This window comes from Paenibacillus sp. J31R34, from assembly GCF_059383715.1.
The window spans coordinates 57672-115342 of the sequence record NZ_JBXENU010000005.1; the positions used below are offsets into that span (position 1 = coordinate 57672).

Consider the following 57671-nt stretch of genomic DNA (forward strand, 5'->3'; position numbering starts at 1 on the left):
GGTATCCGGTATTAAATGGATCGGAAGCAAGCATGACAATCCATCCCGGCTTGGAGCGGAGCGGGCCAGCGGCGTCATTGTACTGAACGATCCACAGAGCAATTATCCGGTAGCGATACTGGAGGCGAGCTTGATTAGCGGCATGCGCACTGCAGCCGTTACCGTTATTGGCGCCCGTTATTTGGCGAAAAAGCAGTTTGCCGCTTTAAGCTGCATCGGCTGTGGCGCAATTGCCGGCATGCAGATGCAGGCGATGCTTGAACAGTTTCCAGCTATTAAGACGCTGCAGCTTTATGATTTGAACGCAGCGGCGGCGGAGCGTTTCGCTCAGCGCCTTCGCGAGCGCTTCAACCATGTGGATATTACGGTTGCGGGGAGTGCAGAAGAGGCTGTCCGCAGCGGCGAAGTGATCGTCACCTGCACGGTCGCCGACCAGCCGTATATTCCGTTCGATTGGCTGCAAAAAGGCGCTTTCGTCAGCAATATTTCGATTATGGATTTGCAAAAGGATGTTTTTCTCCGCGCGGACAAAATCGTCGTTGACGATTGGCAGCAGGCGAACCGGGAGAAAAAAATTATTCATCAGCTTGTCACGGAGGGCAATTATTCGCGCGAGCAGCTGTATGGCGAGCTGGGCGAGCTGGTTACTGGCCGGAAGCCAGGACGCGAGAACGATGAGGAAATCATCGTGCTCAATCCAATGGGCATGGCTATTGAGGACATTGCCAGCGCCGCGGAAATTTATCGGAAGGCGAGAGAGGCGGGCATTGGCAGCGAGCTGGAATTGTTTGGCGCTGAGCAAGCTGCGCCATCTGCAGGGTGATGCTATGAGTGAACGGAAAACAATCGCGGCTCCGCCGGCAATAGCGGAGCAAGCACATGTGGAGCGGCTGCTCAATGCGTATATGCGGGAAGCGGGACATTTTCGCCCGCTTCTTCATGCGGAGCAGCAGCTGCCGACGGAGCTTCAGGCAGCTGTCGCTCGTGAAGGAGGCCTTGGGGCATTTATGCTGGAGCTGCCCCATTCCCGCGGGGCAATTGTCGGTTCTATTCGCTGGCTATCAGCGATGGGCCATCACAAATATGGCGACTCGCTGTGGCTGGTGGAGGGAACAGGAAGGGCGGCTCGTCATGCCCCGTTCAGCAGGCTGGCTGGTGCAGCTGGGCTAGCAGCGATTATTGTGGCCGAGCTCGCGATTGCGAGCGGAAGCCGAGATGCAAGCAAAGAAGAAGCATTTCTGGCGCAAATTGCTAGCTCATTAAGCAATATGAGCCATTTCTTAGAGGAGTCAGGCAGTGGCGGAATCCAGCTTGCGAGGACGTATGGCAGCGGGCGAATAAGGCTGGCAGAGCAGTCGATGCTGCAGGGCCATCCATTCCATCCTGCTCCGAAAAGCTCGCAGGGATTTACGGCGGACGATAAAGTCCGCTACGCTCCGGAGCTTGGCGCTGGGTTTACGCTGCATTATTTTGCCGCTGAGCCGGAGCTCGTGCAGCAGCAGTGGATTGGAGATCAAGCAGTGGGCGAGAAGGGCGGTCCGGTTACCCCTGAGAAGGTACGGCTAGCCGCACTGAAGCTGCTGCCTGCTGCTCGCCAGCACTACGTTCTTATGCCGGTTCATCCTTGGCAGGCGGAGTATTTGCTAGGCTTGCCTGTGGTCGAGCGGCTCATGGAGCAAGGCGGACTTGTGCATTTGGGCCCGCTAGGAAATGAAGTGGTGCCGACCTCATCTGTGCGTACCGTTTGGGATGTTCAAAGCCCTTATATGATCAAGCTGCCGCTGCAAGTGCGTATTACTCATTTTGTGAGAAATAATCCGACAGAGCAGCTGGTCAGAACGATTGAGGCAAGCCGAATTCTCGCACAGCTGGAGCAAGGCAGCCCGTTTGGAGAAACGTTCCATATTATCCTTGAAGAAGGCTATCAGACGATCAATTTGCTGGAGGATGTGCCATCTGAATCAGTAGAGGCAGCTATAAGCGCAACAGAAGCGGCGGAACTTGCCGCAAGCTTCGGTGTCGTATTCCGCCGCAACCCTGCTTATGTGGCGCCAGGGAATGAGCCGGAGGAAGCGGCTAGCCCGCTAGTAGTCGCTGCGCTGCTTGAGGAGGGAGCGGAACCGAAGTCTGCGCCGATAGGCGCCTTCATCCAGCTTGCCGCAGATGCCCGGCAGGCGGCCCCTGATCTTTCCTTTGCCCAGCAATGGCTGGAGCGGTATGTTGAAATATCACTGGTACCGCTGATTTGGCTATTTGCAGAGCATGGAGTCAGCATGGAAGCCCATGTGCAAAACTCGCTAGTTGCATTAGAGCGGGGCTGGCCGGCACGTTTTTACGTCCGTGATTTGGAAGGGACTAGCCTTAGCGAAGAGCGGCATGGACAGCCAGCTTCCGGGAGGAAGTCCAGTTACGCAGCACGCGGGAACAGCTCTACTAGGCAGACTGCCTTTACACTGCCGCAGGGCCATCCGGCACTTTATGCAGACAAGCAAGCATGGGATCGATTTAAATATTATGTGCTGGTCAACCATTTCGGTCATCTCATTCATGCCATCGCTTATTCGCTGAATGTGGAGGAATTGGCGCTGTGGCGCACCGTTTATCATACACTTCGCCGTTCTTCATGGCTGAGCGGGGCTGAACCGTATATGACCGATTTATTTCAGACGCCTCAGCTGCCGGCCAAAGCGAATTTGTCCAGCTGGTTCAGCCAGCGGGGCGAAAATCCGTCCTATGTAACGCTGCCCAATCCGCTTTATGCGGTGGCAGAGCGCAGGGACGAGTCGATTGCTGCCTCCGTGCTGAAGCGGGTAATGTCGGATAAGCAGGAGCATGCCGAACAGCCCTATTGCGCTTATTTGTACCATTTGGCTGAGCTCCGACAGCATATTAGCCGCCTGACCGCCAGCCTTCCGGACTTCTGCCAGCTGTTTTATGCGCTGAAGGCAAACTCCGAGGCGCCTATTATAGGAGCGCTCGCTCCTTATGTTCATGGGTTTGAGACGGCTTCCGCAGGCGAAATCCGCAAAGCGCGCGAGGTGGATGCTAGCATTCCGGTTATTTATGGAGGTCCCGTCAAAACCGATGAGGCGCTGATGGAGGCAATGGAGCGAAAGGTTCGCCATATTCATGTGGAAAGCAGGCATGAGCTGCTGCGATTGAACGAGCTTGCCGCTCGGCGCGGGGAAATCATGCCGGTGCTGCTGCGCGTAAATGTAAGCATCCCTTTGCCGGATGCAAAGCTCGTGATGGCGGGACGGAAATCGCAGTTCGGCAATGATGAGCAGCAAATTCCCGAACTGCTGGAGCTGTCTCGCACGTTAAGCCATATCAAAATCGACGGTTTCCATTTCCATTCGCTATCGAATAATTTGAGCGTAGATCGGCATTTGGAACTGCTCGCCTTTTATTGCCGCCGCGCTGCAGAGTGGACGCAGCAGTTCCATCTGAACATTGCTTACATCAATGTAGGCGGTGGAATTGGCGTCAATTATGCAGATTTGCTGCGCCAATTCGAGTGGGAACGGTTCACGGACGGGCTGCGGGAGCAGATTGCTCCGCTATGCGCGCCTGGCGTCAAGCTCGTATTTGAATGCGGCCGCTATATTGTCGCTTCTTGCGGCTATTACGCGGCTGAGGTGGCGGAGGTGAAAAATAATCATGGCAGCCGCTTCGCCCTGCTGCGCGGCGGTACGCACCATTTCAGGCTGCCGGCATCCTGGCAGCACAGCCATCCGTTCCGCATTGTAGCGGTGGATAGCTGGCCTTATTCCTTCGAACGTCCGCAGCTGACTGACTGCCGGGTAACGATAGCTGGCGAGCTATGTACGCCTAAAGATGTGCTGGCGCGTGACAGCTATATCGAGCGGGTGCGTGTCGGGGACATTGTGTTATTTCCTTATGCAGGTGCTTACGGCTGGGCGATATCCCATCATCAGTTTTTGAGCCACGCGCAGCCGCAGCACATTTACCTTGATTAAAGAAACGGAGCTGAAAACGATGACCCAGACGAAAAAGCAGCTGCATCTGAATTTATTTCTGATGAGCACCGGCCATCATGAGGCTTCATGGCGGCATCCCGACAGTAGCCCGGAGAGGGCAGTCGATGTGCATTATTATGTAAAGCTGGCGCAGACCGCGGAGCGGGGCAAGCTGGATTCGATTTTTCTCGCCGATTCCTATGGCCTGCCGCCTACGATTCAATACAAGGTGCTTCAAGGGCTAGAGCCGTTTACGCTGCTGTCCGCGCTTGCGATGGCAACGAAGCATATCGGGCTCATTGGCACTGCCTCGACCACTTATAATGAGCCGTTTCATATTGCCCGCAAATTCGCCTCCCTGGATCTCATCAGTGGAGGTCGGGCCGGCTGGAATATTGTGACCTCTACCGGCAATACAACGGCTTTCAATTTCCGCGACGAGCAGCTTCCTGAGCATTCGATGCGCTATCGCCGGGCCGAGGAGTTTTTGCAGGTCGTCAAATCGCTATGGGACAGCTGGGAGGATGATGCGCTCATCATCGACAAGCAGTCCGGCGTATATGCGAATCCCGAGCGAATTAAGCGGATCGATCATAAAGGTGAGCATTATGCGGTTCGCGGTCCGCTGAACTTGCCGCGCATGCCTCAGGGGCACCCGCTGCTTGTGCAGGCAGGCGCTTCGGATACGGGCAAGGAATTTGCCGCGATGGCGGCGGAGGCCGTATTTACAGCACAAAATACGCTGCAGGGCGGGCGCGACTTTTACAGCGATTTGAAATCGAGAATGGCTAAATACGGCCGCAGTACGGATAGCCTTTGCATTTTGCCAGGCTTCTGCGCCATCATTGGCGATACGGAAGCAGAGGCGAAGGAAAAGGAGCAGGAGCTGCATGAGCTGGTGCAAATCGATTATGGACTATATAGGCTGTCTAATTTATTTGGGATAGACCTGTCTGCCTATCCTTTGGATGGTCCGCTGCCCTATGCCGACTTGCCGCAAACCGAGCAAATCAATTCGCAGAAGGGCCGGCATCAAATGTTTATTGAAATGGCGCAGCAGGAAAAGCTCAGCATTCGCCAGCTCATGATGCGCACCGCTTCTTCACGCGGTCATTTCTCCATGGCAGGCACCCCAATACAAATAGCAGATGCCATGGAGCGCTGGGCAGTTGCAGGAGCAGCCGATGGCTTTAATTTAATGCCGCCTTCACTGCCGTCAGGGCTGGATGACTTTGTAGACAAGGTCATTCCTGAGCTGCAAAATCGCGGCTTGTTCCGCACCGATTATACCGGCAGCACACTTCGGGAGCATTACGGGCGCAGCGTAGAGGCACGGCCTGGCGTCCACGCGTGAAGGGGAAAGGGGCGCCAGCCGGAGCAGGTGGCGCAGACAAGGCAGCGGTTAACTGGCGGCTGAATCTCACCATTTTATGGCTCGGCAATTTTCTTGTTACGGGCAGCGCGACGATGGTCATCCCCTTTCTCCCGTTGTTCCTTGAGGATTTGGGCGTGAGCTCGGTCAGTGAGGCGGGGTTTTGGGCAGGAGCGATATTCGCCGCCCATTATGTGACCTTATTCATTTGCCAACCCATCTGGGGAAGAATAGCCGACCGCTATGGAAGAAAAATGATGCTGCTGCGAGCAGGCTTCGGCATGGCCATCGTCATTGCGATGATGGGCTTCGCTGAGGCGCCATGGCAGCTGCTGCTGCTTCGTTTGCTCAATGGCGCTTTTGCTGGGTTTTCACCTTCGGCAACTGCCATTGTATCGACGAATACGCCGAGCAGCCGAATGGGCTTTGCCATGGGCACGCTGCATTCCGGCAACATTTCCGGTACGGTCATGGGGCCGCTTATTGGCGGTTTGCTGGCGGAATGGCTTGGGCTGCGGAGTGTTTTTTTTATAACAGGCACGGTGATGTTTATGGCGGCACTGTTGACTGCTATCGTCGTGAAGGATCATTTTGTGAAAGCCGATCAGCGCTCCGAGCAAAATGTTTCCACGATCGGCGGCTTTCTCGTGTTATGTCGGGTTCGGCAAATTCCCGCGCTGCTGGCGGTCAGCGTCATGATTCAGTTTGCGCTGACCGGATCTCTGCCGTTTATTCCGCTGTTCGTCAAGGAGCTGCATGGCGAGGCGGGGATGCTGGCTTTATATGTAGGGCTGGTCAGCTCGGTTACGGGCGTGTCCAATATGATTTTTGCGCCGCTGCTCGGCAGGCGCTCTGACCGAACAGGCCCGCACCGCATTTTGAGCTACTCGATGCTCGGCGCATGCGTAGTCGTACTGCTGCATTATTTTGTCGCTTATTATTGGCAGCTGCTGCTGCTGCGGTTTTTGCTGGGCATGTTCATTGGCGGGCTCATTCCGACGGTTCGAACGCTCATTAAGCAGTATGTGCCGAAGGGGATGGAGACGCGGGCATACAGCTTTGATACGAGCGCAGTCAGCCTGGGGGCTGTTCTTGGGCCCATCGTGTCTGGGGCAGCTTATGGCTACGTAGGCATAAGGGGAGTTTTTCTCATGTCTGCCTTTCTCATGCTGCTCAATGCCGGCTGGAGCTACAAAATGCTTGGAGGCAGCAGCAAATCCAGAAGCGATGCTAGAGCAAATCCCGAAACTCCTTCTGACACGATCGCCACTCCTGAAAATAACGCTTCTACGCCCCGACATGCGGGCGAAGCATTCAAAAAGCCTATGGGGCCGCGTTAGTGCGGCCCCATAGGCTTTTTTTTGAAATATAGAGAAAGGATACCCTAGCGCTATCCCTTCTCTATATTTCTCTTAATGAAACGCGCCGCGCCACCAAAGGACGGCGATAGCCGTTTCACCTTGTTAAAAAACTAGGCATGATGCTGTCCATCCGTATAGAGGAGCAGCGAATCCATAATTGTTTTGCGGCCAATCGGCGTCCAGCACATGGCATACCAATTTGGGATGAAGCGTACACGGCCGCTCTGGACAGCCTCATGCTTTTTCCAGAAGGGGCTGCTTTGCATTCGTTGCAAAATTTGGTCGCTGCTCGGTCCATGATGAAGCTTCTGAACGAACAAATAATCCGATTGAATGGACAGGCCGCTAAGCTGCTCCGGCTGCATTTCGACCTTGTGGTCAATGGCTGGAGAAGAGCTGCCCGCCGTTAGCCCGAGCTCAGTGAACAGCAGCTCGTTGAGCGGATGGTCCGGCGCTCCCTGAATGCGGACGGCGTTGTGCGTAACCCGCATTAACGTCAGGCTCCCGCTGCCGACGGAGCGGCCGAGCTGCTTGCGGGCGTCGTCGGTTTGCTGCGCCAGCTCGCTGAGCATCGTCTGCTCGGTGCGCTCGCAGCCGATCATCTCCGCAATTTTGTGCAAGGCGATACGCCAGTCGGCATGATGCTCCAGACAAGCGGTGGAGGCAATTTGTTTAAGCGGCTCCTCGTAGTTATGATGATAGCGATCGATGAGAATCAAGTCCGGTTTAAGCAGCATCAGCGTCTGCATATGACCGGTCACTTTGCGCAGATGCTCGGCTTCTCCCATGCCGGGATAACGGAAGCAGTTCATGCTGGCTATCGGAAAAATGCCGAGCGAGCGCAAGCTGTCGTCAAAGCTGGAGCAGGCGACGACAGCGATTTTTAATTGATGGCGCTTCATATATAGATTGGGAGAAATACCAACCGCTGCTTTAAATACCCGGCTGAAATAAAATTCGCTTCCAAAGCCAATCCGCTCAGAGACACTTCTGACAGACGCCCCATTCAGCGAGAGCTGGGCCTTCGCCTCCTTGACCCGAAGCTCTGCTAAATATTCAAAGGGAGTGACGCCGATTACCTTCTTAAACTTGCGCGAGTAGGAGGTTGGCGTCAGCATGGCGATACTGGCAAGCTGCTCCAGATTGATTTTTTCATGCAGATGTTTATGAAGGTAGTTGATGCTATCCTGCATGCCCTTCTCAGATGTTGGAATGCGATTAAGCTCCAGCAGCTCTAGCAGGACTGTGCTGTAAAGCTCCTGAAATTGCAGTTGAATCATCAGCTCGCGTTCAGGCTTGCTTTCGAACTTATCGGATTGTGAGGCTGTCTCATATAGGCGTGCGATGCGCTCGGAGATTTGCTGCTGGCTGTGCAGCTTGATGCCGCTGCCAAACAGCTCGGCTGGCAGATCGGGAAGCTGTACCTTCCGGCTTTCACGATGTTTGGCGATACCAACGGCATCCAGAATCAGCACATAATATTCAAAGTCTCCGCGACCTGCTTGGAAGCGTATGGACATGCCGGGAAGCAGCAGAAGCGGTTCAAGCGCTTCGAGCTTTCGCTCATAGCCGTTCATAGAGAGGAGGCCGGAGCCTCGGGTAAGAAAGATGAGCATCGGAGCGGGTGCCGTCCGCTGAATAGAAGTGTGGGCTGGTTTGCTGTATTTGTGAATGGAAGATAAAAAAACCATTGTACGTTTCATTTTGGCGTCTCCAGTCTATTAGTCTGGTAAGAGGCATCGGTTGCTGTAAGGTGAAACGGCTGTCGCCGTCCTCTGGCGGCGTGGCTCGTTTCAGTCCGAAAAATATAGAGAAAGGATGAGAAAATGATATCCTTTCCTATATTTCAAGGTGAAACGGCTGTCGCCGTCCTTTGGCGGCGCGGCCCGTTTCAGTCCGAGAAATATAAGCCCGTTATAAGAGTGAAACTTATAAATGCTTATATTTAAAAATAAGAAAAATGGGATCCTGTTTATTGTAAATGAAAATCATTATCATAGTCAATTATGAAAATAGGTTATTGTCAACTATGGGGTAGATGATAAAATCTTATATGGAATCGGACAAAAAGATCAATGTACAAAAAGCGCCAAACGTTTTATGATTCTCGTTGAGAATAGTTCTCATAAAAATGGTCGCTAAAGGCCAAAGATACATACAGGGAGGGTTTTTCAATGTTATTCAAGTTACAAATCAATGGGCAGGCGCGTGCGGTACTGGTGCTGCTGCTGATGCTCGTCGTATCAGGCTGCGGAGCTGCGGTAAATGGAACAGGCGGTGCATCGCCTGGGCAAAGCAGTGCTAGTCCGGCTGCGGGAGAAAGCGCCCAGCCAACCGCTGAAGCAAACGCTGCTGGTTCGACAGAAAATCGTACTTTCAAGCATGCGATGGGAGAAACAGTCGTTCCGCCTAATCCGCAGAAAGTGGTTGTATTGGATAATGGCGCACTTGATAATATACTTGCACTTGGCGTGAAGCCGGTTGGCGCGCCATCGATCATTTCGGTGGATGATGGCTTCGCCACTTATTTGACAGGAACAGATGGCATTACGAATATCGGAACAGTGGAGCAGCCGAGCTTGGAGACGATTGCCTCGTTGAAGCCAGATGTCATTATCGGCATCAAGGATACCCAGGAGGCTATCTATGAACAGCTTTCACAAATTGCGCCAACTGTATTTACTGAGGTAGGCGGCGCACAATGGGAGGCGAACCTGGCTGTGCACGCCGCTATTGTTGGCAAAGAAGCAGAGGGCAAGAAGCTGATTGAGCAATTTGATGCGCATATTGCAGAGCTGCACGCGAAGCTGGGCGATAGCTTGAATACGACGGAGGTTTCGCTGCTTCGTCCAAGGAAGGACCGCGTTTCCGTTTACTTAAAGCCTTCGTTCACTGGCGGTGTAGTAGAGCGTGCAGGCATTAAGCGTCCAGCTGTACAAAGCGGCGATGACGATTTTAACTTTAATGCGACAGAGGAACAAATTGCCGATCTGGACGGCGATGTCATTATTTTGTTCGGACGCGAGAGCGAGCAGGAATATTTTGAGCAAAAAATTAAAAGCAATCCGCTATGGAATACGCTCAAAGGCGTGCAAAATGATCGCGTCTACGTAGCGAGCTGGGAAGTTTGGCTCAGCGGGCATGGCATACAGGCCGTCAATCTTATGATCGACGATTTGGCTAAGTTCCTGGTCAAAGCGTAATCAGCGCTTGCGTTCAAGGGATTGGAAGCGTGGTGAGTAGGCAGAGTGTCCCTGCTGCGGCAGAGCTGGCGCTCTGCCGCCACGCTTTTAGGGAGGAACGGATTTGAATATTCGGCTTATGGGCATTGTGCTCGGTATTGTATTTGTCATCCTTGGCCTTGCAGCCAGCATCGCTGTAGGAAAATCAATGGTTCCGCTTCATACGGTCATCGATGCGTTTACCTCATTTGACGGCTCAAGGGAGCATCTGATCGTTCGCACGGTCCGGGTGCCGCGCGCGCTAATGGCGATGATGGTCGGAGCATCGCTCGGGATGGCGGGAAGCATTATGCAGGCGATTAGCCGCAATCCGCTGGCGGGCCCCGAGATGCTCGGAAGCAACTATGGGGCGGCGCTGCTGCTCGTCATTTCCATGTTTGTATTTGGCTTTACGTCTTCGCTTGTCCATATGTGGGCGGCACTGCTCGGGGCTGGGCTTGCCTGTCTCGTAGTTTTTATGCTTGGCTCGCTGGGCCGGGGAGGCCTTACGTCCATTAAGCTGATTTTGGCGGGCGCCACAATCAATATGCTGCTTGCCTCCATGGTGCAGGGCATTCTTATTTTCAGCGAGGAGTCACTGGATGAAATGCGCTTCTGGATGGCAGGTTCATTAACCGGCGGCAGTATGGAAATGTTCGTGCGCGTGCTGCCATACATGCTGGTCGGGATCACGGGCGCTCTGGCGCTCAGCCGGCAAATTAATTTGCTTAGTCTCGGCGATGAGGTTGCTCAGGGGCTGGGGCTGAAAATCGGCCTAATGAAGACGGCGGCTCTGTTCATCGTCATGTTCCTTATGGGAGGCTCTGTCGCTATTGCCGGGCCAATCGGCTTCATTGGTCTTGCGGTTCCGCATATCGTCAGATTTATGGTCGGACTGGATTATCGCTGGATTATTCCTTATTCTGCACTGTTTGGAGCGGGCTTGCTGCTGCTGGCGGATATCGCCGCTCGCTTTATTTTTCCCTATCAGGAGCTTCCGGCAGGTGTAGTGACGGCGATGGCAGGCGCCCCCTTCCTCATTTATTTGGCTCAAAGGAGGGAGAAGCGATAATGTCCCGTTTCACTTTATCCACATCCGCCCCTTTGTGGCCTGTCATAGTTGTCCTGATTGCCGCCAATATTATCGTTCTCTCCATGAGCATTATGATCGGAGAATATCCTGTACCGCTGTCACAAGCGTGGAAAACGGTCATAGGCATCGGCGAGCCTGAATATGAGTTTGTCGTCAATCAGCTGCGCTTTCCAAGGTCGCTGGTAGCCTTTCTAGTCGGCTGCGGGCTGGCGCTGTCAGGTGCCATTTTACAAGGGATTACCCGCAATCCGCTGGCTGCCCCAGGTGTTATTGGCATTAACGGAGGTGCTGCCTTAATGGCGGTTACTGCCATTATTGCCCTGCCATCGGTGCCGATTGCGCTGCTGCCTTTTATTGCGTTTAGCGGGGCGCTTGGAGCGGCTGCGCTTACGTATTTTCTTGCTTGGCGACGTGGAGCTGCACCTATGCGGCTGCTGCTTGTCGGCGTAGGGGTGGGCGCGGCCTCACACGCATATATTACCTTTTGGATGACGACGCGTCACGTTCAGAACATTAAGCAGGCGATGATCTGGCTGATGGGAAGTACATATGGAAGAACGTGGGATCATTTTTGGCCGCTGCTTCCGTGGCTGCTCATTTTGTTTCCGGCAGCGCTTCTTATGTCGCGGACCTTGGATATTTTGAAGCTTGGCGATGAGCTATCCATCGGGCTTGGCAGCTCGGTTGAGCGTTCACGCGGCCTATTATTGCTCATCAGCGTAAGCTTGGCTGGCGCCTCTGTCGCGATGGCCGGAACCATTGGGTTTATTGGCTTGATGGGACCGCATATTGCGAGGCAATTGGTAGGCCAGACGAGCCGCAGGCTGCTAAGCGTATCGGCTTTAGTTGGTGGCTTGATCGTGATGTCTGCCGACCTGCTGGGACGTGCGCTGCTGCCGCCTATTGAAATCCCTACAGGCATTATAACGACAGCTATTGGAGCGCCTTATTTAATTTATTTGCTGTACCGCAATCGCAATCGTCCATAACTGGACACAAGGAGGAGAAAACGATGCATACGGACAAGTCCGCTCTGCCAAATACGGTATCGCAACTCATAAAGGAAAGGCGTACGGTGAGGGTTTTCAAGGAAGATCCGGTGTCCGTGGAGACATTGACGGAGCTGCTCGATGTAGCGGTCTGGGCCCCTAATCATAATTTGCGCGAGCCTTGGCGTTTTATCGTGTATGAAGGGGAAGGGCGCAAAATTTTCGCAGATGCGGTGCTGTCCACCTTCTCGCCGGAGGAGCTGGCAAAGTATGGCGAGCACCGGATGAAGGAATATATGCATACCCCGCTGCATTTATTGGTCGTGCTCAAGGAGGACCCGCGTCAAAAGCAGTGGGATGAGGATTTTTCGGCCGTATGCTGTCTCATTCAAAATCTTCAGCTTGCCGCCTGGGAGCAGGGAATTGGCATGGTGTGGAAGTCGAATCCTTACATGTATAATCCGAAATTTCGCGATGAGTCTGGGGTAGGGGTACAGCCGGGTGAAAAAATTGTCGCCGTGCTCCATATTGGCTATCCGCGAGTGATTCCCCATGCTGCCCCGCGCACTCCAGCGCGTGAGCTTCTTACAATTGTTAACAAATAATTAACATTAAATTTAGTTTAATTTTCTATAAAATCCGAAGACTCTTGGAATCTAATGATTCTAAGAGTTTTTTAATAATTTTAATATAGAAAAATAGGGCAAAAATGTACATGGATTAACTTTAAGTATTTCGTTAAAATCGTAAATGAAAATCGTTATCAATATTAGAACGCAGAGTCGCCATCCTGTTCCAGGGTGACCCTATATCCTTTTGAGGAGTGGTAGAAGATGAGTTATGGCAAAAAGAAGATGCATTTGAACTTGTTTCTGCGAAATACAGGGCATCACGAAGCGTCATGGCGCCATCCGGGCAGCGACCCGAATGGGGTGACGGATATCGACTATTATATAAAGCTGGCGAAAATTGCCGAAGCGGGTAAGCTGGATTCGCTATTTCTCGCCGATTCCTATGGCCTGCCGCCAACGATGCAGTTTCTGGTGCAGCAGGCGCTGGAGCCGTTCACGCTGCTATCGGCACTCGCGATTGCGACAAGCCGCATCGGATTGATCGGGACGGCTTCGACAACCTATAATGAGCCCTTCCATGTGGCCCGCAAATTCAATTCGCTGGATCATATTAGCCGGGGCCGGGCGGGCTTTAACATTGTAACCTCGACGGGCAATGCGACGGCCTTCAACTTTGGCGCGGCTCCGCTGCCGGAGCATACCGACCGTTATGAGCGGGCTGGCGAGTTTATGGAGGTGGCGAAAGGGCTGTGGGACAGCTGGGAAGAGGACGCGGTCGTTGCCGATAAGGCGCAGGGACTTTATGTGGACCCGGATAAGCTGCATGAAATCAACCATGTTGGCCGCCATTTCCATGTAAAGGGGCCGCTGAATTTGCCAAGGTCGCCGCAAGGACATCCCGTGCTGGTACAAGCGGGTGCATCGGATACCGGCAGAGAGTTTGCCTCTCGTATGGCGGAGGCTGTTTTTACCGCGCAAAATACGCTTGAGGATGGACGGAGCTTTTATGCGGATGTGAAAGGACGGATGGCGAAATATGGCCGCTCGCCAGAGCAAATTAAAATTTTGCCGGGCTTTTGTCCGGTCATCGGCGATACATCGGCGGAGGCGAAGGAGAAGGAGCGCGAGCTGAATGAGCTGACCCAGCCTGAATACGGGGTGTACCGTTTATCCAATTTGCTGAAGATGGATTTGCGCGGTTATCCGCTCGATGGTCCGCTGCCTTTCGCAGAGCTGGCGAAAAATCATGAAATCAATTCGCAAAAAGCGCGGCATCAGCTGTATCTGGAGCTGGCGCAGCGGGAAAACCTGACGATCCGCCAGCTTATATTGCGGACAGCAACGTCGCGTGGACATTATTCGATGTCAGGCACGCCGATTGAAATTGCCGATGAGATGGAGCGCTGGATTGAGCAGGGGGCAGCAGATGGCTTTAATTTGATGCCGCCTTACTTCCCGAGCGGACTAGAGGAATTTGTCGATAAGGTCATTCCCGAGCTGCAAAATCGCGGTCTGTTCCGCACCGATTATGAAGGCACGACGCTGCGGGAGCATTACGGGCTGGAGCGGCCAGAGCGCTCTTCGTCCAGGCAGTCGGTTATTTCCGCCCAATAAAAGGGCAGTGGAAGGGGAGGAAGGAATGAAGGCGACCGACAGGCAGCTTCACCTGAATGTGTTTCTTATGGGCAATGGCCATCATGAGGCCGCTTGGCGGCTGCCGGGAAGCAGCCCGCAGGATGTTACAAATGCCAGCTATTACGTCAAGCTGCTGCAAACGGCGGAGCGTGGCAAGCTCGATTCCTTATTTTTGGCTGATTCGTATGCGCTGCCCCCGACTATCCGTTACAAAGTGCTGCAAAGCTTGGAGCCGTTTACGCTGCTTTCTGCGCTTGCTATGCTGACTAGTCGGATTGGATTAATCGGTACGGCTTCGACGACTTACAGCCATCCTTATCATGTGGCGCGACAGTTTGCTTCGCTTGATTTTATTAGCGGCGGACGTGCCGCTTGGAACATTGTGACATCAACCAATGATGCCACTGCCCACAACTTTGCTGATGAGAAGCTTCCGGAGCATGGGGAGCGCTATAAGCGCGCTGCCGAGTTTTTAGAAGTGGTGCAGCGGCTGTGGGACAGCTGGGAGGACGATGCGCTTGTGCAGGATAAGGCGAGCGGCATTTATGCTGATCCTGGCAGCATACACGAGATACGCCATGAAGGCAGCTATTTTTCGGTGCGGGGCGCACTGAATTTGCCGAGGCCCCCGCAAGGGCAGCCTGTACGGGTGCAGGCCGGCGCTTCGGAGACGGGCAAGGAATTTGCGGCGCATGCAGCGGAGGTCGTGTTTACGGCGCAAAACAGCTTCGCGGACGGCTGCCTCTTTTATACGGATTTGAAATCGCGAATGAAGAAATATGGAAGGCAGCAGGATGAGCTGAAAATATTGCCGGGCTTTTGCCCGATTATCGGCGATACGGAAGCTGAAGCTAGGGATAGGGAGGCCGCGCTTCATGACCACATCCAATTTGATTACGGTCTGCTGCGTCTCTCTAATTTGTTCAGCACCGACATGACCGGGTTTGAGCTGGATGGACCGGTACCCGTCGATTTTTTGGCGCAGCAAAGCGAAGTGAATGGCCACCGCGGACGCTATCAGCTTTATGTGGAGCTTGCCCGCCGGGAAAAGCTGACGATGCGTCAGCTGATTATCAAAACGGCCGCCTCGCGCGGACATTATTCGATGGTAGGCACGCCAGTGCAAATTGCCGATGAAATGGAAAAATGGTGGCGCGGCGGAGCGGCAGACGGCTTTAATGTCATGCCTCCATATTTGCCGGAGGGGCTGGAGCTGTTCGTGGACAAGGTGGTGCCGGAGCTGCAAAACCGTGGTATTTTTCGCAGTGAATATACAGGAACAACTTTAAGGGAGCATTATGGCCTGCAGCGCCCTGCCAGCATCTATGGGCGGACGGGGCAATTGGCAGCCAAGAGATAACGGCAGTGATGCCCTAACATGCTATGTCGAAAGGAATGAAGGAATGATTTCAGCGAAGCGGAGCATGCATATTAATTTATTTCTGATGAACACCGGGCATCATGAGGCGTCATGGCGCCATCCGGCAACAGATCCCCGCCGCATTACCGATTTGAATTATTATCGTGAGCTTGGACGAATTGCTGAACGGGGAAAGCTGGACTCGTTGTTTCTCGCGGACACCTTAGTGCTGCCTCCGACAGTTGAGCATAAAGTGCTGCATGGGCTGGAGCCGTTCACACTGCTGTCAGCCATCGCCGCCGTTACCGATAAGATTGGGCTGATTGGCACAGCCTCAACCACCTTTAACGAACCCTTTCATATTGCGCGCAAATTCGCCTCGCTGGACTGGTTAAGCGCTGGACGCGCTGGCTGGAACATTGTGACGACGGCAAGCGAAAGCGCAGCTTATAACTTTACGGATGAGGCTTTGCCGCCACATGACGAGCGCTACCGCAAGGCAAGCGAGTTCGTTGAAGTGGTGAAGGCGCTTTGGGACAGCTGGGAGGATGATGCGCTCGTTGCCGATAAGGCAAGCGGCTTATACGCCGATATGGCGAAAATCCATCCGCTTAATCATAAAGGCGAACATTTCGCGGTGCGCGGCCCGCTTAACATGCCGCGGTCCCCTCAAGGGCATCCGCTGCTCGTACAGGCGGGGTCATCCGAGGATGGCAAATCGTTCGCTGCGAGGGTGGCGGAAGCGGTATTCACTGCGCAGCCTACCTTCGAGAGCGGACAGGCTTTCTACGCAGACATCAAGTCGCGTATGCAGGAGTTTGGGCGGAGCCCGGACGAGCTGTGCATTTTACCGGGTTTCTTCCCGGTTATCGGAGATACGCTAGCTGAGGCGCAGGACAAGCAGCGTGAGCTGGATGAATTGACGATTGTTGCGTACGGGTTGAAAAGATTGTCGACACTGTTCAAGATCGATTTGACAGATTGTCCGCTCGATGAGCCAGTACCGCTCCATCTGCTGCCGCGTCATGAGGAAATCAACGGCAACCGAGGGCGCTTTGAGCTTGTTGAAGGCATGGCCCGCAAGGAAAAGCTGACGCTCAGGCAGTTGATTATGCGCACAGCAGGATCGCGCGGACATGCATCGCTTACGGGTACGCCGCTGCAAATCGCAGATGAGCTTGAGCGTTGGTTTGTCGGCAGGGCGGCGGACGGGTTTAATTTGATGCCTTCGCATATGCCGGATGGGCTGAGCGATTTCGTCGACAAGGTTATACCCGAGCTGCAAAATAGAGGCTTGTTCCGTACCGAATATACGGGAAATACGTTAAGAGAGCATTACGGGTTCAGCCGTCCAGCTGGCCGGCATAAGGTGGAGGCTCACATATGATGGGCGGCGGGAGCGAGAAGCGACAGCTGTACATGACCGTTGCAATAGATGGCCTGGATTACTTGGATTGCGTACAACTGGCGGAGGCGGCAGAGCGTGCTTGTCTGCACGCAATCCTTGTGCCTGACAGCAGCATGAGCCCGACGCCTAAGGAAGCAGCTGGGCTTGTCGGTCAACGGGCCTCGGCTAATGGTTATGCCGCGTCTTCTGCCGTGCTGGAGCCATTTACTTTGCTGGCCGCCTTGTCGGCTTCGACGAGTACGATTGGCCTCATTGCGGAAATCCATACCGCCTTCCATGAACCTTTTCACGCGGCGCGCAAGCTGGCTGCACTGGATTATATGAGCGGCGGCAGAGCAGGCTGTCTGGTGCTGCCGGGGCAGGAAAATGCCGCTGCAAATTTCGCTCGAACCGATCAGCAGCAAATGCGCCTGCCCTGCTACGAGGCTGCCGCAGCTGCGGAGTTTGGTGAAGCCTTGCGGCAATTGTGGGACAGCTGGGATGACGATGCGCTTATGTATGATAAGCAGGCAGGGCTGCAATTTGATGAAGCGAAGGTGCGCGAGGTCCATTATGCAGGACGCTATTACAGTACGCGTGGCCCGCTGAATATTGCTCGTCCCCCGCAAGGCTACCCGCCACTGGTAGCTCGAATCAGGGAGCAGGCGGACAAGCTTGCTGCTGCCAGCGGGGCAGACGTCATCATTATTGAGCCGCAATCGCTGGAGGAAGCAGCCGAGCTAGGATGCGAGCTGCGAGAGCTGCTGCGCCAGCAGGGAAGGCAGCCGGAGCAATGCCGGATTTTGGCCAGTGTGACGCCGGTTGTACAAAGCAGTGCCAACAACCATGCGGAATGCTCGCTGCGAATGGGTGGCGGCTTTGAAGGCGGGGCAATAGAGGTTCAGCATTCCCGTGAGGGAAATGCACAGCAATTAGCGGAATGGATGCGGAAGTGGCAGCTTTCAGGGGCGGTTGACGGTTTTCATATGGAGCTGCTGCCGCATGCTGCGCTTGACAGCTTCAGGTATGTTGAAGAACGGCTCATTCCAGAGCTGCAGAAAAGAGGGATATTTCGCCAGGCAGCGATTGATGGCGGGACGCTGCGGGATCAACTGGCGCTTCCAAGGCCGATTAATTCATTTCACGCCATGCGGTAAAGGGGGACGTTGCAACTGAATGAGGACAATCGCAAAATACGCTTAAATGTATTTGTACACGGAACGGGTCATCATGAGGCAGCTTGGCGGCATCCCGGCATGCAGCCGCGCCAGACGTTGGATATCGGCTATTACCGCCATCTTGCGGAGGTGGCCGAGCGCGGCATGATGGATTCTATTTTTGTCAGCGATGCCTATTTTGGAAAAATCAATAAGCTGGAAGCGACTACGCTGCTGGGGGCGCTGGCTGCTGCTACAAGGCATATCGGCCTCATTGCCACGGTTGGTACAACCTACTATGAGCCGTATCATCTCGCCCGACAAGCAGCAACGCTTGATCATATAAGCGGCGGCAGGGCAGGCTGGAATATTGTCACGGGAAGCGCCGATGAGACGGCCTTTAATTTTGGCCGAGCAGCCCATCCCGAGCATGGACAGCGCTACCAGTTGGCGAAGGAATTTGTTGAGGTTGCGAAGCAGCTGTGGGACAGCTGTGAGGAAGGAATCGCTGTTCATGCCGCTGGCTCTACCAACGGTGTTGGGGCTGCTCGACATTATGCGGTGAAAGGGCCGCTCCATGCTCCTCGTCTGCCCCAGGGCTATCCGGTGCTCGTCCAGGCGGGCTCCTCGGAAAGCGGCAAAGCGATGGGCGCGGAAATGGCCGACGTTATTTTTACAGCCCAGCAAGCCTTTGAAGCAGCCCGAACTTTTTATACAGACGTCAAAGGTCGTCTTCCGGCATACGGAAGAAAGGCTGGCGAGCTGTTGATCATGCCCGGGCTATGTCCGATCGTAGCGGATACGCTTGGGGAAGCCCGGGAGCTCGAAGAAGAGCTGAATCAGCTCGTTCATATGGAGGATGCGCTGAGGCGATTATCGCGGCGCTTTGCCGCAGATTTGTCCGCGTACCCGCTCGATGGCCCGGTACCGCTGCATTTGGCAAAATCGTCTGGCGAAATTAATTCGCTGAAAAGCCGCCAATCGCTGCTGCTTGAGCTCATCGAAGAGGAGCAAATGACGATTCGCCAGTTTGTCCACCGCTTTGCGAATGGGCGCGGCCACTATGCTTTTACGGGAACGGCAGTGCAGCTTGCAGATGAAATGGAAAAATGGTTTCACGGCGGAGCGGCGGATGGGTTTAATGTGATGCCGCAAATTTTCCCGAGCGGGCTGGAGGCTTTTGTGGAAAAGGTCATTCCTGAGCTGCAAAATAGAGGGCTGTTTCGAACAGCCTATGAAGGAGCATCATTGCGTGAGCGTTTGGGGCTTAAGGCGCCAGCTCCGCACTGCAAGGTCTAAGGTTAATTAGCCAGAGGAGTGAGCGCTATGGGAGAAACATCGTTGAATGGATCGAAGAGACTGATTGAGAAGACGATACACTACATGCAAACTCATTTTCATGACAAAATCGATATGGTTACGTTATCCTCAATGGCGGGACTGACTACAAGCTCATACTCCCGGCTGTTTAAACAAACGATGAAGGAGCCGCCAATCAAATATTTAACGAGATTGCGCATTGAGCGGGCCAAGCGCCTGCTTTACCATAATGCAGGTCCGGTTAAGGAAGTGTCTGCCGCAGTTGGCTATGGCGATGAATTTTATTTTAGCCGCATCTTCCACCGTATGGTGGGCATACCGCCATCCCGTTATGGCAAGCAGAAGGAGATGGGCAAGGAGGAAGGCAGCGTGATGAACGAGGAGCTGTTTAAATAAAAATAAAGAAGCTGCCCTGCAGGCTAATCGCCTGAGGGGCAGCTTCTTTATTCGGCGCTTGCTCTGATTTAAACTTCGTGCATATCCACGAAGGCATCGCGGACGCGATTCCAGAACGGGAATGGGCGATAGCGGGCGAAGCTGACCTTGCGGCTGGACACATTGCAGCGTATGGATAAAATGTCGCTGCGCAATATGCTGAGCTGGTCGATGGTCAGCAGCATCCGCTGGTTTTTCTTCGAGATAATGTCGCAGTGGTGATGCTGCGGCAGCAGCAGCGAAGAGCCCAGCGTCCGGAAAACGCGATTGTTAATGGAAGCAATCTCGGCAATTTGTATCGAGGCAATGGACGGATGGACGATAGCGCCCCCGACGCTTTTATTATAGGCGGTACTGCCTGAAGGCGTCGAAATAACGATACCATCGCCACGGAACATTTCGAAGGGCTCATCATTGACATTGATTTGAGCGACGAGCGTGCCGTCTACCCCTTTAAGCGTGAACTCGTTCAGCGCCATATAATGAAATTTTCCCTCGGTCGTCTCGACCTCGATTTCCGCGAGCGGATAGCGGACGATGCTAAGCTCCTTCTCGGCCATTAAAGCGACGAGCTCGGGCAGCTCATTTTTTTGCCAGTCGGCATAAAAGCCCAAATGTCCGGTATGTACCCCTACAAAGGCGACATCCATAATGCGATCAACATATTTGTGAAAAGCCTGCAGTAGCGTGCCGTCTCCACCTATGGATACGACAATTTCAGGCGCGTCGTCATTTCGGTTGAAGCCGCGCTCCGCCGCGAGCGTATGGAACTGTTCCGCCAGTGACTGGGATATAGAATCGCCTCTGTCGATAACGGCATATTTCAAGGAATGCAGCCCCTTTTCAAATCTTCTGGTTACGTTCCCTTAAATGATATCGGAATACAGCCGTAAATTCAATGTGCGCAGCACATTTCATCCGATAAATCTGGGTATTAGGGCCCGAGCCATCCCCATAACGCATAAACGAGCCCGAATGCGATAAAACCGTGCAGCAGCCTAGCGAGCATAAGCGGCTTGTAGCGCATATCGGTTTTGCTGACGAGGCTGGCTACTTGGGCGTGGACGGACAAGCCTCCCCATGACAGCACCCACGCTGCGATTGCCGTTTGATGCAGCAGGCCTGTGCCAGCTTCACCTGCGGCGCGAGCACCAAGGGTTACTTCAAACAGGCCGAAGATGGCGGCATCAGCGAGCGCGGGCGGAAGCCCAACCAGCTCGAACAGCTGCCGCAGCATGGCCGCAAGCACGGTAATCAGGCCGGCCGATGTCAGCATCTCCATAATGACGGAGAAAAAAACAACGAGGCCGCCGACGACGATCATAAGCCGCAGCGCTGATTGAATCGCCTCCTGCAGCAGCTGGCCGAGGCCTCGTCCGTCGAGCAGGCGTGCCTCATGCATCGCCTTCAGCGCTTCCGCAAGGCGAGAACGGCGCAGCGAGCGTGGGTGCTGCAAGTGCTGTGAGTGCTGTGAGTGTTGTGAGTGTTGTGAGTGTTGTGAGTGTTGCAAGTGCTGCAAGTGCTGCGAAGATGTTGTCGTATGCAGCGGCTGATGGCCTGCCGAGCCGGGCTTTGTGCTTGAATCGGACAGGCTGCTGCTGCGCCGGGTCTCGGTAATCGGCGCATGCGGATCGTGGAAGCGCATGAGCAGGCCGATGATGAGCGCGCCGCCATAATGGGCGGCGGCTAGCACAGGCGCCAAAGCAACATTGTGGAAGAAGCCGACGGATACGGCGCCGATTAGGAAGATGGGATCGGATGTCGTCGTAAAGGCCACAAGCCGTTCTCCCTCTGCACGGTTGATGAGCTGCTGCTCATAGAGCTTGGCTGTCAGCCTGGCTCCAACCGGGTAGCCGGATATATAGCCCATTGCTACAACGAAGCTGCCAATACCTGGAAGTTTGAACAGCGGGCGCATGAGCGGGTCCAGCAGCTTGCCGAAAAAATGGACGATGCCAAAGCCAAGCAGCAGCTCGGAAATGACGAAGAAGGGGAAAAGGGCAGGAAACAGCACCTGCCACCATATCGATAAGCCTCGCAGGGCAGATTCCAGCGCTTCATTTGGAAATACGGCCATTAACAGGGTAAGGAACACAGCGGCTAATCCTGTTAAGGCAGCGGGATGCGAGAGCGTGCGCAGCATGGTCAAGTCCTCCCCTCAAAATGGCGCTTCACAGTCAAAGGGACTTGTCCCGGTAAATAGGCAAGCAGCCCGTAGGCCCGGCAGAAGTCCTTTTATCATCTTTATGCAGAAACTAGGACATCCATCACTTGCAAAGGAGGAAAAGCCTATAAAAATATTTTTAGTCCCAGAAAGAAAACGCTTGCAAAAAGGGTAGACGCGGGATTATTTTATGGTACAATGGAATTACCTTTGAATGCTTGGAGTGATGAGAATGAGTATAATCGCTGGCATCCTCGTCTGTGCTTTCGTCTATGTAATTAGGGAATCGCTTACAGCACCAGGAGAAGAGGACTACGAAGGCTACCACTAAAATAAACCTTATACTTTCACAAAGCCCGCATATGGATATGCGGGCCTTTTTTCATATAACGGTTTGTAATGCTTACGCCAAATAACGTTCAACTTCAAGCGAAGCAAGCAGCAAGGGACCTATGCCCATATAATGGTCAGAAACGACCGCCTCGGAAATATAGTACTCGAACGAGCCATTGCGATCCTTGCTGAGCCCTGCGCCATGGCAAATTTGGTGAAGGTGGACACCTTGACTATCCTCTGTAACCAAGTGGCGAATAATGCCTTCATACCCTTTCAGCATGGCACCACGCAAGCCGGGCTCCAGATAGCGAAGACGCAAGCCTTTAGCCATTGCGTAGACGAACATGATTGAACCAGACGCCTCCAAATAATTGCCTCTCCGCTTTCCTTGATCTAGCACTTGATACCATAAGCCGCTGTCTTTATCCTGCACGTCAACTAGCGCATGGCACATCCTCTGAAAAATGCCGATAATCGTACCGCGTTTCGGGTGATCAATCGGGAAATGCTCCAGACAATCGACCAATGCCATGGCATACCAGCCCATCGCCCGGCTCCAAAAATGCGAAGACAGGCCGGTATTCGAATCCGCCCATTCCTGCTCCCCAGATTCATCCCAGCCATGATAGAGCAGCCCGGTACGCTTGTCGCGGGTTTTGCGCTCGACAAGCAGCAGTTGATGTGCAACCTCATTCAGCAGCTCCGGACGGTCAAATACTATCGCATATTCCGCCAGAAACGGGGAGGCCATATACAGCCCATCGAGCCACATTTGGAAGGGGTAAACCTTTTTATGCCAGAAGCCGCCCTCGGAGGTGCGGGGCTGGCTAATCAATTGGGCAGCCAATGTATCGGCGGCCTTCGAATAGCGTTTTTCACCCGTACTCTCATATTGAAAAAACAAGTTTTTGCCCTGGTTGATCTGATCCAGGTTGTATTCCTCCAGCGTATAGGTGCCAATCGTTCCGTCTGCTGCGATGTAGTGGTCCATATGAAGCTGCATGAAATGATAGTACCTTTTTTCGTCCAGTTGAATGCCCGCACGGGCCATCGCCATCAGCAGCATGCCCGGTACATAGGCCCAGCGCTCCAGTAGATAATGGTGAAAGCCGTCTGAGCCGCATTGGCTCATTAGGGTATCAGCTATCTTGCCCGCCCATCCTGTCAGACTAACCTGTTGTTGTTCCGTCATCGTTACGATCCCCTCCTGTATGTGTCGTTCACACCAGCAGCTGTTTTCGCAGCCAGGCGTAAGCAGCTGTTCCGTGGATTTCATGTCCGCCATCAAAAAAGACAGCTTGCACAGCATCTGGCGCTCCAGCTGTGCTGTAAATGCTGCGCAGCTCCGCATATGCCTGCCGTGCAGGCTCACGCGGGAATAAGTGGTCAACCGCCCCTGATTCCAAAAACAGCCCGCGCGGCGCAATCAGCCCGAGCAGCTCAGGCATTTCCGCCTCCAGCAGGACGCCCGGAATATAATTGTCCAAGCAGTGATTGCGGGTCAAAATGCTGCTTTCAAACAAGCTGGCATAACCGCTGACTACCGCGCAGCGGATTCTGTCGTCCATAGCAGCCGTAAAGCCTGCAACAAGCCCGCCGCCGGAAATGCCCATGATGGCAATGTTATTGGAATCCACATCGGCCCGTTGCTGCAAATAATCAATGACCCTGGAAGTTTCATGGACGCGCAAGCCTGCAAGCGTGCGGCCCGTCAGCAGCAAATGCGCGGCTAGCAGGAAGCAGGAGTTTTTTGCAGGTGAATCCGCAGCCTTGTCCTCATCCAGTCTACGGTCGCCGAAGCCAATGAGCTCAGGAGCTGCGACCACGTAACCTTCCTTTACAAGCGCGATGGCAAAATCTTTATGCAAGCCCGGGGTGCCAGAGCGTTCCGAGCCATCCGGTTCAAGCCCGACGATTTCATGGCTCCCGTAACCGTGGCCATGGCAGGCAATGACAGCTGGGGCGGGAAAAGTGGCAGGGCTATCCGGCAGCAGCACATACATGGACATCCGCAGTCCGTCTACCGTGGCGATTTCCACACGTTCCCGTACATAACCGTCGCATAGTGTTCGTTCCAGCAGGCGCGGCTCCAGAAGCTGCGGGCTGCTTGCGGCAAAATGACCGAGCCGTCGTCCAAATGCCGACTTAATATTTTCCCGGCGCTGCTCAGGATTTACGTCACCTCTGACAGACTGTCTATCTATCGCTGCGCGTTCAACCAGCGATTGCAAGTAGTGCTCAAGCTTTATGGACATGTGCTTCTCCTCTCATAATTAGCAGCCTAACGGATTAGTAGCCTTCGGGATGCCAGCCCTCGAAGATGGCGATAATGCGATAGTTGGCCGCTTCGTCTGCCCCAAGCTGCCTTGACCATGAAACGCGCGCTTCCGAAGCTGCTCCCGCTCCGAAGCTGCCAAACTCCTCATATCGGCTTGTCGCTTCGCGATCCGGCTGCCCCCAGTTATGCCAGCCTTCAGGTGTAATCGAGCCATCAATCGATGTGCGGATGAATGCAACATGGGCATAGGGCCGCCAAGGTCTGCCTAAATAAACGTCCACAACATTTTCGGCTCCGGTAATTTTGCAATCGAGGAATACATAGCCGAACGCGGCATCCTCGGGTGTCGAGGCGGCTGTAATATAGCCTCGGGAGCGTTTGTTATGCAAGTGGCAGCTCTCAAACACAGCCGTCGCTGCCCCGAAAATATAATCGACATCGCCCTCAATGTAGCATTCGCTATAATATTGTTTGCCTTTGCCCGTATACAGCGTGTCCTGATCACCCAGCAGCCTGACACGGCGGAATACAGCTCGATCCGCATCGACGAATGCGGCTACGGCCTGGCCTGTGCCGGGTCCGGAGGCGTTGCGAATGGTTACATTCTCCGCTGTGAATGCTTCTGCTAATACATTTAGCGTGCCTGAACGAAACGTTCCGAGCGGCTCCTCGTCCGGCCCTAGCGTATGGGCATTGTCTGACCAAGTCAGGATGGTTTTATCGCTGTCCTCGCCGAGCAGCAAAATAGGCGGGGCAGAGGCGGGAATCGTGACCTTCTCCTCATAGATTCCCGGACGGATGCGAATCGTGACCGTTTCGGCAAATCCCACTGGAATAGAGTCAATGGCCGCCTGCAAGCGGCTGTAATCAGCAATGCCTTCTTTGGATACGATAATCAGCATAGCGAGCGCTCCTTTCAAATAAGCGAGGTTTTATCTATAATGGGAGTTATTATTGCGAACCTTGCATCCATACGGAGGAATGCCCATGACCGCGTCCGATAGCCTTAATCCAAAATACCATATGGAAGACGGCAAACTGAGCATTCAGCATATGAAGCGCAAAGGCGCCACCGCGATGCCCCGTCCACACAGCCATGCATCGGTCGAGCTGTATTATCTGCTGGATGGCGAGCGTGTCTATTTTGTAGACGGGCAGGTGGTTACCGTGCACAAAGGCGAGCTTATTATGATTGCCGGGCATGAAATTCATGCAACAGCCAGCTCCGAGGTTGCGGAATTCGAGCGAATACTCATTAACTATGAACCGGTCATTTTGCCGCAAGCTTTGCAAAGGCTTGAGCTGCTGCTTCATGGACGGAGGTTTCGCGTATTTCCGCTTTCGCTGCGCGAGCAGGGGGAGACGGAACGCCTCCTTAACAAAATGCTGGATGAAAGCCGGCAGGAAAAGCCTTATTACGAATCCTTTTGCCTATCCTTGCTGGCGGAGCTGATCATTTTGCTAGGCCGCTTCGAGAATACGGCAAGCCGCTCAAATCCTTCTCGTTACTCGCTGCATAATAAGGTGTCTGAAATCGCCACTTACGTGCGGGAGCATTATCGTGAAGCTGTGACACTGGAGGGTACGGCAAAGCATTTTTATTTGAGCAGCTCCTATCTCAGCCGAATATTTCATAGGCTTACGGGCTTTCGCTTTCGGGAATATATCATTCACATCCGGGTTCTGGAGGCGCAGCGGCTGCTTGCGGGCTCCCGCCAGAAAATCCAGGAAATCGCTTTAGCTGTAGGCTTCGAGCATTTATCCCACTTCAATAAGACGTTTAAAAAAGCGACTGGCCTCACGCCGATGGAATACCGCAAGCAGGCGAAAAACGGACAGGCTTCGCCGCATCAGCCTTTGTAAGAGGTGCTTCTTTTGCCATCATTTTTACTGAGCGATACTAAATGCTAATCAATGATCGAATGATTGCATTGATAAAGCTGAATCTCGGGGAGCGCGGAAGTATGCAGCTTCAGCTTCTCCAGCTTTAATTGATCGGCATAGCGGGCGATCACCCCGTTTACAGCGGTTGCCTCCAGACCCTCAATCGTTAAGCCGCTAAGCGGCAGCTCGGGAAGCCCATTAATGAGCAAGGCTGTTGCAGCTCCGTGGCAGGCCAGCTCGCGCAGTGTAATATTGCGGAAGACGGGAGTCTCCTCTGTTACTTCAAAAAGCTGCTCATCGCAGCCCTCCGAGCCTTCCACCCCGGCATAAAAGAAATGAAAGGAAATAGCCTCGCGCACAATGTCCGTCATTTGAATTCTTTCCATTACAATATCTTCAACGACGCCGCCGCGGCCGCGCACGCTCTTGAAGCGCAGGCCAATATCCGTGCTGATGAACTGGCAGTCGGCTGCATACACGGCTTTGACGCCGCCTGACATTTCGCTTCCGATAACGATGCCTCCATGGCCATGGTAGACTGTGCAATGGCGTATCGTTACGAATTCGCAGGGCAGCGCCCGCCTTCTGGCTTCCTGACCCTTGCCTGACTTCAAACATATGGCATCGTCGCCAACGTCGAAGGTGCAATGCTCGATGAGCGAGTGGCGGCAGGACTCCAGATCAAGGCCATCTCCATTTTGGGAATACCAAGGGTTGCGTACGTTCAGCCGCAAGATCGTTACCTGCTCACAGTTATATAGGTGCAGGCACCACGCGGGCGAATTTTGAAACGTTGGCCCATCAAGCCGTACTCTGGAGCAGCCGCGCAGACTAAGCAGAGTGGGACGGAGGTAGGCTCTTGCTGGCAAATATGCCTCGCAAGCCATCACACCGCGCTGGTGCAGTCCATGTGCAAGTGCTTCTCCTTCCATCGCTTCAAGCGACGGCCACCAGAGATTGCCTTCTTCATTAACGGCTCCGCCGGATTTTAGCCGTTCATTCCACTGATCCTTGGTCATCTTAAAGCGCTTGACCGGACGCCAGCCCTGTCCGCCCCCATCGAAAATGCCTTTACCCGTAATCGCAATGTCCTCCAGACCCACACCCTCAAGCGGTGCTTGGCAGCGAACAGCCGATTCACCCTCAAAATGCGACTCCACCAGCGGATACAGCTCGGCCTTCGGCTCGAACAAAATGAGCGCGCCTTGCTGGGCGTGAAGCTCAATCCGGCTGTGAAGTCGCAGCGGTCCGGTCCGCCATATGCCGGGTGGAATGATTACCCGGCCACCGCCCGCTGCCGAGCAGGCGTCGATTGCCTGCTGGAACGATGCGGTGCACAGCGACAGGCTGCCCGGCGCAGCTCCATATTCCGTGACGAGGAAGCTGTTGTCTGGAATAACAGGCAATGCTGGAGTGGGATATCGCATTTTTTCCTTCGTATCCATTCGCCAATCCTCCTGCCTAGTCTGAAATCGGTTCGTAGCTGAACCAGTCGAAATCCGCATCGTGTACGCGCCCTGCACTAGTGCAGGCAGCATACATCCCCATGTAGGCGCCCGTAAAACCTCCGGCCTTGTCGGTACTGAGTAGGGTGCCGTCAGCTGCTCCGCCAAGCGGCAGCCAGTTTTGCGTCCCAGCTTCACGCCAGAAGAAGCTATAGCTTTGGCCAAGCGCCTCAGCCTTCAAATCCAGACTGTTCCCGCTGAAAGGACTTGCCGCGAGCACCGTTTCTTCTCCTTGCCTCCGCTCGGTAAGGCGGATTTCCGTTCTCCCGTCATAGCTGCCGTATTCTGCGCGGAATTGATAGTCGGCGTTTTGCAGCAAAACGATGCCCGCCACATCGCCAGCTTGCTCTGGCGCAAACTTCATGGTGGTTTCGGCACGGAAATTCATATGCTGCTGTCTGCGTCCGACGAAGGAAGGGTTGCTGTCGGAGGCAATGGAGTTCGGCTTCAGTTTAAGGCGCAAAGAACCCGGATTTTCCGTGAGACTCCAGAAATCGCCGCGCGGGGTGCGAAGGAAGTTCCAGATCGGCGCGAGCTCCGGCTGGTCGAAATCATCGCGGGCAGGCAGCTGCGGCCATGGCGTCTCTGGCAAGCTTGGAGCCAAAGCTTCCAGCTCCAAAATTCCTTTGCCGGGATTGACGACAGGCCAGTCCCGCTCCCATACAACGGGCACAAGGAAGGTTTCACGTCCCAAATTGCGGTAATAGCCGCCATATGGCCTGGAAGCGAGACAAAGCATCCACCAATCTCCATGCTGCGTTTCAATCAGCTCGCCATGGCCGACGTTGACAATGGGATAGCTGCGGCCTAGATGGCGATGGGTAAGAATCGGGTTGCCCTTATAGCCTTCATAGGGACCGGCGACCGATTCGCTGCGCGCAATTGTAATCGCATGGGTATGTCCGGTTCCACCCTCAGCGATCAATAAATAGTACCAGCTGCCGATTTTGTACAGATGCGGACCTTCCTGAGCATGGGCCACCTTGAGTGCGCCTTGCCAGATGCTCGTCTTCGGTCCGACCAGCTTCCCGCTCGCGAGATCCAGCTCTTGCAGCCAAATGTCCATATGCTTCGGGTAAAGCTGGCCTTCAGGGGGAAAGCGGTTCCCCGTATAATAAACCTTGCCATCTTCATCAAAAAACAAGGAAGGGTCTATGCCCGGCGAATCCTCCAGCCATACCGGATCGGACCAGCTTCCGGCGGGATCGGTTGCGGTGACATAGAAGTTATGGCATTCCTTGTCGTTGTCCACAAAGGTTGTAATCATATAATAGATCCCATTATGATAGCGCAGCGTCGGCGCCCAGATGCCTCTTGATGGAGCAATAGCATCCAAATTAAGCTGGGAAGGACGATCGAGCACATGTCCAATTTGTCGCCAATTGACCAAATCCTTGCTGTGGAAAATCGGAACTCCGGGGAAAAACTCAAAGCTTGAAGTAACCAAATAATAGTCATCTCCGACGCGTATCGCTGACGGATCGGGATAAAAGCCGGGGAGAATAGGGTTTTGGAACTTGCGCATGCTTTTTGCCTCCTAGCAGTAAATAAAATGTAAGCCCATACAAGTATAGTTCAAAAAAACATCATAATCTTGAAACTTTCATGCTCAATTTTATTATTTTTATACTTTCTTGTCATAATTGCATAAGTATCAAGCGGCAGGGCAGTTAACTTTCCTTGAAGAAATGTGTATAGTGGAAACTATAAAGGGGCGATAGCAATGGCAGGAGAGAAGCAACTGCAAGTCCGTTTTTTTATGAGCTTGGCGCTCATTTCTATTTGCTCGGTGCTCGTACTGGCCACGGTTCTATTTTTCTGGTTCCGAGAAAAAACGATAGACAATGTCAATAAGGCGAATGTGACCGTCCTTCTCAACACGGAGACGGTATTTATGAAGTATATGGACATGGTGCAAAATTACACGATGGACTTTTACCACAATCCCAACATTTATACCGTCATGCAGAGCGGTGACAACAGCTGGAGCGACCAGCTATATAGTGCGCTGAGCCAAATTCGCGGGACGCTGACGATCAACGATTATATTGAAAACGCTTATATTTTGGGGCCGGAGGCTCCCGTCATGATGTTTGAGAACAACCCGCTTAATGGGGCAGCGAAGCACGAGCTGTTCGAGCGGGTCCAGGGCAGCGAAATTAGGCATTCCCCGTTTGTCTGGAATGCGACGCTGAATAATGGGCAAAGCGAAACGATGATGACGATTTTTTATAATGATCGCGCTTTCAGCAGCAGCGAATACAATGGTGCCATCGCGATGACGATCAACCTGAGGAAGCTGCAGGAAAACCTATTTAATAAAAGCAATGAAGGAGATACACGCTATGCTGTTCTGAATGCCGATCGCATCGTGCTCATGCAAAGCAGTTCATCGGATCAAGCTTTCGACAGCAGGCTGCTGCAGCAAATTGTTTCTGTAGAGGGCAAGGAGGGTACGCTTGTATGGAAAACAGAAGGTGGCGACAAAAAGCTGATTACGTATCACCAGTCGCAAAATGGAGGGCTGTGGTTTATTTCAGAAACCTCCTATAAAAACAGCATACGCGACATCGCAAGCGCCCGCAATATAATGGTCGGGCTTTGCCTTGTACTGATCGCTGCTGCGTCTGCCGCTGCTGCCTTCGTGTCTTATCGCATGTACAAGCCGATAGGGACATTGTTTGGGACGATACGCAATTTATCCGACGATCGTCTTGCTTTTCCGCGTGGTGGCGGCTTTGATGAAGCCAATCGGGAGCTTGAGAAAATTGGTGATCGGGTCAAAGAGCTCAAGCAGGAAAATGAAGATAGCGCCCTGCTGCGCTGGCTTACGTCCCCTTACAGGGCTGGCGAGCATGTGCCTTCTGCGCTGCCCCCGATGAGTCAAACACACGATAATGGGGCGTTTTGCGTGGCGGTGCTGCATGTTGAAATGTCCAGCGGAGACGGCAGCCTGCCCGCCACAAAGTGGAGAGAGCATATCCGCAGTCTTCCAGAGCTGACGGAGCAGCTGTTTGCTGGGACGGGCACTTGCCGCGGCTTCTTCCCGCATCATGAGGCTGCTGTTCTAATAGTCAGCGAGACGGCAAGTGGCAGCTTCGGGGATTATGGGACATTCCGTGAGCGCTGGGAGCAGCTAAGCTATTCGATCAGGGAATGGGAGGGGGGAAGTTGCTCCATTGGCGTAAGCTCCCTATCTGCCGATTCCTTACAGCTGAAGCCAATGTATGACGAAGCCAGCAGCAGCCTTCAATATATGAAGCTGCATGAGCAACTGTCTCTTAGCTTTGCAGACGACATCATGCATTTGAACAGCAGCTCCGTACCTGACAGCACGCTTGAATTTGTGCTTCAAGCGGTCAGAAGCCAAGACCGGGAACTGCTGCCCAAAGCGGTTGAGCGTATGCTTGCAGTAGCATGCAGCTACAAAGTAGAGCAAGCGACGGTTGCGTTGTCCAAGCTGGCCTCCGATCTTCAGAAAATAGCGGAAACCGGTCTTGCCGAGAGCATGACGCGGCATGCGGATTTCCTCGATCATTATCAGCGGATTTGGCGTATACGCAGTCACGCTGAGCTGCGGGCCTGGCTGGAGAAGCTGTGTTTTGATGCATTTGGGAAGCTGAACGATTTAAATACGGTGCAAACCCGAAATTTGGCCAGCGAAGCCATCGCATATATCCGCAACCATTTCGGTGACCAGACACTTTCCTTGAATGGTCTTGCAGAGAAGCTGACGATTAGTCCGCCTTACTTGAGCCGCCTGATTACAGAAGCGACGGGCAGCAGCTTTCCCGATTTCGTCAATTTGGTCAGACTGGAGCATGCTCGCAGCATCCTCATTGCTGAGCTTGAACTCGACATCCGCCAAATTGCGGAACAATCAGGCTACAATAGCAGCACCTATTTTACAACGTTATTCAAAAAACGCTATGGCGTAACGCCGTCCAAGTGGCGCCTGAATTATATTTTGCACAAGGAAAATTGAAGATTATGGCGTCATCTAAGGGGTTCTATGGCAACTATCGGACGAGTTCGGAAGAGTTGTTGTTTAGCCAATGTGCGAGCTCAGTTGCAAAGGCCTCCGGCTGATCCTCTTGGACATATGTGCGCGAGTTTTGTATCAGCTTGAAGGTGGACTGTTGAAAAATAGCGTCGACCCGCAGCCCCAATTGCTGCGGAAACAGCTTGTCGTCGTCGGCTCCCCACAGGACAAGCACCGGTTGGCGAAATTGGCGAAGCTGCTCGGCAGCCTGCAGCGTGATGCGGGGAGACCACCCCTTTACAACCTTCCTGAAGTCGGCCCGAATGCCGCGTTGCCTAATAAACGATGAAATATAGAGCGTGGACGCCTCATGCTTGGTCAGGCGATGAGAGAGGAGGCCAAGCACGAGAGGCGTAGTAAGCAAAGCTTTGCAACGGAATAATTGGGCCATGAGCCACGTAAAGCCGGGAATGCGGACACCGGTTTTCAGCGAGGCAAACGCCTTGGGAGGGAAAACCTCAAATGCATCGGTGTTGCACAGAACAAGATGAGAAACACGATCCGGATAAAGCGATGCAAAAACTTGCCCGTAAGCGCCTCCCGTGTCATTGCCGACAAGAACAATGTTGTCAAGCTTCAAGGCTTCGATAAACTGTTCTAGAATGAGCGCAACGCCGTGCGGCGAAAGATCCGCCTTGTGGGCAAGCGGAATGGCATGACCCCCGAGCGGAAGGTCGGGAACGATGCAGCGAAATTCGCTCGACAAGAGTGGAATAACTTTCCGCCATGTATTTCCGTTGCTCAAAGCTCCGTGCAAAAAAACGATGGTTCTGCCGCAGCCCTCATCCCGGTAGCGAATGGTGCCTGCCTCAATAGTTACTGTTTTCAATCGCATCAGCCTCCCCATTTGGTTGTGCAGAAAGTATAACATACTCTCGGTATGTTTAACATACCGAGAGTATGTTATAGGCTAAAGCTTTTCCAAATAGGCGGTTCAGCAGTTATAATACAGGTATGAGCGAAAAACGACGAAAAAAACAAGATGCCGAATGGACGAAGGAAGCATTGCTGCAGCAGGCGCAATTGCAATTTGCCGAATACGGCTATGCGGGAACTTCAATTGATGAAGTTGTAAGACGGGAACAACTGACGAAAGGAGCAGTCTACTACTATTTCAAGGATAAAAAAGATTTGTTTGCCCAGGTGGTGGATCGGCTTCTAAATCGTATGGTGCAGCAAATCGCAACGACCATTGCACAAAAGAGCGACCCGTGGGAAAAAGCGTTGACCGCCATCGATACGTATTTGGAGGGATGCCTTAACAAGGAGTACCGGCAAATCGTATTGAGGGACGCACCGGTTGTGCTGGGCTGGACGGAATGGCGGGAGAAGGAGCGGCAAAGCGTGGTTGGCTTGTCGACTTTGCTGCTGGAGCAATTAATGGAAGCGGGACTTATGAAGAGGCAGCCTTTGGACATGCCCGCCTATATGCTGTTTGGCGCGGTAACGGAAGCGGGGATCGGCATTGCCGAATCAGATGATCCGGCGCGTGCCCGGGAGCAGGCCAAACAAGTAATTAGAAGTATATTGCAAGCTCTTTAAAGTTGCGAGGCGAGAGCTGCATATCGAATGGCACCTATGCAAGTGCAAAGCGAAAGAACAAAAAAGTTGGACGGAAAACATGACATGTTTCCGCCCAACTTTTTATTTTGGGGACTTATTGGACAACCCCCTTTTACTATATAAGCCTTGTGATCCGCGCTGCAAAGCCCCATTTCTAGGGGCTTTTTTGATTTTTTAAACGATTTCACTTTTTTTAAGCTCGCTTCTTTCGGGCTATTTAAGCGTTTTCATTTATTTATGATTGCGCTTTCATTTTGCTCGGAGCTATATTGGACCCACAGCCCGAAACTAAATCCACAAGGAGTGAATCATCATGTCAGACGAAGCTTTACAGGCCGGCAAAGCAGCTGGCGGGAGGCGACGGTTCAAGTCGCTGCGCAATGACAGCTCGCTGTTTCTGCTTGCGCTGCCTGGCGTAATTGTACTTGTGCTATTCGCCTACCTGCCTATGAGCGGGCTCATACTCGTATTTAAAAACTACAATTACAACGGCGGCATATTCGGCAGCCCTTGGGCAGGCTTCGAAAACTTTGAATTTTTCTTCTCGAGCATGGACAATGCGATCCGCGCTACCCGCAATACCATAATGCTGAACGTGCTGTACATGCTTACAGGAACGTTTTTCTCAGTTGCCATTGCTATCGTACTAAATGAGCTGAGAGGCAAGCTATTTATTAAGATTACGCAAAGCGTCATGTTTTTTCCTTATTTTATTTCCTGGATCGTCATTGGGGCGATATTGTTTTCCTTCCTCGACTTTGACAAAGGTGTCATGAATAAACTGCTCGAGGCAGTGGGCATGCAGCCCGTTGACTGGTACTCCAATCCGTGGCTGTTCGTAGTTGTCCTTGTGCTTGCGAATATTTGGAAAAGCGCAGGCTATGGCGCCATCATTTATTATGCGGTGCTGCAAGGCATCGATCCTTCTTATTATGAGGCTGCCCGTATAGATGGCGCCTCGCGTACACAGCTGATTACACGCATTACGCTGCCCCTGCTTATCCCGTCGATTATCCTGCTTACTTTGCTTGGAATCGGGGGAATGCTCAAGGGCGATCTCAGCATGATTATGGGCGTCACCTTCCTGAATCCGCTGCTGCTTCCGACTACCGACATTATCGACGTGTATGTATATCGTACAGCTATCCGCTCCGGTGAATTTGGCTTCGCTTCAGCTATTACGCTGTATCAGTCCGTCTTCGGGTTTCTGCTCGTGCTGATCGCAAACAAGCTGGCAGGCTGGTATGACAAGGAAAGCAAACTATTTTAGGAGACATGTGCTATGGCTAATCAAGAAAACAGAATGCTTATTATCGTTTTTTATGCCTGCATCAGCCTATTCGCCCTTATTTGCCTGATTCCGTTCGTAATGGCCGTCTCAGGCTCATTCTCGACAGAGTCGAGGCTCGCAGCGGAAGGTTATTCCTTCCTCCCACGGGGCTTTAGTCTGGATACGTATGCTTTTATGTTTGGCTCAAAGGCGGAGCAAATTTTGCAAGCTTATTTGACCTCGGCGATCGTTACGGTGCTAGGCACAGCGTCCGCCGTGCTCGTTACGACAGCTTACGCCTACGTTATTTCGGTGAAGGGCTTCCGGTACCGCAACTTTTTCGCCTTTATGGCTTATTTTACGATGCTGTTCAGTGGCGGCACGCTGCCTTGGTATATTTTAGCTACAAAATATTATCATCTGGACAATACGCTTGCCGGCCTGTTCGTGCCCTATTTGCTCAACGTATTTCTCATGTATTTGCAAGCCAACTATTTCAAAAGCATTCCCCATGAAATTATCGAATCTGCCCAAATCGACGGTGCGGGCCATATTCATATCTTTTTCCGCATTATGCTGCCGCTTGGACAGGTGGGTCTCGTTACGATCTCGCTGTTCTATGCGCTGCAGTTCTGGAATGATTTTTACTTGCCGCTGCTGCTCGTTTCGGAGGAGAGGCTGTATACGATCCAATACATGATGTACAACATGATGGCCAACATTCAATATTTGGCTTCTGGAAACAGTGCGCAGATTGGCGGCGCTATAATCGCTCCCCCTCTAGAGACAGCGAAGATGGCGATGACCTGTCTGACCGTGCTGCCAATCGCGATTTTGTACCCGTTTCTCCAGCGTTATTTCGTAAGGGGAATTATCGTCGGCTCCGTCAAGGGCTGATACGGCTTTTTACGGTTGTACATGGTATGATGGACGAATTCCTTCGTTTTAGATCAGCGTCCATGCTGCCATTGAACAATATACAAACATAAAAACATTACAGGAGGGTTCACACATGGTAAAAAAACGCGTATGGTCAGCTCTGCTCTTGGCAGCGCTGCTGCTTGTCTCCGCCTGCGGCACGGGAAGCAATAATGGGAAGGAAGCCGCAACGCCTGCTAATGGCTCAAATAATGAAAGCGCTAGCAGCGCACTTAAGCCGGCCAAGCTGAAAATCGTCCTTTATGGCGATGAGTCCAGCCGCATGAAGGAGCTGTCCAAAGCCGAATTCAAGGATCTGATCAAAAAAGAAATCAACGCCGAAATTGAATTTCAGTTTCTGCCCTGGACGGAATACGGTGGCGGAAAAACCGATCTGATGCTGTCCACCGGCGAGGATTTTGCCACCTACACAGATACGAATTACATGGTCAAGTCAGTGGCAAAAGGGCTGTATACCGACCTGACGCCATTTATTGAAAATTCGGCTGGCGATATGAAAAAATCAATTGACGACAATTCCTTTACCGCCTTCCAGCTTGATGGCAAGCAGTATGCGGTTCCGGTAGGCAATAAGCCTAACTCCGGGGAGTTTTACAGCGTGCTGGCGCGTCAAGATTTGCTGGAGGAGGTTGGAATGAGTGCTATTTCATCCTTGGCTGAGCTTGAGGAGTTTTATGATAAGGTCCACGCGAAGCATCCTGAGCTGATTGGCTATGCAAGCACGGATGCCCGCAAAATGCTGATGTACGAGTACACGGACAAAAATTTGTTCTGGCAAAATGATATGCTCGCGATTGATGAATCGGCCAAGGATGACAAGGTCATCAGCTGGTTTGAAAGCGAGGAGTTCAAAGCGTATGCGGCAATAATGAGGGGCTGGTACCAAAAAGGCATTATTCCTAAATATGCGGCGACTAATCTGCCCCAATTGCAATCCGATTGGAACTCCGGCAAGGCGATGTTCTGGGCTGGAACGGCAGCGCGTCCGTTTGAAGGGGCTGCCTCGATTACGCAGGCTGTTCCGACAGCGAAGCTTGCCAACTATTTTCTAAGCAAGGATCTGCCAAAGATTAGCCGTGGCACGTATAGCACTGCCTGGTTTGTATCGGCTAATGCGGCTGATCCGGAGCGTTATGTCATGTTCTTCAATTTGCTTCAGAAAAATCAGGAGCTATACGATTTGTTCGCTTATGGAATCAAGGATAAGGACTACACGCTTGATGAGAACGGCAGACTGACGCGCAATACGACCGATTCGCTTATTCCGGACTGGCTGCTGATGAATAAAAACTTTATGCGCTTCGACAATACCGTTCCAGATGATTTTATTGCCCAGTATAAAGCATGGGATGATGATGCAATTATTTCCAAGGGTGCAGGCTTCAACTTCGACAATACGCCGGTGAAAAATGAAGAAACCAAAATCAATGGTGTTTTCTCGGAGCTGCTGGCGCCTATAGCCAGTGGTTTCCTGGATTACGATGCGTATTACCCGAAGGCGCTGGAGAAGCTTAAAGCCGCAGGCTTTGACAAATATATAGCTGAATACCAGAAGCAGTTTTCTGAGTGGTATGCAGCGAAGCCGCAAGGCTAGACCGATTTTTTAAAAGCAGATACGCAGAATAAGGCTTGTAAGCTTAAAAATTAAGGCGGTACAGCTGCTTGTTAAGCGCTGTGCCGTCTTTTTTTGTGCTGCCAGTCGGGCTAATAACGTCTGATTAATCACGAATTCGCCGCTTTTAGATGGGGAATACAAATTAAAAGCAAGCTTAATTATATTATAATAGGCTTATGGCCCAGAACGAACCGGGACAAAGGGGCCGGAAGGAAGGTGATACGAGGCAAAATTGTTGAGACAGCCAAATTTTTCTGTGATATAATACTAAATACCTACTAATTGGAGCTGAAAATGACGATGAATAGGAATATAAGCCTCTATGAAGCACTTGGAGGAGATAGGTCTTTAAGACTTATTGTGGAAGCATTTTACCCGAAGGTACAGGCTCATCCCCTTCTTGGTCCACTGTTTCCGGAAGATATTAATCCGGTTATGGAGAAGCAGCACATGTTTCTCACCCAGTTTTTTGGAGGGCCAACGCTGTTTTCCGATGCTTTCGGCCATCCGATGATGCGTGCTCGTCATATGCCTTTCGAGATTACGCCACAGCGTGCTGAGGCTTGGCTCGATTGCATGAACAGAGCGCTACAGGAAGTAGGCATTGAGGACGAGCTAAGACAGTTTGTAATTGAAAGACTATCAGGACCTGCCCATCATTTTGTAAACACACCGGAATAGGAGATGTGGTCTGTATGGAACCGCTATACGAAACGAAAGTACAATGCATTTGCTGTGAGACAAGCTTTATAACCTCGCGCGTGCGTCCTAGTTTTAAGAAAGCGGTGAAGTCAGACACAGACTTCTGCGGATATTATAAAGCGGATATAAATCCCGATTATTATGTCGTTCGCGTATGCCCAACATGCGGCTATGCGTCGACGGAGAATGGAACGGAACGGCTGAGCGATAAACAGAAGATGAGCTATTATGAAAATATTGGCTCGCGCTGGGCTGCACGTGAGTTTAGCGGCGAGCGCACACTTCAACAGGCTATGGCTACGTACAAGCTGGCGCTGTTGTCGGCCCAATCGGTGAGCGAGTCCCAACGTGTTATCGCTGGAATTTTGCATCACATTGCATGGTTGTACCGCTATGAAGGCAACCACGCCGAAGAGCAGCGGTTTCTGAGATTTGCGCTGCAAGCCTATTTGAGAGTTTTTGAAGGGGAAGGCGCGGAGCTTAATGGCGCTAAACTGATGTATTTGATTGGCGAGCTGAACAGACGCATCGGCGAACGTGCTGAGGCTGTGCGCTGGTTCTCGCGCATCGTGAATGACAAGCGCATTATGGATGCCGCGATGATACGGGCAAGCCGCGAGCAATGGCAGCTCATTCGCGAGGAGCAGGAAACGAGCAGAATGCTGGAGCAAGAGCCGCATGGCGAACTGACATCTGCTTAATACGAATCAGGCATGAAGCAGTCTGGTACAAATAAAGAAGCTTTCGCATTTCCGCTGTAAGCAGCGGGTGCGGAAGCTTCTTGTTTTTGCTGTGAGGCCAGCGGGCAATTGCCTGCTAGCCTGATTTAGTTGAACGGGAGCAGGAGGCTTCAGACAAGGGACAGGCGCTCTATTTTTCATAAAAGGCTTGGAGGGCTGGTCCGCGCTGCCTGGTTAGCTGCCTAGCTTGCGCAAGCGCTCAGTTGCCAGCAAATAGTCGCCATCTACATCGATGATCGTTACTCGGTTGTGGCAGCAGGGAAAGACCAGCAGCTTTTTTTTGCCTTGCTGAATGAGCGGAATTTCCTTGGGACGAATCGGGAGTAACACATTGCTGGCCTGGCAAAACGGACAAGCATGTACATAGATATCATTCATGATGATGTCGTAGGGCCAGGTGTTCTCAAACGGAATCATACAGGCTTGTCTCCTGAAGCTTCATCTTCAGAAGGGTTCGCAGCGGCTGCGCTCGCCTGTGCTTCGGCTTTGGCGAGCTCCCCGAGCTTTTGCAGCAAAATGTGTTTTGGCATATGCATTAAGTGTTCAATCGGTATGCCGAGCTGCTTGGACAGCTTGATTGCGGTATCCGCTGAAATTTGTAAAGGCTGGGACATGGTAGAAATCCTCCAATCTGTATATAATTAAGTTATACACCGCCTCCGGAGAATGCGCAAATGAAAAGCGAATCTTGCGGGCGGTTTTTAGTGAAATAGAAGCAATTATAAGTTTCACACCTATTAATAGGCTGATGATTGGGCAAGGAGAGGAGATAGACTAATGTCAGTTGGTCATTATTCATTAACATGGAATTTGGACTCTATTTATGCAGGAGGAGCGGGCTCGAAGGCTTTTGCAGCGGAGCTGGCAGCGGTGCAGCAGGAGCTGTTGGAACTGGAGGAGCTGCTGGCAGCACCGCAGGAGGGAGCCGCATATTTAAACAAGGCAACGGAGCTTGTACAGTCGGTTTTGCTGCGGATGCGCCAGTCGGATTCATTCGTAGCTTGCTTGACCGCGCAAAATATGAAGGACAAGGCGGCAACTGCTCTGAATGATCGCATTAAAACATTGAATGCGGCTTTTCAGGGCGCGCTGATGCGCTACGATAATGTGCTGCGGAGTGTGGACGATGCCAGCTGGGCAGCGTGGATCAGCGAAGGGCCAGCGGCTGAGATTGCATTCAGCTTGACGGAGCGCCGCGAGCAGGCGAAGGAGAAGCTGTCTCCGGAGCTGGAGTCTTTAATCGAAGATATGGCGGTGGACGGCTATCATGGCTGGGGAGATTTGTACAATCTCGTCGTATCGCGGGCGAAATTTAATGATGTCGATGCAGATGGCGAGAAGCGCGAGCTTTCGGCAGGACAGATGTTTAATAAGCTGTCAGCTAGCGACCGTACGGTACGGCAGGCGGCTTTTGCCGAGTGGGAACGGGAATGGGGCGAGCAGGCTGATCTGTGCGCAGACGCCTTGAACCGAATTTCGGGCTTCCGCCTGAAATTGTATGGCAAGCGGGGCTGGGACTCGGCGCTCAAGGAGCCGCTGCAAATGAACCGGATGAGCGAGAAGACGATCGGGGCCATGTGGTCGGCGATCAATGAGGGCAAGCCGGAGCTGGTCAAATATATGCAGCGCAAAGCGAAGCTGCTTGGTGTCGAGCAGATGGATTGGCATGACATGTATGCGTCCATCGGTACGGCGGAGAAGGTTGTCAGCTACGACGAGGGCGCGGCGCAAATTTTAGAGCAGTTTGCGAAGTTCAGCCCGGAGCTGGCCGCTTTTTCGGAAAAAGCATTTGTAGACAAATGGATCGAGGTTGAGGATCGTCCGGGCAAACGTCCTGGAGGCTTCTGTACTTCTTTGCCGAAAAGCAAAGAGACAAGAATTTTTATGACGTATTCGGGTACGGCATCGAATGTGTCGACACTCGCGCATGAGCTTGGACATGCTTACCATCAGCATGTCATGAATGATTTGCCAGCCTATTCGCAGGAATATGCGATGAATGTGGCAGAGACAGCCTCGACGTTCGCAGAGCTGATCGTATCGGATTCCGCGCTCAAGGCTGCTACGGACAAAGATGAGAAAATCGCTCTGCTGGAAGAAAAATTGAGCAGCGCGGTGTCCTTTTTCATGGATATTCATGCGCGGTTTTTATTCGAGACGCGTTTCTATGAGCGTCGTGCCGAAGGCATGCTGACCGTGGAAGAGCTGAACAAGCTGATGGAGGAAGCGCAGCATGAAGCATTCTGCGGCGCATTCGGACAGGTGCATCCGTTGTTCTGGGCATCGAAGCTGCATTTCTACTTTACGGATGTGCCTTTCTACAACTTCCCGTATACGTTCGGCTACTTGTTCAGCGCGGGCATTTACGCACGGGCAGTGAAGGAAGGAGCAGCTTTTGCTGACCGCTATGTGGCGCTGCTGCAAGATACCGGCCGCATGACGGTTGAGGATTTGGCGCAAAAGCATTTGGGTGTCAACTTGGAGGAGCCGGATTTCTGGCGGGAAGCGGTCGCTTTGACGACTGCCGATGTAAAGCTGTTCCTAGAGATGACGGAGGAATAAAAATCTTAGGCTGTCGATACTTTTGGCAGCCTAAGATTTTTTTTGTAATATACGACTTTATGGAAAAAATAACATTTTATTATGCTCGGGGATATAATTGAAATTTGATTGTGTTGAAATTATAGTTTCAATTATCTGATGGTCTTGCATTCTTATTAGTTTCAGTTCTCTTTCTCCATTAGGCAAATTTTGATTCACCAGTGTATATTCGTCATTGCACCATTTTATCGTATATTCTGAACTTGTTGAATAGATTAACACCTTGTTTGTTTCCGTTAACGCGTAAATATGACTTTCATTTAAGGTATTTAACAAACCGTATAATTTTTTTTCATGAATAAAGATTTTCTTGTATTGTTCTTTGAAGTGTATCGTTCTTTTTGTTGATGCTTGTACGTTATAAATCAATAATTCTGATGTTCCTTTAATTAGATGATATTTATAGATGTATATTTGATGCTCATTTGTTTGTACGCTTATAAAGGCCTGACTTGAATCACAGTCGGAAATGATCGAAGTAGCCGGAATGGTTTTTTTTTCATGAATCAGGCTAATGAAATATTCTAATTCAATTAACACTATGCTTTGAATTTTGGTATGCGCATTCATAGCGTCACCACTATTTAAAATTTCCTCTTTTTCAAATGCAGAAATTCTTCCCGTTTTAATAACTAAAAAAGTCTTCTCATTATCATTAATTAAGTCAATGGAATCAGTATTTAAAATGTTATCATTGACTCCTATTTTTTCCTGTATAATGAGCGATTTTTGGGATTTAATATCTACTAACAGATATTTTGCAAACCCTGAATAGCTTAGTTTAGGAGATGAAGGTGAATCAGGTATAGCTAGAATAAAATAGTTTTTGCTTAATCCATACACTAGAGTATTCCATACTTTCGAAGAGTCTCTATTTTCTGAATCAAATTCATCTAATTGTAGTCGGTAAACCTCTTTGGCTTGCAATTGCTCAATGTTTAATCGATGGATGCTAATTTCAGAATAAAATTCTCCCCAGTGTACATAAACAAAATAATTGTAAAATGGTGTTGCATTAAAGTTCTCAATATGAACGCTCGGATCGTATTCAAAGTAGTCCAAGCTATCATTCATTGAATCATAACGAAGAATACCGGCCTGGGAACCAAGTTCCCTAGTCCAGTCTTCATTTATATCTCTGCTTACACGGTGAGTTGCATAGCGACTTTGAATAGTGGAGTTAAACGCACCGACAAACCTGTTCTCAAATCCAGCAATTATTCTGGTTAATATCATGTTTACCTCCTTAATTCAAGCAATATCGCCACCCGTAACAATTGTTGCGGGTGGCGATATTTTACTATGTTCCAGGATAGAACCAAACATGGTTACTAAACTGTTCTCCTGTTCTTTCCACTGGGTGATAATGTTCGTAATAACCATCATTAGCGCCGTGGGCTTGGTTGTATTTAGCATAGCCAGTCACTTTTTTAGCTGCCTGTTCTGACTTTGCACTTGTTTTTGCAAACAAATTTATATCTTTGCTATTTCCTGTGTTCAGATAAGCAAAAGCCGCACTGTCATTAGGGAAGGCTGCGGGATTAAGGTATATATCACCGTTTCTTAACCATGCTGCCCAATAATTATAATTTTTTTGCTTTTTAATATCGTTAATTAAGTCATTTATAGAATAAGCTATAATGCCTGCAATTGTTATACTAAGGGCATGAGAAGCGAGAAAAGCAAGTAGAGCCGATCCTGCCCATTCAATAACGGGAATTAAAACGCCTATCCATTGGGCTTGAACACTGTCTGTTCCTTGCTCAAGTTTAAATTCTTCACCAGTATTCACGTCAATAATAATGGCATCAACAATATCTCCATCAATTGTTTCTGCGTCTACTTTAAATTCGGAATAGGAATATACGCTGTTTGTTACCCCCATTTTTGAGAGGAAATTTTGTTTCTGTTCGATAGCCTCCAAGGTTATTTCATTCGTTTCCTTGTCTAGTGTAGCAAAAAGTTGATCACCGTCTTTCTCTGCTTTTACCCTTACAAGTTTATCATCCTTTTGAATAACTACAAAATTGTACTCATTTGAATCCTTATTTCCATTAGCTACTACAACATTATTAAATACAAGGAATATTAGGCTTACTGAAAGAAGAATTGAGAGTGTTTTTTTTAATATCATATTATATATAATCCTCCAAGTTGATCAAAATTGTACAAATCCCCACCCAAAAGTGCCATCAAAGCCCCTATCACCAATATCTTTTGAATGTTGTTTTAGTGTCGTTAAAATATCTTTAGGATCAGTTCCTTTTTCGAGAAGTAAAGCGATAACTCCTGTGATAAATGGTGTAGCAATAGATGTTCCACTGGTTACTTCGTAGGAGCTGTCTGACGAAGTGGATACAACATTAACTCCGGGAGCACTAAAATCAACTTTTCCAATACCGGAATTCTCTTTTCTATGTAATTGGAAATCTACAGCAGTGACAGAAATGACTTCATTATAAGAGGCTGGAAATCCCGCTGTTCCCCCATTCGAATTCATGACCGAAGAGACAACAATCACACCTGCATCTGTTGCTTTTTTTATTGTGCTTTTAAGAAGTTCCTTATCATCTTTAATGGCAAAGCTTAAGTTGATGACATCGATATTATTTTCAATAGACCATTCTATTCCTTTTTTTACATCTTCAATTTTGCCGTAACCAAACCTGTCAAGTACTTTTACAGGATAAATTTCCGCAAATGGTGCAATCCCTCTTATACCTATTCCATTGTGCTGTGCAACGATAATACCAGTAATCATCGTCCCATGACCATTATCGTCTTTAGGTTTCAAACCAGGAGTAATAGCATTAAATCCTGGTTTGATTTTGCCTTCAAAGTCGGGATGAGATTCAGTAATACCAGTATCCAAAATAGAGATTTTTACTTTTTTACCATAGAAGCCTTCTGACCACAAAGAATGAACACCTAGTTTTTTTTCACCCCAATTGGCATATTCGTTATCTTTATAATCTTCTAACTCCTCATGATAAACAGGTCTAGTAAAATTGAAGATAAGTAAAATAAGGAATAGGGAGACGCAAGATAGAATAACTAAAATTCTTAATTTTGTTTGAATCAACTCCTTCACATTTTTAAAAAAGGATAATAACACTTTGATGACATAATTTTATTTACACCATAAATAGTATTTGTGGTAAATAATTATTTTTCATATTATGTATTTACATAAGGTTAATTGTGGGAATGGGGACAAATGAGAGGCTCACTGGGATGTTAGAGCAAGATTTTTTTCCTTAGTTCAATAACTGATAGAGCGTCATATAGCGGTCATTTTTTTCGAAAAGGTCATTAATGAGCATTATATAGTTCTCTTTAATCCGCTATCAGAAACACTAATAGTATTATGTCGTCTTATATATTGTGCATTATATTTATATGTGTTATATTAATTGCGGATAATGACCATTTAATATGATGACTATCTTATAGATAGATATGGTCGAGAGGGGGAGAGAACGGTCATACAGCTATCATCCAGGCAGTTAGAGCTTATTGAGCTGGTAAAGAAGCATGCGCCTGTTACCGGAGAGCAACTTGCAGATTATATTGGCGTGAGCCGTCCTACTCTGCGCTCGGATTTTTCGCTGCTCGTGATGCTGGGGCTTCTTGATGCCAAGCCAAAAGTCGGTTATTTCCTAGGCAATGCTTACCTCGGCATCGACAACTCGGAAACGAGGCAGCGCTTTGATCATATGAAGGTTGCCGAAATACAAGGCGTGCCAGTGAACATACCGGATACCCTTTCCGTTCATGATGCTGTTATCACTTTGTTTACCGAAAATGCGGATACGCTGCTTATTGTTAATGAAGATAAAAAATTTGTCGGCATTGTTACGCCCAAGGACTTGCTGAAAATTACGCTAGGCAATGCGGGAGCTGCATCCATTCCAGTAAGCATGGTCATGACGCGCTTTCCGAATATCGTGACGCTTTCCAGCGAGGATTCGGTGGCGGATGCGATTCGCAAAATGATTTTACATCAAGTGGACTGTTTGCCGGTTATTACGTCGGTGGACGAGTCCGGTCAAGGTCCCGAGGTTACCGGTTGGGTGTCCAAATCCAATATAATTCGTCTGATGTCGGACATCGCAGCAGCAGAGGAACTGGGGGAACAGGGTTTATGACAGAAGAAATCATATACGTGTGCTCCGATGCCGTAGGCGAAACAGCTGAGGCAGTGGCGAAAGCAACGCTGCGGCAGTTTTCTTCGGAGCATGTCAAAATTAAACGTTATGGTCACATGAAGACGGAGGACGAGGTTATTCAGCTTGTTGCCGAAGCAGCACGCACTGGCGGCTTCATCAGCTATACGCTCGTCCAGCCGGAATTGCGCGAGCTTATGAAGCAAGAAGCTTTACGCTGGGGTGTTCGCGCAGTCGATGTGATGGGTCCGATGATGCAAGCCTACGTGGATACCTTTGGCAGCTTTCCGAAACGCAAGCCCGGCTTGCTGCATTCGATGGATGATGAATATTATCGCCGAATGGAAGCGATTGAGTTCGCGGTTAAATATGATGATGGAAAAGATGCGCGAGGTTTTATGCAGGCCCAAGTGGTGCTGATCGGCGCATCGCGGACGTCGAAGACGCCGCTTAGCGTGTTCTTGTCCCACAAAGGCATTAAAGCGGCGAATTTGCCGCTGATGCCAGAGGTAAAGCCGCCAGCTGAGCTGTACCCATTGCCAGGCCGGCTTATTGTTGGCTTGACGATGCAGCCGGAGCAGCTGCTGCACATAAGGTCCGAGCGTTTGAAGACGCTGGGCTTGCCGGGTTCGGCCCAATACGCTTCCATGGAACGCATCATGGAGGAGCTTAATCATGCTTCACGCGTCATGGAGGAGCTGGGCTGCCCTGTCATTGATGTGACGAGTCGGGCGATTGAGGAAACGGCTGGCATTATTATAGAAATGATGAACAGCTAGAATTGCTGGACGAAAAGGTATAGAAGGCGAAAAGTTGGCAATACGAAGGAGAGGGAGATAACAGATGCTGGAACGCGAATTATCTTTGGAGCTTATACGAGTAACGGAGCTTGCCGCACTTGCGGCTTCTCCATGGATGGGACGCGGCGACAAGCATAGCGCAGACGGTGCGGCAACGGAAGCGATGCGCAGCATGTTCGACACCGTTTCCATTCGTGGAACCGTTGTAATTGGCGAAGGCGAGATGGATGAGGCGCCGATGCTGTATATCGGAGAGCAGGTCGGCAGTATGAATGGTCCTGAGGTTGACGTGGCAGTAGACCCGCTTGAGGGTACTGAGATCGTTGCCAAGGGGCTAAATAATGCGATGGCTGTCCTTGCTGTAGCGCCGAAAGGCCAATTGCTGCATGCCCCTGACATGTATATGGAGAAGCTTGCAGTGGGCCCTGCACTTGCCGGGAAGCTGTCGCTGCGCGACCCGATTGTGACAACGCTTGAAAAAGCGGCCCTCGCCCTTGATAAGCCAGTATCTGATCTCACCGTCATGATTCTCGATCGAGAGCGTCATGCAGATACCATTCTAGAGCTGCGCAAAGCAGGTGTCCGAATCAAGTTTCTGTCAGACGGAGACGTAGCGGGCGCGATGGCACCTTCCTTCCCTGAAGCGGGTATTGATCTGTATGTAGGCTCTGGCGGCGCGCCTGAAGGTGTACTGGCAGCTGCTGCCCTTAAATGTCTAGGCGGAGAAATTCAAGGACGCCTCATGCCGGAAAATGAAGAGCAGTACGAGCGCTGCATTTCTATGGGGCTGTCCGACCCTCGCAAAATTTTGTATATCAACGATATGGTCGGCACGGATGATGTGATTTTCGCTGCGACTGGCGTTACGCCAGGTGAGTTTATGGGTGGTGTTCGTTATTTGCCCGATCAGCGGGCTGAGACACATTCGATCGTTATGCGGGCCAAAACCCGTACGATTCGTTACGTGAAATCGCTCCATTACTTGCCAAACAAACCGCTGTTGCGATAGGATGCTTTTATGAAAATCGAATTTTTTAATGAAAATGAGAGGTTTACCTTCGATGTTCGCAGAAGCATTTTGCTTGGCGCGTATATGGCACAGTGGGGCATGCCGGAATATCGGGTAGTGCTGTCCAAGCCGGAAAGCGGCGTCTATATTGAAATGTACCTTTTTCCCGATCGTAAAGGCGTTTCAAGATTTGTGACGATTGGCTTGTCCAATACGCTTTACAAGTCTGGGCAACCCGTAGCCTCTGAATGGATGCTGGCGCTTCCTTCTGATTTGGGAGGAGAGAAGCAAGAGCGAATCTTTACTTATTTTGCCGATTTAATTGCTCACCATATCGAAAAAGCCTCCAGCTCGTCTGTTCCTCTCGTCATGGGCTCAAGTGCTTTAGCACCAGACAACTGGAATGCGAAAGCTTTGTTGATCGATGAGCTGCGCGGCGAAAGCGATAGCTTGGAGGAGCTGAAGGTGGGCAATGAGGTTTTTCCACTCTTATGGGCAGTTCCGATTACCGAAAAAGAAGCGGCGATTATTTTGGAAAAAGGAATTGAGGATTTCGACGAAATCTTTGAAAAGTCTGATTATTCTATAATTGATCCTTGCCGTCCGTAATCTAGCATTAGATTTGACAGGAAATGAAATGGATAATAACAGTTTAGAATAGAAGAGAGGAAGTTAGCGTATGAGTCGTACTTTTGTAATGGTGAAACCGGATGGGGTTAAACGCGGCCTAATTGGCAATATCGTAGCAAGGTTTGAGGAAAAAGGGTTTGAGCTTGTACAAGCCAAGCTGATGAATGTAGATGTAGCGCTTGCTAAGCAGCATTATGTGGAGCATGTGGAAAAACCATTTTTCGGCGAATTGGTAGATTTCATTACTTCCGGCAAGGTGTTTGCAATGATTTTGGAAGGGCCCGATGCGGTGCAAAATGCAAGAAACATCATTGGCAAAACCAATCCGAAGGAAGCCCAGCCCGGATCGATTCGCGGCGATTATGCGTTATCCGTTGAAAGCAACATCGTACATGGTTCAGACTCAGATGAAAGCGCCGCTCGCGAAATTAAATTATTTTTTCAGCAATAGAGATCAGCAATCAGGAGGGTGAAGCTCGCAAGCGAAACAAGCTGCTCGCTGTTCTTTTATTGCTTCAAGCCGCCGGTCATGGCTCATGGCCTGGCGGCTTTTCTTTTGCCGCTAGGCCGCTCCCTAATGTATGATAGAAGCAGATGGACTGAGGTGCGCTTGCAAACTGAGCGACTAGAGAAAAAGGAGAAAACAAGGAGGCTATTGGAGATGGAGATCAGAGCGCTGGAAGCCAAACATTTTGAGGAAAGATTGAAGCTGTCCGAATATGCCTTTCAATTTAAACTTACACCAAGCCAACGGGAGCAGAATGAGCAAAAATTCCGCCCGGAGCAGGAGCTTGGCGCATTCGATGAGCAGGGGGAGCTTCTCTCGGCGCTTACTTTGCTGCCGCTCGAAATTTGGGTGCAAGGCAAGCCGTTCGCTATGGGCGGGCTCGCGGGGGTTGCGACATGGCCGGAGGCGAGAAGACTTGGCTGTGTAAGCGAGTTATTGAAACGGTCGCTTGAGTTAATGAAGGACGCAGGGCAGACGGTAAGCATGCTGCATCCGTTTGCGTTTGCCTTCTATCGGAAATTCGGCTGGGAGATGACGGTGGAGCGCAAGGCGTATACGATTGCAGCGGGCCAGCTTCCTCTGCGTAAAGCGACAAGCGGCCGAATGCAGCGGCTGGCAGAGGTGGATAGTGCGCTGCTGGATGAGGTGTATGCCGAGTTTGTATCGCGGTATACGGGAACGCTTGTTAGAACATCCGAGTGGTGGGCTCAGCGGGTACTCAGCAAGCCCGGTCACACAGCTGTATATTATAATGCGGACGATGAGGTGGCAGGATATGTGAGCTATCAAATTGAAAACCGTAAAATGACGATTCACGAGCTCGCTGTGCCAACAGAGGAGGCTCGCACTGCAATTTGGACCTTCATTAGCAACCATGACTCCATGCTGGATGAAGTTACTGTGACGGTGGCAAATGATGATCCACTGCCATTCCTGCTGCCAGACCCGAGAATCAAGCAGGAGCTGCAGTCTTATTTTATGACGCGGATTGTAGATGCGCAAGCTTTCGTGATCCAGTATCCTTTTGCTGCTGGTGATCAGGAAGAGACATTGGAGCTTGTGATTACAGATGCGTTCGCCGAGTGGAACAACGGCCAATTCCGGTTAGAATTCGATACAGCTGGGGCGGCACGTTTGACGAGAACAGAAGAAGAACAGTCGGATAAAAAGCAAGCGCCTGCTGCTCCTCAGCTTGCCTTGGATATCCAAACCCTGTCAGCGCTGCTGCTTGGTGGCCGTAAAGCCTCCTGGCTTGCAGAAGCGGGACGGATAACGGGCGATGCGGAAGCTGCTGCACTGCTCGAACGCCGGATACCGCAGCATAAGACGTTTTTGATGGACTTTTTTTAAGCGGAGTGCCGCAGCATTTGCAATAGTTAGGGCAGCAAGCAGGGTATGGGACGTTATTCGTTCCCATGCTCTGTTTTTTGATATGGATATTTATAAGCCTTCATTAAATAAATAGGAGACGTGGCGATTGGATCAGAGGCCAGTATAGATATGGCAGGAACTGCTTCAACACGGAGCATCCCATCTACCTACTTTGGCCGAAGCCATTAGCCTCAGGACCTTCTATCTAGTTTTGTATACAAAATGTATCGAATTTTGTCTATAAATCTACCTCGCCATATTTTAGGCTGTTCCTCGCCTTTCCTCTAAGAATAAACACGCGTTTTTCACATATAAGTTAGTTTGAATTATAAATAAAGTCCCATTTTCCTTAGAGAATACAGAGTTTTTCAGTGAAAACGCTCTCTTTGTTTGGATTGCGCTTTCAGTTACATTCTGACGCATTTTTATGAAAATATGTGAAAAAGCTATTGACATGATACGTATTGTATCGTAAAGTTAGGGTTGTAAAAATACATAATGTATCAATCAGCAGGCGGCAGACGCTTATGAAAAATGGCGCTAAAAGCATCCGTATTTGTCAGATTAAGCGTAAACGGCTGAAGCCGTCCTCTGGCGGCAAAAGCTGCCGTTTCGCGTAGAAATATAGAGAAAGGATGGCGAAATCGTATCCTTTCCTATATTTCAAGCGTAAACGGCTGAAGCCATCCTCTGGCGGCAAAGCTGCCGTTTCGCGTAGAAATATAGAGAAAGGATGGCGAAATCGTATCCTTTCCTATATTTCAAGCGTAAACGGCTGAAGCCATCCTTTGGCGGCAAAGCTGCCGTTTCGCGTAGAAATATAGAGAAAGGATGGAAATCCCATATCCTTTCCTATATTTCAAAAAAGAATAACAGAATGAAAGGGTGGATGAGTGACGTCATTATGTCAGCTGCTGAGAAGGCTCGACTCTAAGAGACAAGTTTCAGCTTTTTCGAAATAGACATAGAAATACGGATAGCCTGTGGAGGGATAACAGTGGAGTTGAAACAATATATGAAAATCGTCCGAAAAAAAATAGGGCTGGTTGCGGTCATTGTTCTTATCGCCTGTGTGGCAGCAGCGGTAAAAAGCTTCTTTTTTACGACCCCTATCTATCAAGCTCATGCCCGGCTGCTCGTCAATCAAACCGCCCTGCCTGACGGCCAGTTTTCCCCAAGCGTAGGAACGCTGCAAACGAATATTATGATGATAAATTCTTACAAGGTCATTATAAAATCAGAGACGATACTTAGTCTGGTGACCGAGCGTTATCCCGAGTTGAACATTACACCGACGCAGCTGGCTGGGCGCATATCCGTCTCCTCCGCCGAAAATTCGCAGGTTATGGATTTGCTGATTCGAGATCAATCGTATGTACGGGCTGCGCAAATGGTCAATGCGATATCCACAGTCTTCAAGGAACAAATTCCCCTCATTATGAAGGTCGACAACGTTACAGTCCTGGATAAGGCGAATGAAACGGCCGCTGCGTATCCCATAAACAACAATCCCATTTTCGTCATTCTGGTTAGCTTTATTGCAGCGCTTATGCTTGCGATTGGACTTGTGTTTCTGATTGAGTATTTGGATGACACGTTTAAGATGGAGTCCGAGGTTGAAGCGGTGCTGGGTATTCCGGTCATTGCCTCTGTACCGAAGATGACGAAGGAAGATGTCCGTCCTTCCCGCAAGCGTGTAGTGAATAACCAAGGGGTAGGTGAAGGGCAGCATGCGACGATTAACCAGTGAGACGAATTTAGTAGCGTTAACGAATCCCAATTCTCCCATTTCGGAAGTTTACCGAACGCTTCGCACCAACATCCAATATGCCGAAATCGATACGCCCAAGCAAATTTTAATGATCGCCTCCTCACAGCCGGATGAAGGCAAGACGACGACGATCACCAATCTGGCGGTCACGATTGCCCAAGAGGAACGCAAGGTGCTGCTGGTTGATGCCGATATGCGCAAGCCGTCCTTGCATCAAGTGTTTGACAAGCCGAATCGCATCGGTCTCAGCAGCGCCATATCCAATCAATTTTCGTGGCAGGAAGCGGTCATGGATACGATGGTCGAGCATTTATCGGTCATTACCTCCGGCCCGATTCCTCCGAATCCCTCCGAAATGCTGGGCTCTAATAAGATGAAGTCGCTCGTGCAGGAGTGGAAAGAGCATTATGATGTTATTTTGTTTGATACCCCGCCGGTGCTTGCTGTAACGGATGCCCTAATCGTAAGCGCGTTTTGCGATGGCGTTGTGCTGGTTGTGCTGGCAGGCAAGGTGAAGAAGGAAATGGTCAAAAAGATGAAGGCGAATCTGGACCGTGTTCAGGCGCAAATCGTCGGAGTCGTCATGAATAAAATCAATCCGAAGGACAGCGAGGATATTCAGCTGCAATATTATGAAACAGCTAAATCCTAAGCGGTCTGCTATAGCTTGATTTTCAGAAAAAAGAAACGAATTACGGAGCCAAACGGCTCAGGTCATGCCTATAACACCTTTATCAGGGTAGGCACTCGGTCACGCTGTGGGTTAAGCGACCTTAGACATGATTGTCGAGGGTGTGATGTGAGGAAGGGTTAAATGCCCTGTTAAAAATAATAGTTATTGCCTTTTGCTTTAGGCAAGAGGCAATAACTAGCATTTTTAACTTCTAAGAATGGCAGCCATAGATAAAGAATAAATAGGGATAGGGTGATGGATGATGAAGAAGGTCAAAAAAGCAATTATACCTGCTGCAGGGCTCGGAACACGTTTCCTGCCAGCGACGAAAGCAATGCCGAAGGAAATGCTGCCTATCGTGGATAAGCCGACGATCCAGTATATCGTGGAAGAAGCGGTGGCATCAGGAATTGAAGACATTATTATTGTAACGGGCAAGGGCAAGCGGGCGATTGAAGACCATTTTGACCATGCCTTCGAGCTGGAGAACAATCTGTTCAGCAAAGGAAAATTCGATCTGCTGGACGAAGTCAGACGCTCCTCCAATGTAGATATTCATTATATCCGGCAGAAGGAAGCGAAGGGGCTTGGCCACGCCGTATGGTGTGCACGCAATTTTATCGGCAATGAGCCGTTTGCGGTACTGCTCGGAGATGATATCGTCCAAGCGGAAGTGCCTTGCGTGAAGCAGCTGATTGAGCAATATGAAAAAACGCAAAAATCAGTGATTGGCGTCCAGACGGTGGCGGATGATCAGACGGATCGTTACGGCATCGTAGATATATTAGAAAAATTTGACCGCCTCTATGAGGTGAACCATTTCGTGGAAAAGCCGGCGAGAGGCCAGGCGCCGTCGAACCTGGCTATTATGGGGCGATACATATTAACCCCTGAAATATTTGGCTTTCTGGAAAAGCAGGAAGAGGGCGTCAGCGGCGAAATTCAGCTCACCGACGCGATTCAGAAGCTGAATGAGCATCAGGGCGTATTTGCTTATGATTTCGAAGGCATTCGGTACGATGTCGGCGAAAAGCTCGGCTTTATTAAAACGACGCTCGATTTCGCCTTGCAAAATCAAGAGCTTCGCGGCCAGCTGCTATCGGTCCTTGAGGACATTTTGGTCAGAGAGCAGTTGATTAAAGCGAACTAGCGCAGCGCACCCCACTGTTTTTTCAAATATAGGAAAGTATATGATTTCGTCATGCTTTCTCTATATTTCTCGACAAAGCTCTTCGCACGTCCCAGAAGGACGACGAAGTCGTTTTTGCTTGGAGTACTGAAATCGTTATTCTACTATTTAATTGAGGTGATTGCGAATGCCCCCATCCCCGCAGCGCAATGATGCCAGGGCCGTATTGGAAGGCGGTTTTAATGCAAGCTTTGAGAAAAGAAAGTCGCTACGCCTCTATTTAATGGCAAAGCGGGCAGTGGATATTATCGGGGCAGCAACAGGCATTATGATTTTATCGCCGATTCTTATTCTCGTGGCTATTCTCATCAAGCTGGAGGACCCGCGCGGCAAAATCTTCTTTTACCAGACGAGGGTTGGACGTAATGAGCGGACGTTTAAAATGTACAAATTCCGCTCCATGGTTTCCAATGCCGAAGATATGCTGGAGGATTTGCTTAGCAAAAATGAAGTAGAGGGCGCCATGTTCAAAATGAAGGAAGACCCGCGTATTACGAAGATCGGCCGTTTTATACGAAAAACGAGCATTGATGAGCTGCCGCAGTTTTGGAACGTGCTGCTTGGCGATATGTCGCTCGTCGGTCCCCGTCCACCGGTGCCCCGGGAAGTGGAAACCTACAGCAGCTATGACAAGCTGCGACTGCGCGTAACGCCTGGCTGCACGGGCCTATGGCAGGTGAGCGGCCGCAATGAGCTGAATTTTCATGAAATGGTGGAGCTCGACCTCCAATATATTAAGCAAAGAAGCATTATTTTTGATATAAAAATTATTTTATTGACCGTTAAGGTGATGTTCGGTTCAAAGGATGCATATTAGGGGCGGGGCTTCGAAACCTTTATTGTGAAAAGGCAGCGTGAAAAAGAAGCTTCGCTGCATGAAAAGCCTGGCTTCCGATCGCCATTGACCCTCAATTTCTTCAATTAAACCGCATCAGCGGTGGAAATTTCGGGTCAAAAACGACCGCTAACGCTTCTCCAGTCCAGGCTTTTCATTCCGCTACGTCTTTTTCAACCTTCTTTTCAGTGATAAGAGATTTTAAAAGCACAGCCCGCTAAAAGGGAGAGGAATAAAGGGATGGAAATAGGAGCTAAAATTTATGTGGCGGGACACCGGGGGCTTGTTGGCTCGGCTATCGTCAGAGCCCTTCATGAGCAAGGCTATCAAAATCTTGTATATCGCACGAGCGCGGAGCTGGATTTGCGCAAAAAAGATGAGGTGCTCGCTTTTTTTGAGCAAGAAGCTTTCGATTATGTGTTTCTCGCTGCGGCTAAAGTGGGCGGCATTGTGGCAAACAACGATTACCCAGCCGACTTTATTCGCGATAATTTGCTCATTCAAACGAATGTCATAGATGCCGCTTATCAGACGCGTGTTGGTAAACTATTATTTCTGGGCTCAACCTGCATTTATCCTAAATTTGCTCCGCAGCCGCTGAAAGAGGAATATTTGCTGACGGGCGAGCTGGAGCCGACAAATGCGCCTTATGCAATTGCCAAAATCGCCGGCATTCAAATGTGCCAATCGTATAACCGGCAATACGGAACAACCTTCATTTCCGCTATGCCAACTAACCTCTATGGGCCTAATGACAACTTCGATCTAAAAACTTCGCATGTGCTGCCCGCCCTTATTCGTAAATTTCATGAAGCTAAGCAATCCGGCCAGCCATCAGTGGAAGTTTGGGGCTCCGGCAATCCAAAGCGCGAATTCCTGCACTCCGATGATTTGGCGGATGCCTGCATCTACTTAATGCGCCATTATGATGGCAATGACATCGTCAATATTGGCGTAGGCGAAGATATTTCAATTAAAGAGCTCGCAGAGCTAATCGGTTCTATCGTGGGGTATGAAGGGGAAATTACATTCAACACCACCGTTGCTGATGGAACGCCGCGCAAGCTCGTCGATGTATCGAAGCTGAACAGGCTCGGCTGGAAATCCAGCATTACGCTTGAAGAAGGTCTGAAGGCGGTATATGCCGCGTATCAGAAGGAAGCTCTAGTCAATCACTAATGCAGATAAAAGTATCATGAAAAAAAGCGCAGCGGAATGAAAGGATGGAGCTGGAGAAGCGTCAGCGTTCGCTTTTACCCTTGAAATTCCCCCTTTAGGGATCATTCGAAGAAATTCAAGGGTAATGGCGATCGTAAGCCCATTCTTTCATGCAGCGCAGCTTCTTTTTCAGCATGCTTTTAAAACGGCATTCATACAATAATCCCTTTGGAGGAATGAAAATGAAGAGAGCGCTAGTAACGGGTGTAACGGGGCAGGACGGATCGTATTTGGCAGAGTTTTTGCTGGAAAAAGGCTATAAGGTATATGGCATGAGAAGAAGAACGAGCACGCCAAACTATGAAAATGTCGCTCACATTAAAAATCAGATCGAATGGATTTCCGGCGATTTGACGGATCTTGCTTCTTTAATCGAAGCGGTACGTATTTCCGATCCGGATGAGGTATATAATTTGGCGGCGCAATCATTCGTGGCGGCTTCCTGGCCACAGCCGCTGGCTACCGCGCAGCTGACGGCGCTTGCCGTCACGAATATGCTGGAAGCCGTTCGCATCGTTAAGCCGGAGGCACGTTTCTATCAAGCATCCAGCAGCGAAATGTATGGCAAGGTGCAAGAGACGCCGCAAAAGGAAACGACTCCTTTTTACCCGCGCAGTCCGTACGGCGTAGCCAAAGTATACGGTCACTGGATTACGGTCAACTACCGCGAAAGCTTTAATATGTTCGCTTGCTCAGGCATATTGTTCAACCATGAATCACCTCGGCGCGGCCTTGAGTTCGTAACGCGCAAAGTAACGGACGCCGTTGCCCGCATTAAGCTCGGTGTGCAAAATGAGCTGCGCATGGGCAATTTGGATGCACTTCGCGATTGGGGCTTCGCAGGCGATTATATTAAAGCGATGTGGCTGATGCTCCAGCAGGATGAAGCGGATGATTTCGTCATTTCGACGGGTGAAATGCACACGGTTCGCGAGCTGCTGGAGGTTGCGTTCTCCTATGTAGGGCTTGATTACAGCAAATATGTCGTTATTGATCCTGAATTTGTGCGTCCTGCAGAAGTGGATTTGCTGCTGGGTGATTGCACGAAAGCGAAAGAGAAGCTTGGCTGGGAGCTGGAGGTTGGTTTCCAGCAGTTGATTCATATGATGGTCGATGCGGATTTGAAACGGGTTCGTGCTGAAACAGCCTACAATAACAGCTTGATTGGCGCAGCAGGGGCAGGCGTTTAATAAAAAGCAGAACAGGGCGGCAGAGCAATTCTGCTGCTCTTTATTTTTGAAGAAAGCTGGAGTGAGCGATGATTAAAATTAAACCGGTAATCGAGCATGAAGGCATTTGCCGGCACTGCGGCGTTGTTCTTGCCAATGAACGAGTGCTGTGGCAGGGCATTCATGTATGCGTGGAAGCGTGCTGCCCGGCCTGCGGCGGCGAATACGTGGAGGATTTGAAGGTCGGGCATGCAACGACTTATCCGTATTTGATTGACCTTTCGTCATACACGCTTAGTGGTCATGAGGAATCCAAAGGCTGGCTCGGGAATCCGCTGCTTCATAGCCTACAGCATCCAACTGCTGATGAACAGGTCAGGCTTGAGGTAGAGATACGCGAGGCTTGCCGCGAAGTGGTCATCATTAACTGCATCGACTTTCTTTACGGTCATTCCCTGCTCAAGCTGCTGAATGCTGAACGTGAACGTACTGAAAACCCGGATATTGGCATTATCGTCCTCGTGCAATCGTTTATGAAATGGATGGTACCAGATTATGCAGCGGAGGTGTGGACGGTCAATGTGCCGCTCTCCAAGGCGCAGCGGTTCTATCCGCAGCTGGATGAGCAAATCTCAGCGCAATGCGAGCGTTTTGAGCAGGTTTTCGTCAGCAGGGCCTATTCGCATCCGAGCCGGTTCAATATTGAGCATTTTACGAAAATGCGCCCATTTCAGATGGAGGAGCCCCAGTCTGGGCCGACGCGGATTACTTTTATTTGGCGTGAGGATCGGGTATGGCTCGATAATCCTTA

50 protein-coding genes (2 of these 50 cut by a window edge) are annotated in these 57671 nt (G+C 50.6%); 36 read left to right on the plus strand and 14 right to left on the minus strand.

The genetic code is table 11. From position 1 onward, the window contains the following. The 4 genes in view from sbnB to AC50YG_RS15330 are tightly spaced (at most 19 nt apart) and all read left to right on the plus strand, a layout consistent with a single transcriptional unit that may run on beyond the window. Positions 1-823, plus strand: partial view of a 2,3-diaminopropionate biosynthesis protein SbnB gene (gene sbnB / locus AC50YG_RS15315; RefSeq protein ID WP_473760991.1) — the 3' portion only. The gene continues 215 nt to the left of window position 1, outside the view; the window shows 823 of its 1038 coding nt (coding positions 216-1038); its start codon lies off the left edge, out of view; it ends in the stop codon at positions 821-823. Next, positions 768-3980, plus strand: coding sequence for an IucA/IucC family protein (locus AC50YG_RS15320; RefSeq protein WP_494827892.1), 3213 nt, complete (start codon positions 768-770; stop codon positions 3978-3980). The genes sbnB and AC50YG_RS15320 overlap by 56 nt, the downstream gene beginning before the upstream one ends. A 19-nt stretch (positions 3981-3999) precedes the next feature. Then, entirely contained in the window at positions 4000-5334 is a 1335-nt protein-coding gene (locus AC50YG_RS15325) for an LLM class flavin-dependent oxidoreductase (RefSeq protein WP_473760985.1), read from the plus strand. Beyond that, positions 5331-6692 (plus strand): MFS transporter, encoded by a 1362-nt coding sequence (locus AC50YG_RS15330; protein ID WP_494827894.1) that lies wholly within the window; start codon positions 5331-5333, stop codon positions 6690-6692. Before AC50YG_RS15325 ends, AC50YG_RS15330 begins: the two co-directional genes overlap by 4 nt. 131 nt (positions 6693-6823) lie before the next feature. Here AC50YG_RS15330 and AC50YG_RS15335 read toward each other — a convergent pair whose 3' ends face one another. Further along, positions 6824-8416: a helix-turn-helix domain-containing protein gene (locus AC50YG_RS15335; RefSeq protein ID WP_494827896.1), complete on the minus strand. Its 1593-nt coding sequence runs from the start codon at positions 8414-8416 to the stop codon at positions 6824-6826. A 471-nt stretch (positions 8417-8887) separates the two neighbouring features. On the opposite strand from AC50YG_RS15335, the gene AC50YG_RS15340 reads away from it, so the two are divergent. The 10 genes from AC50YG_RS15340 to AC50YG_RS15385 all read left to right on the plus strand — a co-directional run bounded on the left by AC50YG_RS15340 (position 8888) and on the right by AC50YG_RS15385 (position 19843). After that, entirely contained in the window at positions 8888-9916 is a 1029-nt protein-coding gene (locus AC50YG_RS15340; RefSeq protein ID WP_494827898.1) for an ABC transporter substrate-binding protein, read from the plus strand. A 103-nt stretch (positions 9917-10019) separates the two neighbouring features. After that, positions 10020-11006, plus strand: coding sequence for a FecCD family ABC transporter permease (locus tag AC50YG_RS15345; protein ID WP_341279117.1), 987 nt, complete (start codon positions 10020-10022; stop codon positions 11004-11006). Then, positions 11006-12016, plus strand: coding sequence for a FecCD family ABC transporter permease (locus AC50YG_RS15350; protein WP_494827900.1), 1011 nt, complete (start codon positions 11006-11008; stop codon positions 12014-12016). Before AC50YG_RS15345 ends, AC50YG_RS15350 begins: the two co-directional genes overlap by 1 nt. A 23-nt stretch (positions 12017-12039) precedes the next feature. Then, positions 12040-12621: a nitroreductase family protein gene (locus AC50YG_RS15355; protein ID WP_494827902.1), complete on the plus strand. Its 582-nt coding sequence runs from the start codon at positions 12040-12042 to the stop codon at positions 12619-12621. Between the two features lie 228 nt (positions 12622-12849). Further along, positions 12850-14202 (plus strand): LLM class flavin-dependent oxidoreductase, encoded by a 1353-nt coding sequence (locus AC50YG_RS15360; RefSeq protein WP_494827904.1) that lies wholly within the window; start codon positions 12850-12852, stop codon positions 14200-14202. Between the two features lie 25 nt (positions 14203-14227). Further along, a complete protein-coding gene (locus AC50YG_RS15365) occupies positions 14228-15583 on the plus strand; it encodes an LLM class flavin-dependent oxidoreductase (protein WP_494827906.1) in 1356 nt (451 codons plus the stop codon). Positions 15584-15626: 43 nt separating this feature from the next. Then, positions 15627-16970: an LLM class flavin-dependent oxidoreductase gene (locus AC50YG_RS15370; RefSeq protein ID WP_494827908.1), complete on the plus strand. Its 1344-nt coding sequence runs from the start codon at positions 15627-15629 to the stop codon at positions 16968-16970. After that, the gene (locus AC50YG_RS15375) at positions 16967-18127 is read left to right on the plus strand and encodes an LLM class flavin-dependent oxidoreductase (RefSeq protein WP_494827910.1); all 1161 of its coding nucleotides are present in this window, start codon (positions 16967-16969) and stop codon (positions 18125-18127) included. The genes AC50YG_RS15370 and AC50YG_RS15375 overlap by 4 nt, the downstream gene beginning before the upstream one ends. A gap of 15 nt (positions 18128-18142) precedes the next feature. Continuing rightward, the gene (locus tag AC50YG_RS15380) at positions 18143-19426 is read left to right on the plus strand and encodes an LLM class flavin-dependent oxidoreductase (RefSeq protein WP_494828188.1); all 1284 of its coding nucleotides are present in this window, start codon (positions 18143-18145) and stop codon (positions 19424-19426) included. 27 nt (positions 19427-19453) lie between these two features. After that, positions 19454-19843 (plus strand): helix-turn-helix domain-containing protein, encoded by a 390-nt coding sequence (locus AC50YG_RS15385; RefSeq protein WP_494827915.1) that lies wholly within the window; start codon positions 19454-19456, stop codon positions 19841-19843. 68 nt (positions 19844-19911) lie between these two features. On the opposite strand, the gene AC50YG_RS15390 is transcribed toward AC50YG_RS15385, so the two are convergent. From AC50YG_RS15390 to AC50YG_RS15410, 5 genes are all read right to left on the minus strand, one after another. Continuing rightward, positions 19912-20709, minus strand: coding sequence for an NAD kinase (locus AC50YG_RS15390; protein ID WP_341279109.1), 798 nt, complete (start codon positions 20707-20709; stop codon positions 19912-19914). 107 nt (positions 20710-20816) lie between these two features. Beyond that, on the minus strand, positions 20817-22025 hold the full coding sequence (gene ylbJ, locus AC50YG_RS15395) for a sporulation integral membrane protein YlbJ (RefSeq protein WP_494827918.1): 1209 nt from the start codon (positions 22023-22025) through the stop codon (positions 20817-20819). A 424-nt stretch (positions 22026-22449) separates the two neighbouring features. Beyond that, positions 22450-23574 (minus strand): glycoside hydrolase family 88/105 protein, encoded by a 1125-nt coding sequence (locus AC50YG_RS15400; RefSeq protein WP_494827922.1) that lies wholly within the window; start codon positions 23572-23574, stop codon positions 22450-22452. 28 nt (positions 23575-23602) lie between these two features. After that, positions 23603-24637, minus strand: a complete 1035-nt coding sequence (locus AC50YG_RS15405; protein WP_494827924.1) for a dienelactone hydrolase family protein — start codon at positions 24635-24637, stop codon at positions 23603-23605. Between the two features lie 34 nt (positions 24638-24671). Then, positions 24672-25562, minus strand: a complete 891-nt coding sequence (locus AC50YG_RS15410) for a pectinesterase family protein (protein WP_494827926.1) — start codon at positions 25560-25562, stop codon at positions 24672-24674. A gap of 85 nt (positions 25563-25647) precedes the next feature. On the opposite strand from AC50YG_RS15410, the gene AC50YG_RS15415 reads away from it, so the two are divergent. Then, positions 25648-26523 (plus strand): helix-turn-helix transcriptional regulator, encoded by an 876-nt coding sequence (locus AC50YG_RS15415; RefSeq protein WP_494827928.1) that lies wholly within the window; start codon positions 25648-25650, stop codon positions 26521-26523. 44 nt (positions 26524-26567) lie between these two features. Here the strand turns inward: AC50YG_RS15415 and AC50YG_RS15420 are convergent, their stop codons facing one another. Together AC50YG_RS15420 and AC50YG_RS15425 are read right to left on the minus strand one after the other, a co-directional pair. Then, positions 26568-27989, minus strand: a complete 1422-nt coding sequence (locus AC50YG_RS15420; RefSeq protein WP_494827929.1) for a glycoside hydrolase family 28 protein — start codon at positions 27987-27989, stop codon at positions 26568-26570. Positions 27990-28005: 16 nt separating this feature from the next. Further along, complete coding sequence (locus AC50YG_RS15425; RefSeq protein WP_494827931.1) at positions 28006-29574, minus strand: glycoside hydrolase family 43 protein; 1569 nt, start codon at positions 29572-29574, stop codon at positions 28006-28008. Between the two features lie 198 nt (positions 29575-29772). Between AC50YG_RS15425 and AC50YG_RS15430 the strand changes: the two genes are divergently transcribed. Beyond that, positions 29773-32034, plus strand: coding sequence for a helix-turn-helix domain-containing protein (locus AC50YG_RS15430; RefSeq protein ID WP_494827933.1), 2262 nt, complete (start codon positions 29773-29775; stop codon positions 32032-32034). A gap of 34 nt (positions 32035-32068) precedes the next feature. On the opposite strand, the gene AC50YG_RS15435 is transcribed toward AC50YG_RS15430, so the two are convergent. Beyond that, positions 32069-32920 carry an alpha/beta fold hydrolase gene (locus AC50YG_RS15435; protein ID WP_494827935.1) on the minus strand — a complete coding sequence of 284 codons (852 nt, stop codon included), beginning with the start codon at positions 32918-32920 and terminating at the stop codon, positions 32069-32071. Positions 32921-33045: 125 nt separating this feature from the next. On the opposite strand from AC50YG_RS15435, the gene AC50YG_RS15440 reads away from it, so the two are divergent. The 6 genes from AC50YG_RS15440 (at position 33046) to AC50YG_RS15465 (ending at position 38881) form a co-directional block, all read left to right on the plus strand. After that, on the plus strand, positions 33046-33633 hold the full coding sequence (locus AC50YG_RS15440) for a TetR/AcrR family transcriptional regulator (protein ID WP_494827937.1): 588 nt from the start codon (positions 33046-33048) through the stop codon (positions 33631-33633). Between the two features lie 334 nt (positions 33634-33967). After that, positions 33968-34924 (plus strand): ABC transporter permease, encoded by a 957-nt coding sequence (locus AC50YG_RS15445; RefSeq protein ID WP_494827939.1) that lies wholly within the window; start codon positions 33968-33970, stop codon positions 34922-34924. Positions 34925-34936: 12 nt separating this feature from the next. Then, entirely contained in the window at positions 34937-35821 is an 885-nt protein-coding gene (locus AC50YG_RS15450) for a carbohydrate ABC transporter permease (RefSeq protein ID WP_494827940.1), read from the plus strand. A gap of 115 nt (positions 35822-35936) precedes the next feature. Beyond that, the gene (locus tag AC50YG_RS15455) at positions 35937-37457 is read left to right on the plus strand and encodes a DUF3502 domain-containing protein (RefSeq protein ID WP_494827941.1); all 1521 of its coding nucleotides are present in this window, start codon (positions 35937-35939) and stop codon (positions 37455-37457) included. A gap of 321 nt (positions 37458-37778) precedes the next feature. Further along, positions 37779-38159, plus strand: a complete 381-nt coding sequence (locus tag AC50YG_RS15460) for a globin domain-containing protein (protein ID WP_341279104.1) — start codon at positions 37779-37781, stop codon at positions 38157-38159. 14 nt (positions 38160-38173) lie between these two features. After that, a complete protein-coding gene (locus AC50YG_RS15465) occupies positions 38174-38881 on the plus strand; it encodes a DUF2225 domain-containing protein (RefSeq protein WP_341279103.1) in 708 nt (235 codons plus the stop codon). 213 nt (positions 38882-39094) lie between these two features. Here the strand turns inward: AC50YG_RS15465 and AC50YG_RS15470 are convergent, their stop codons facing one another. Then, positions 39095-39337, minus strand: coding sequence for a hypothetical protein (locus tag AC50YG_RS15470; protein ID WP_341279102.1), 243 nt, complete (start codon positions 39335-39337; stop codon positions 39095-39097). Then, positions 39334-39534: a YycC family protein gene (locus AC50YG_RS15475; protein WP_341279101.1), complete on the minus strand. Its 201-nt coding sequence runs from the start codon at positions 39532-39534 to the stop codon at positions 39334-39336. Before AC50YG_RS15475 ends, AC50YG_RS15470 begins: the two co-directional genes overlap by 4 nt. Before the next feature lie 163 nt (positions 39535-39697). Between AC50YG_RS15475 and AC50YG_RS15480 the strand changes: the two genes are divergently transcribed. Beyond that, the gene (locus tag AC50YG_RS15480) at positions 39698-41482 is read left to right on the plus strand and encodes a M3 family oligoendopeptidase (protein ID WP_494827942.1); all 1785 of its coding nucleotides are present in this window, start codon (positions 39698-39700) and stop codon (positions 41480-41482) included. A 57-nt stretch (positions 41483-41539) separates the two neighbouring features. Here AC50YG_RS15480 and AC50YG_RS15485 read toward each other — a convergent pair whose 3' ends face one another. The 3 genes from AC50YG_RS15485 to AC50YG_RS15495 form a co-directional block, all read right to left on the minus strand. After that, positions 41540-42757, minus strand: a complete 1218-nt coding sequence (locus tag AC50YG_RS15485) for a hypothetical protein (protein ID WP_494827943.1) — start codon at positions 42755-42757, stop codon at positions 41540-41542. Between the two features lie 64 nt (positions 42758-42821). Further along, positions 42822-43655 carry a hypothetical protein gene (locus tag AC50YG_RS15490; RefSeq protein WP_494827944.1) on the minus strand — a complete coding sequence of 278 codons (834 nt, stop codon included), beginning with the start codon at positions 43653-43655 and terminating at the stop codon, positions 42822-42824. Positions 43656-43679: 24 nt separating this feature from the next. Beyond that, complete coding sequence (locus AC50YG_RS15495; protein WP_494827945.1) at positions 43680-44603, minus strand: S8 family peptidase; 924 nt, start codon at positions 44601-44603, stop codon at positions 43680-43682. Between the two features lie 403 nt (positions 44604-45006). Between AC50YG_RS15495 and AC50YG_RS15500 the strand changes: the two genes are divergently transcribed. From AC50YG_RS15500 to AC50YG_RS15560, 13 genes are all read left to right on the plus strand, one after another. Then, positions 45007-45669 (plus strand): helix-turn-helix transcriptional regulator, encoded by a 663-nt coding sequence (locus AC50YG_RS15500; protein ID WP_494828189.1) that lies wholly within the window; start codon positions 45007-45009, stop codon positions 45667-45669. Continuing rightward, positions 45666-46466: a pyruvate, water dikinase regulatory protein gene (locus AC50YG_RS15505; RefSeq protein WP_341279096.1), complete on the plus strand. Its 801-nt coding sequence runs from the start codon at positions 45666-45668 to the stop codon at positions 46464-46466. The genes AC50YG_RS15500 and AC50YG_RS15505 overlap by 4 nt, the downstream gene beginning before the upstream one ends. Positions 46467-46533: 67 nt before the next feature. Next, on the plus strand, positions 46534-47496 hold the full coding sequence (gene glpX / locus AC50YG_RS15510) for a class II fructose-bisphosphatase (RefSeq protein WP_056041492.1): 963 nt from the start codon (positions 46534-46536) through the stop codon (positions 47494-47496). 9 nt (positions 47497-47505) lie between these two features. Beyond that, positions 47506-48105: a suppressor of fused domain protein gene (locus tag AC50YG_RS15515; RefSeq protein ID WP_473760917.1), complete on the plus strand. Its 600-nt coding sequence runs from the start codon at positions 47506-47508 to the stop codon at positions 48103-48105. A gap of 70 nt (positions 48106-48175) precedes the next feature. Beyond that, complete coding sequence (gene ndk / locus AC50YG_RS15520) at positions 48176-48577, plus strand: nucleoside-diphosphate kinase (protein ID WP_341279094.1); 402 nt, start codon at positions 48176-48178, stop codon at positions 48575-48577. A gap of 210 nt (positions 48578-48787) precedes the next feature. Continuing rightward, entirely contained in the window at positions 48788-49984 is a 1197-nt protein-coding gene (locus AC50YG_RS15525; RefSeq protein ID WP_494827946.1) for a GNAT family N-acetyltransferase, read from the plus strand. Positions 49985-51002: 1018 nt separating this feature from the next. Continuing rightward, positions 51003-51755, plus strand: a complete 753-nt coding sequence (locus AC50YG_RS15530) for a YveK family protein (protein WP_494827947.1) — start codon at positions 51003-51005, stop codon at positions 51753-51755. Continuing rightward, entirely contained in the window at positions 51736-52428 is a 693-nt protein-coding gene (locus tag AC50YG_RS15535; RefSeq protein WP_338552660.1) for a CpsD/CapB family tyrosine-protein kinase, read from the plus strand. Before AC50YG_RS15530 ends, AC50YG_RS15535 begins: the two co-directional genes overlap by 20 nt. A gap of 283 nt (positions 52429-52711) precedes the next feature. Beyond that, on the plus strand, positions 52712-53599 hold the full coding sequence (galU, locus tag AC50YG_RS15540; protein WP_056041290.1) for a UTP--glucose-1-phosphate uridylyltransferase GalU: 888 nt from the start codon (positions 52712-52714) through the stop codon (positions 53597-53599). A 166-nt stretch (positions 53600-53765) separates the two neighbouring features. Next, positions 53766-54455 (plus strand): sugar transferase, encoded by a 690-nt coding sequence (locus AC50YG_RS15545; protein ID WP_494827948.1) that lies wholly within the window; start codon positions 53766-53768, stop codon positions 54453-54455. A 258-nt stretch (positions 54456-54713) separates the two neighbouring features. Further along, the gene (locus AC50YG_RS15550; RefSeq protein ID WP_494827949.1) at positions 54714-55652 is read left to right on the plus strand and encodes a GDP-L-fucose synthase family protein; all 939 of its coding nucleotides are present in this window, start codon (positions 54714-54716) and stop codon (positions 55650-55652) included. A gap of 221 nt (positions 55653-55873) precedes the next feature. Continuing rightward, complete coding sequence (gene gmd / locus AC50YG_RS15555; protein WP_341279087.1) at positions 55874-56881, plus strand: GDP-mannose 4,6-dehydratase; 1008 nt, start codon at positions 55874-55876, stop codon at positions 56879-56881. A gap of 68 nt (positions 56882-56949) precedes the next feature. Further along, positions 56950-57671, plus strand: the 5' portion of a protein-coding gene (locus tag AC50YG_RS15560; RefSeq protein WP_494827950.1) for a hypothetical protein. It continues 517 nt past the right edge of the window; 722 of the gene's 1239 nt are visible here — the first part of the coding sequence; its start codon is at positions 56950-56952; its stop codon lies off the right edge, out of view.

Bases quoted from the DNA above. Each gene is read 5' to 3' on its own strand.
- gmd (WP_341279087.1), top strand. From the start codon at position 55,874: ATGAAGAGAGCGCTAGTAACGGGTGTAACGGGGCAGGACGGATCGTAT.
- AC50YG_RS15360 (WP_494827904.1), top strand. From the start codon at position 12,850: ATGAGTTATGGCAAAAAGAAGATGCATTTGAACTTGTTTCTGCGAAAT.
- AC50YG_RS15385 (WP_494827915.1), top strand. From the start codon at position 19,454: ATGGGAGAAACATCGTTGAATGGATCGAAGAGACTGATTGAGAAGACG.
- AC50YG_RS15465 (WP_341279103.1), top strand. From the start codon at position 38,174: ATGGAACCGCTATACGAAACGAAAGTACAATGCATTTGCTGTGAGACA.
- AC50YG_RS15445 (WP_494827939.1), top strand. From the start codon at position 33,968: ATGTCAGACGAAGCTTTACAGGCCGGCAAAGCAGCTGGCGGGAGGCGA.
- AC50YG_RS15545 (WP_494827948.1), top strand. From the start codon at position 53,766: ATGCCCCCATCCCCGCAGCGCAATGATGCCAGGGCCGTATTGGAAGGC.
- AC50YG_RS15525 (WP_494827946.1), top strand. From the start codon at position 48,788: ATGGAGATCAGAGCGCTGGAAGCCAAACATTTTGAGGAAAGATTGAAG.
- AC50YG_RS15355 (WP_494827902.1), top strand. From the start codon at position 12,040: ATGCATACGGACAAGTCCGCTCTGCCAAATACGGTATCGCAACTCATA.
- AC50YG_RS15325 (WP_473760985.1), top strand. From the start codon at position 4,000: ATGACCCAGACGAAAAAGCAGCTGCATCTGAATTTATTTCTGATGAGC.
- AC50YG_RS15430 (WP_494827933.1), top strand. From the start codon at position 29,773: ATGGCAGGAGAGAAGCAACTGCAAGTCCGTTTTTTTATGAGCTTGGCG.
- AC50YG_RS15505 (WP_341279096.1), top strand. From the start codon at position 45,666: ATGACAGAAGAAATCATATACGTGTGCTCCGATGCCGTAGGCGAAACA.
- AC50YG_RS15480 (WP_494827942.1), top strand. From the start codon at position 39,698: ATGTCAGTTGGTCATTATTCATTAACATGGAATTTGGACTCTATTTAT.
- AC50YG_RS15515 (WP_473760917.1), top strand. From the start codon at position 47,506: ATGAAAATCGAATTTTTTAATGAAAATGAGAGGTTTACCTTCGATGTT.
- ndk (WP_341279094.1), top strand. From the start codon at position 48,176: ATGAGTCGTACTTTTGTAATGGTGAAACCGGATGGGGTTAAACGCGGC.
- AC50YG_RS15335 (WP_494827896.1), bottom strand. From the start codon at position 8,416: ATGAAACGTACAATGGTTTTTTTATCTTCCATTCACAAATACAGCAAA.
- AC50YG_RS15340 (WP_494827898.1), top strand. From the start codon at position 8,888: ATGTTATTCAAGTTACAAATCAATGGGCAGGCGCGTGCGGTACTGGTG.
- AC50YG_RS15415 (WP_494827928.1), top strand. From the start codon at position 25,648: ATGACCGCGTCCGATAGCCTTAATCCAAAATACCATATGGAAGACGGC.
- AC50YG_RS15410 (WP_494827926.1), bottom strand. From the start codon at position 25,562: ATGCTGATTATCGTATCCAAAGAAGGCATTGCTGATTACAGCCGCTTG.
- AC50YG_RS15405 (WP_494827924.1), bottom strand. From the start codon at position 24,637: ATGTCCATAAAGCTTGAGCACTACTTGCAATCGCTGGTTGAACGCGCA.
- AC50YG_RS15455 (WP_494827941.1), top strand. From the start codon at position 35,937: ATGGTAAAAAAACGCGTATGGTCAGCTCTGCTCTTGGCAGCGCTGCTG.
- AC50YG_RS15550 (WP_494827949.1), top strand. From the start codon at position 54,714: ATGGAAATAGGAGCTAAAATTTATGTGGCGGGACACCGGGGGCTTGTT.
- AC50YG_RS15535 (WP_338552660.1), top strand. From the start codon at position 51,736: ATGCGACGATTAACCAGTGAGACGAATTTAGTAGCGTTAACGAATCCC.
- AC50YG_RS15460 (WP_341279104.1), top strand. From the start codon at position 37,779: ATGAATAGGAATATAAGCCTCTATGAAGCACTTGGAGGAGATAGGTCT.
- galU (WP_056041290.1), top strand. From the start codon at position 52,712: ATGAAGAAGGTCAAAAAAGCAATTATACCTGCTGCAGGGCTCGGAACA.
- AC50YG_RS15490 (WP_494827944.1), bottom strand. From the start codon at position 43,655: ATGATATTAAAAAAAACACTCTCAATTCTTCTTTCAGTAAGCCTAATA.
- AC50YG_RS15450 (WP_494827940.1), top strand. From the start codon at position 34,937: ATGGCTAATCAAGAAAACAGAATGCTTATTATCGTTTTTTATGCCTGC.
- ylbJ (WP_494827918.1), bottom strand. From the start codon at position 22,025: ATGCTGCGCACGCTCTCGCATCCCGCTGCCTTAACAGGATTAGCCGCT.
- AC50YG_RS15365 (WP_494827906.1), top strand. From the start codon at position 14,228: ATGAAGGCGACCGACAGGCAGCTTCACCTGAATGTGTTTCTTATGGGC.
- AC50YG_RS15400 (WP_494827922.1), bottom strand. From the start codon at position 23,574: ATGACGGAACAACAACAGGTTAGTCTGACAGGATGGGCGGGCAAGATA.
- AC50YG_RS15350 (WP_494827900.1), top strand. From the start codon at position 11,006: ATGTCCCGTTTCACTTTATCCACATCCGCCCCTTTGTGGCCTGTCATA.
- AC50YG_RS15425 (WP_494827931.1), bottom strand. From the start codon at position 29,574: ATGCGCAAGTTCCAAAACCCTATTCTCCCCGGCTTTTATCCCGATCCG.
- AC50YG_RS15370 (WP_494827908.1), top strand. From the start codon at position 15,627: ATGATTTCAGCGAAGCGGAGCATGCATATTAATTTATTTCTGATGAAC.
- AC50YG_RS15375 (WP_494827910.1), top strand. From the start codon at position 16,967: ATGATGGGCGGCGGGAGCGAGAAGCGACAGCTGTACATGACCGTTGCA.
- AC50YG_RS15420 (WP_494827929.1), bottom strand. From the start codon at position 27,989: ATGGATACGAAGGAAAAAATGCGATATCCCACTCCAGCATTGCCTGTT.
- AC50YG_RS15485 (WP_494827943.1), bottom strand. From the start codon at position 42,757: ATGATATTAACCAGAATAATTGCTGGATTTGAGAACAGGTTTGTCGGT.
- AC50YG_RS15475 (WP_341279101.1), bottom strand. From the start codon at position 39,534: ATGTCCCAGCCTTTACAAATTTCAGCGGATACCGCAATCAAGCTGTCC.
- AC50YG_RS15470 (WP_341279102.1), bottom strand. From the start codon at position 39,337: ATGATTCCGTTTGAGAACACCTGGCCCTACGACATCATCATGAATGAT.
- AC50YG_RS15440 (WP_494827937.1), top strand. From the start codon at position 33,046: ATGAGCGAAAAACGACGAAAAAAACAAGATGCCGAATGGACGAAGGAA.